This window comes from Streptomyces sp. NBC_01244 (assembly GCF_035987325.1).
Taxonomy (GTDB): Bacteria; Actinomycetota; Actinomycetes; order Streptomycetales; family Streptomycetaceae; genus Streptomyces.
The window spans coordinates 5,757,434-5,815,104 of the sequence record NZ_CP108488.1 but is presented as its reverse complement, the minus strand read 5'-3'; the positions used below and the strand labels follow the sequence as shown (position 1 = coordinate 5,815,104).

Here is a 57,671-nt window from a genome sequence, read left to right as displayed (position 1 = left end):
GCGCCGGCCGCGCCGTGCCGGACCGCGCCGACCGGCGTGAGCGCGGGCGCGGCACTGGAGGCGTACGGCGCGGCACTGCGCGAGGACCCCTGGCTGGAGTCCTGGCCGGTGGTGCTCGGCCCGGTGGTTCCGATACCGGGAGGACAACAGGGAGGACGGCAGGGACAGCAACAGGGCTCGGCGACATGGCAATTGGCGGACGCGGAGGGGATGTCCGCCCTGCCCGTGCCCCTGACCGGGGCCGGGAGCCGGATCGGGACCGGGATGTGGCAGCTGGCCGCGCTTTCGGGAGGCGGCCCGCTGACGGTGTTCGGCGAATGCGGACACCGCGGATTCACCCCGCTGACGGCCTGGCATCAGGACTCCTCGGAGCCGGTGGTGCTGGGCTGAGCGGGCGCAGGGGGAAAGCGGCGGCGCGGGGGCGCCGACGTATTCGAAACGAGTGAGCCGGGGGGCTTTCGTGGACGACAACCACGCCAGTTGAGGCCGTAGGTACGGCCGTGTGCGCCACAGGGAAACAGACCGAGCTGCTCCGGTCCCGCGGAGGGGGCGGGACCGGAGCACGACCACCCGCACACGGCACGGCACACGAGGGAAAGAGGGAGGGCATCCGGTGAACACGACCACGGACACGCACACGCACACGGGCACGCATACGGACACGCATACGGACAGAGCGACGGACAGAACGACGGACGGGTCGGTGGACACGGCCTACGCGGACGGGAACTGGGACGAGCTGGTGAGCACCGCGCTGCTGGGCACCGAGCGGCGCCGGGGCAGTCCCGAGGCCCTGCTCGGGGCAGCGGCCGTGCAGACGGTACGGCGCCGGGCCGGGCTGAGACCCGCCGAGGCCGGCCCGCGTCCCGAGCCCGCCCCGCGCGACCCGCGTCCGGAGCCTCCGGAGCCGGCCCGGCGGCGGCTCGCGCAGCTGCTGGCGAGCCGGGCCGGTGCGGGCAGCGGCAGCGGGCGGCGGGGGGCCGCCCCGGACCTGACGGAGCTGCTGCCGCAGTGGCTGGCAGCCGCCGGACAGCACGGGTACCGGGCGCCGGCCTCGCTCGTGCCCGCACTGCTGGACGTCGCCCGGGCCCGCAGCGACCTCCGGCCGCAGGCGCTGGCCCTGGCCGGGACGCGCGGGCTGTGGCTGGCCCGGCTCAATCCGGACTGGCGGTTCGCACTGCGCGGGGGCTCCGGGGGCGCCGGCGAACTGCCCGACGTGCGGGACGCGATGGGAGTGGAGCGGCTGTGGCAGGAGGGGCTGTTCGCCGAGCGCGTCGCGCTGCTCGGCCTCGTACGGGCCCACGAGGCGGCCGCCGGGCCGCGGCTGCTGGAGACCACGTGGAGCACCGAACGGGCCGAGGACCGGCTGATGTTCCTCGACTCCTTGCGGGTGGGGCTGTCGGCGGGTGACGAGCCGTTCCTCGAAGCGGCGCTGGGCGACCGCAGCCGCAATGTCCGGGCGACCGCCGCCGAGCTGCTGTCCGCACTGCCGACCTCGGCGCTGGCCGGGCGGATGGCGGTGCGAGCGCTGGCCTGCGTCGGCCCGGAGGGGGTGACGCCGCCGGCCGAGTGCGATGCGGGGATGCTGCGCGACGGCGTGGTCAAGCGGCCGCCGGCCGGGCGCGGGGAGCGGGCCTGGTGGCTGGGGCAGTTGGTGGAGTCCGCGCCGCTGTCGTGCTGGGGGGACCGGTTCGGGGGACTCGGTCCGGCGGAGATCGTGGCGTGGCCGGTGGCCGAGGGCTGGGCGGAGGAACTGCACGCGGCCTGGTGCCGGGCCGCGGTGCGGCAGGGCGACCCCGCGTGGTCGCAGGCATTGCTCGGCTCGGCGTCCGCACCGCCCGCGGCGGGCCCGGCGACGGCGTCGCTGGCGGAGCGGGCGAAGCTCCTGTCGGCCCTCGGGGAGGAGGAACGGGCGGAGTGGGTGGCGGAGTTCATACGGGCGCACGGGCTGTCGGAGGCGTTCCAACTGCTCGGGGTGTGCGTGGTGCCGTGGGCGGGGGCGCTGGGGCGGGCGGTGATCGAGGCGCTGGACTCCGCGCGGGAGTCGGGCGGCTACCCGTGGAGCTTCAGCGGGGTGATGGGACTGGCGGAGCGGTGCCTTGATCCTGCGGAGGCGGGGCGGCTCGATGCGTTGGCGGCGGAGCCGGTGGAGGAGGGTGGCGCGGCGGCGTACTGGTCGGAAGCCTTCCAGCGCCTGGTCGCCACCCTGCGGCTGCGGGCGGCGCTGCACGCGGAACTAACGCCGCCGAGCTGACCGCCGGCCCCCACCCGAAGTGCCGGGCCCGCCCGGGGCGTGGACCACCGCCGGCGAGGCTGGACGCAGTCGGCGTCAGCCTGCACGTGCAGGCTGACGCCGACCGAAATCAGCCCCTCCGGCGTTTGAGGAGCAGGGGTCCGGGGACTGGTCCCCGGCAGCGGTGCCGCACGGGGTGCGGATCTATGCCGGCTGGCGGACGTGCGCGCGGACCCACTCGACGATGGCCGTGGTCGTCGCGCCCGGCGTGAAGATCTCGGCCACGCCCTTCTCCTTCAGCGGAGCGATGTCCGCTTCCGGGATGATGCCGCCGCCGAACACCTTGATGTCCTCGGCATCGCGCTCCGCGAGGAGTTCCAGCACGCGCGCGAACAGCGTGTTGTGCGCGCCCGACAGGATCGACAGCCCGATCGCGTCGGCGTCCTCCTGGATCGCCGTGTCGACGATCTGTTCGGGGGTTTGGTGGAGGCCGGTGTAGATGACCTCCATGCCCGCGTCCCGCAGGGCCCGCGCGATCACCTTGGCGCCTCGGTCGTGGCCGTCGAGGCCCGGCTTGGCCACCACCACACGGATCGGACCGGTCACACCCATCGCACTGCCTCCCGAGTGAACGAACGTTAAGTACAGCATCGCGCACACCCCCGTTTCGCGGTCAACCACGAGGGGGAAATCACACGTGGGATGGCGTACCACCGCTCCGCGCCGACAGCCGCACGGCACGGGGCGGTCGGACGCCCTGGTCCCGAGAGGCTAGGGGGGGCCGTCCATGGGGCTGACCATGTCCGGGGCCGCGCTGCGGGCGGGCGTACTGGAAGTCATCGTGCTCGGCGGGCACATCCTGCTGTATCCCACCGGGGTACTGCCGGAGCGACCCGCCGCCGCCACCCACGAGCGCCCGCCGGTGCTGCTGCTCCACGGGTTCACCGACAACCGTTCCGTCTTCGTCCTGCTGCGCCGCACCCTCGGGGCCGGCGGCCGGCGGCAGGTGGAGGCGTACAACTACTCCCCCTTCACCCGCGACCTGCGCGTCACCGCCCGGCATCTCGCCCGGCGCGTCGAGGAGCTGTGCGAGCGCACGGGGCAGGACCGGGTGGACCTGGTGGGGCACAGCCTCGGCGGGCTGGTCGGGCGATACTACGTCCAGCGCCTCGGCGGCGACGCGCGCGTCCGCACGCTCGTCACGCTCGGCACCCCGCACTCCGGCACCCGCGTGGCGCCCTTCATGGACGCGCACCCCCTGGTCCGGCAGATGCGCCCGGATTCCGAGGTGCTCACCGAACTGCGCGCGCCCGCGCCCGGCTGCCGGACCCGGTGCGTGGCGTTCTGGAGCGAGTTCGACGAGCTGATGGACCCGACCGAGACGGCCCGTATCGAACACCCGGACCTGCTCGCGGAAAACGTGCAGGTCACCGGCATCGGACACCTCGCCCTGCCCGCACACCCCACCGTCATCGCGGCAGTGCGGCGCTCGCTCGACGGACCCCGGCCGATCGCCCTCCGGCAGCCCGGCGCCGCTTCCGTCGCCTGACCTGCGGCCGCCCCGGTTCGACCTCGGCCGTGGGAGCGAAAACCGACCTCCAGTCGAACACTTTTCGAACTCAAGGCCAAGGGTGTGTCTTCAGCGGACCGAAAGACGGCCGAATGCCCGGTTCCGCCGAGCACAAAAGCCTCCGAAGATTGTCGTTGCGTGTAACCGCCGGGTACAGTCACGCCACTGCTCTCCTCCGAGGACCCCACATTCCTCGGCCACCCAGGCCCCCCGCTGCCGAGGCGAAAGAGAAGTTGGTGAACGACCGCCCCTCGTCGGGCCAGTACCCCGATTTTGGGTATGACGGCCTTTCCACCACCACTTTCGCTGGCGATTCAGCCTATGCGTCCTATGAAACACAGGCCCAGGGCTACAACTACGGCGCCACCTACGGTTCCTACGACACCGGTTCCTACGACACCGGCTCGTACGACACCACGGCTTGGACCGCCCCCCAGAACTCCTACGCGCAGCCGTCCGTCGACGCATACGCCGCCTACGACGGCTACCTCTCGACCGTCCCCACCCAGGGCGGCGTCTCCGTGGACTACCAGTCCACCGCCTTCGGCTACGAGACCTCCGCCGAGCAGACCGGCCACTGGTCGGTCCCGGGCTACGGGACCGAGACCGGTGCCTACGACGCCACCGCCTGGAACACGGCCTCCGAACCGGCCTACGGGTACGGCGCTTACGAGCAGCAGCAACACCAAGTCCCGGCGCAGGAGCAGGCCCACGGCCAGGCCCACGCCCAGGTTCACGAGCAGCAGTACGCCTACGACTACGGGTACGAGGTCTACGCCGCCACCTCGCCCGAGGTCGAGGGCGAGGTCCCGCTCGACGTGACCTACACCGAGACCGCCGTCTTCGAGTTCCTCCCCGCCGATGCCGATGACGCGGACACGGATGCGGGCGCGGACGCGGACATGGACGGGGATGCGGGCACCGAGGTGCACGATCTCCCCACCCAGGCCATGCCCGTCTCCCCGGCCGCGCCCGCCGAGCCGCGCCCCTCGCGCCGCGCCGGTTCCAAGCCCGGCTCGAAGCCCGTCGCCAAGGCGAGTGCCGCCAAGGCCGGCAGCACCAACCGCCGTCGTACTCCCGCCAAGCGTTCCGCGCTGCTGACCGTGGCCGTTCCCTCGGCCTGCGTGATGGGCGTCGCGGGTGTCGCCGCCGCCTCCGTGGGCGGTCTCACCGGTGCGGAGAAGCCGTCCGAGGAGACCACCACCCTGGCCGCCCCCGACCCGGCCTCCATCAAGCCGGTCGCGGCGAACAGCAAGCTCGACACGCAGCTCACCGCCCTCAGCGCCGACGCCGGCGACTTCGCGGACCGCGCGAGCCGCACCCAGGAACGCATCGACCTGCGCCTGCGCCAGGACCAGGAGAAGAAGCAGAAGGCGGAGGAGGCGGCGGCCAGGGAGGCGGCCCGCCCCAAGTTCGCCCTCCCCGTCGCGCGGCACGGCCTCAGCGCCGGCTTCGGCCAGGCGGGCGTCAACTGGATGTCCGTGCACACCGGCATCGACTTCCCGGTGTCCTACGGGTCTTCGGTCATGGCCGCCACCGACGGCACCGTGCGCAGCCAGTGGAACCCCGCCTACGGCAACATGGTGATACTCACCGCGCCCGACGGTACCGAGACCTGGTACTGCCACCTCAGCAGCGCCAAGATCCGCTCCGGCAAGGTCAAGGCCGGCGACGTGATCGCGTACTCCGGCAACTCCGGCAACTCCACCGGCCCGCACCTGCACTTCGAGGTACGGCCGGGCGGCGGCTCCCCGGTGGACCCGCAGTCGTGGCTGCGCGCCCACGGCCTGAACCCGAACTAGCAGAACCGGGCGCGCGGGACGCGGGACACCGGCCGGCTCCGGCCGGCCTCCCCAAGCCCCCGCCCCCGTGCCCCGCAGGGCCGCGGGGCCTCGGGGCCGCCGGTCCGCGTCCCGCCCGTCGGCGCTCTAGAGCTTCTGCACCGGCGCGTACCGCAGCAGGAGCCGCTTCGGCTTCTCGTCCCCGAAGTCGATGGTGGCCTGCGCGTCCGCGCCCGCGCCCCTGACCTCCATGACCGTGCCCAGCCCGAACTGGTCGTGCGTGACCCGGTCCCCGACCACCAGCGCGATGACCGGCTTGTCGGAGGCCCGCCGCGTGGCGAACCCCGACGGGCCCGACTTCGAACGCGACGAGGACAGGAAGGCCTCCGGCGAAGTGCCGAACGAGGCCTTCGACCCGCCCCCGGCCCCACCCGAGCCGGAGGACCCGTACCCCGAGCCCGAGCTCCGCATCGGGCCCGCCGGCTTCTGCGCCGCGCCCGTGCGCTTCCACTGCAGGTACTCGGCCGGGATCTCTTCCAGGAACCGCGACGGCGGGTTGTAGGAGGGCGTGCCCCACGCGCTGCGCATGCTCGAGCGCGTCAGGTACAGCCGCTCGCGCGCCCGCGTGATGCCCACGTAGGCGAGGCGGCGCTCCTCCTCCAGCTCCTTGGTCTGGCCCAGCGCGCGCATGTGCGGGAAGACCCCGTCCTCCATGCCGGTCAGGAAGACCACCGGGAACTCGAGGCCCTTGGCGGTGTGCAGGGTCATCAGGGTGATGACCCCGTTGCCGTCGGTGTCCTCGTCCGGGATCTGGTCGGAGTCGGCGACCAGCGCGACCTGCTCCAGGAACTCGGCGAGCGTGCCGGGGCCCACCGGCGGGGCACCGTTCTCGGCGGCCTCGGCCGCCGCCGCTTCCCTGGCCTGCTCGAATTCGAGTGCCACGGCGGCGAGTTCCTGGAGGTTCTCGATGCGCGTCTCGTCCTGCGGGTCGGTCGAGGCCTGGAGTTCGGCGAGGTAGCCCGTGCGCTCCAGGACCGCTTCCAGGACCACCGCCGGACCGGCGCCCGAGTCCACGATGGTGCGGAGCTCCTCCATCAGCACGTTGAAGCGCTTGACGGCGTTGGTCGAGCGGGCGGCCATGCCGAAGGCCTCGTCGACCCGGCGCAGCGCCTGCGGGAAGGTGATCTTCTCGCGCATCGCGAGCGCGTCGATCATGGCCTCGGCGCGCTCGCCGATACCGCGCTTGGGCACGTTCAGGATCCGCCGGAGCGGGACGTTGTCCTCGGGATTCGACAGGACGCGCAGGTACGCGAGGACGTCGCGGACCTCCTTGCGCTCGTAGAACCGGACGCCGCCGACGACCTTGTAGGGCAGTCCGACGCGGATGAAGATCTCCTCGAACACGCGGGACTGCGCGTTGGTCCGGTAGAAGATCGCGACGTCGCCTGCCTTCGCGTCTCCCGCGTCGGTCAGCCGGTCGATCTCGTCGGCGATGAACTGCGCTTCGTCGTGCTCGGTGTCCGCGACGTAGCCCGTGATGACGGCGCCGCTGCCGGCCTCGGTCCACAGGTTCTTCGCGCGGCGGTTCTCGTTGCGCTCGATGACCGCGTTGGCGGCGGACAGGATCGTCTGGGTGGAGCGGTAGTTCTGCTCGAGCAGGATCGTGGTCGCGTCCGCGTAGTCCTCTTCGAACTGGAGGATGTTGCGGATGGTCGCGCCGCGGAAGGCGTAGATCGACTGGTCGGCGTCACCCACGACGCACAACTCGGCGGGCGGCAGGTCCGGGTAGCCGGTGCCGACCAGCTCGCGCACGAGCGTGTACTGGGCGTGGTTGGTGTCCTGGTACTCGTCGACCAGCACGTGCCGGAAGCGGCGCCGGTAGTGCTCCGCGACCTCCGGGAAGGCCTGGAGCAGGTGGACCGTGGTCATGATGATGTCGTCGAAGTCGAGGGCGTTGGCCTCGCCGAGGCGCCCCTGGTACATCGCGTACGCCTGGGCGAGGGTCTTCTCGAAACCGTCCGCGGCCTGCCCCGCGAAGGCGTCCGCGTCGATGAGCTCGTTCTTCAGGTTCGAGATCTTGGCGCTGAAGGCCTTCGGCGGGAACTTCTTCGGGTCCAGGTCCAGGTCGCGGCAGACGAGCGCCATCAGGCGCTTCGAGTCGGACGCGTCGTAGATCGAGAAGGACGAGGTGAAGCCGAGCCGCTTGGACTCGCGGCGCAGGATGCGCACGCACGCGCTGTGGAAGGTGGAGACCCACATGGCGTTCGCGCGCGGGCCGACGAGGTCCTCGACGCGCTCCTTCATCTCGCCGGCGGCCTTGTTGGTGAAGGTGATCGCCAGGATCTGGCCCGGGTGGACCCCGCGCGCGCCCAGCAGGTGGCCGATGCGGTGCGTCAGCACGCGCGTCTTGCCGGATCCGGCGCCGGCCACGATGAGCAGCGGGGAACCCGCGTGCACCACGGCGGCGCGCTGCTCCGTGTTCAGCCCCTCCAGGAGCGCCGCCGGGTCGATGACGGGCCTGGGGGCGCCGTCCCGGTAGTACGCGTCCCCGTGGATGGGCGCATCGAACCGGCCCCCGAAGAGATCGTCCGCGCCCGTCTCGGGCGCGGCATGGTCTTCGGGCGGCGGGGGGACCTCTTCGGAGGGGGAGAGGTCGGCCAGGAAGCTGTCGTCAAAGAGGCTGCTCATCGCCTTCCGAGTTTAGGGGGCGGGACCGACAGCCGGTCCCGCCCCCGGAAAATCCCGGTCCTCCCACGGAAAATTCGGCGGCATATGCCCTGTGGAAGGGTCCCGCCCCCTTCCGAGGTGCCCTCTCCGGCGCTAGCGTGCTCCGCCAACCGGAAGGAGGTGCCGGCCCGTGTACCCGTACGGATTCCCCTCGTCCCACCCCTCCCCCCACCACCGCAAGCCGCGCACCCGAAGACATCCGAACACCCCCACCGTGGTCGTCACGACCGCGGCCCTGTCCTCCTTGGGCCTGCTCCTCCCCCACCAGGCCGCGGCGGCGCCCGCCCCCCGCCCCTCGGTGGAGGAGGTCCGGACCCGCGTGGACGAGCTGCACCGGCAGGCGGGCACGGCCACCCAGGCCTACGACGCGGCGGCCGGGCGGACCGCGGAGCAGCGGGCCCTGCTGTCGGCGCTCATGGACCAGGTCGCCGGCACCACGCAGAAGCTGAACGAGGCCCGGCGGCTGCTCGGCAGCCACGCCGCCGACCGGTACCGCGGCGCCGGTGGCCTCGGCGGTACCGCGACCCTGCTGCTCAGCGCCGATCCGCAGGCCTTCTTCGCGCAGGCGCACCTGCTGAACCGGCTCGGCGGCCGCGAGGACGCACTGCTCACCCAGTACACCCGGGCCAGGGCGGAGACGGCCGGCAAGCGCCGGGAGGCGGCCGTGGTGGTCGGGGAACTGGAGCAGGCGCAGGAGGAGCTGCGCGGGCGCAAGCAGGAGGTGCAGGCCCGGCTCGCGGAGGCGAACACCCTGCTGGCCCGGCTCACCGCGTCGGAGCGGGCGCGGGCGCTGGCCCCGCGGGCACCGGCCGCCTCGGGGCCGCTGCCCGGGGACGCCGCCGCGTCGGCGTCGGGGGCCAAGGCGGTGGCCTTCGCCCGGGCCCAGCTGGGAAAACCGTACGTCTGGGGCGCGACCGGCCCGCGCTCGTACGACTGCTCCGGCCTGACCCAGGCCGCCTGGCGGGCGGCGGGGATCACGCTGCCGCGCACCACCTGGGACCAGGTGAAGGCGGCTCCGCGGATCGCGACCAAGGATCTGCGCCCGGGGGACCTGGTCTTCTTCTACGCGGACATCAGTCACGTCGGGATCTACATCGGCGGTGGCCGTATGATCCACGCCCCGCGGCCGGGGACGTCCGTCCGCGAGGACTCGGTCTACTACCAGCCGATCTACGGGAGCGTCCGGCCGGGGTGAACTCGGCAGCGCGGACTTTTCCGTTGGCTGCCCCCTCGGCGTGTCCGTCACTCAGCGCCACCGCACGGCGGGACCTCCGGCGCGGCGCTCACCGTCCGTATCAAAGGAGTTGGCGGGGGCCCCGCCAACTCACTCTCTCCGTTGGTCCGTTCGTGCCGTTCGATTCGCAGGTTCCGCCAACCGGACCTAGCGTCTAGCACATCGAGGAGCATTTCCTGCCTTTTGCGGACAAACTGTTCGCGGCTGCGCCTCGGGGACCCGGAGGATTCACCATGCGTTCCATACGTGTCGCGTCCGTAGCCCTGCTGTCCACCGCCGCCTTCGCGCTCGCCGCGCCGATGGCCTCGGCCAATGACGGCGGGACCACGCCCAACGTCACGTCCTTCGGCTTCACCGTCTCCCCCGCCGCCGTCGCCCCGGGCGGCACCGTCACGCTGAACGCCACCGAGTGCCAGGAACCGCTGGTGAAGGTCTCCTCCGGCATCTTCGACGCGGTCGAGCTCAACGAGGGCAAGTCCGCCACCGTCAAGGTGGACGCGGACGCCAAGCCGGGTGCCCAGTACGAGGTCACCTTCGACTGCAAGGGCGAGAAGGGCACGACCACCCTCACGGTCGCGGGCCCCTCGACCGGTACCGGCACCGGCACGACCGCTCCCTCCAAGGGCGTCAAGGCCGGCCTCGGCGGCGGCGCCGGCGGCCTGAACGGCACCGAGATCGCGGCCGGTTCCGCGCTGCTGGCCGGTGCGCTCGGCGGCGGCGTGTTCCTGATGCGCCGCCGGGCGGGCGACCACGCCTGACCACCGACCCCCTGACCGCCGGGCCCGTCCGACCCGCCCCTGGCGACCGGACGGGCCCGGTCCAGTACCGGCCGCCGGATCGCGGCCGCCCGGCCACAGACCCCGGGCAACAGACCCCGGGCCCCGGGCCACGGGCCCCGTCCCTGAAACTCCCCGGCACCACGGAAGGAGCGCGCATCATGCCCCGCCCCCAGGAGCGTACGAAGCCTCGCGGCGGCTGGGGCGTCGTTGCCGTGGTCGCCCTCAGCGGCACGTTTCTCCTCACCAACGGGCTCGACCTGGACGGCGGTCCACCGCAGCCCGCGCAGGCCGCCGTGCTGGTCGGCGACCCTGCCCACGACGAGGCCGCCCGCCGCCTCCCGCCGGCCCCGCGGCCGCTGAAGCCCTCCCCGCCGACCCGGATCCGGATTCCGGCCGTACAGGTCGACGCCCCCGTCAGCCGGGTCGGACTCGATGCCGAGGGCTGGGTGGACGCCCCGCCGCCGGAGGACCGGAACCTGGCCGGCTGGTACGAGGGCTCGCCCGCCCCGGGCGCCCAGGGCACGACGGTGATCGACGGTCACGTGGACAACAAACGGGGACCGGCCGTCTTCTACGCGCTCGGCTCGCTCAAGCAGGGGCAGCACATCGAGGTGGACCGACAGGACGGCCGTACCGCCGTGTTCACCGTGTACGGCATCGAGGTCGTCGGCAAGAACGATTTTCCGGCGGCGCGGGTCTACGGACCCAAGGGCGCTCCGGAGATCCGCGTGATCACCTGCGGCGGCGGCTTCTCGAAGAAGGGGGGCTACGACGGCAACGTGGTCGTCTTCGCCCGCCTGACGGAGATCCGCGGATAGCGGACGGCCATCGACAGACGCCGGACCGGACAGGTCCGGTCGCGTCCCGCCACTTTCGATCATCTCGTCATCCGCCCGTTACCTTCGGGTCTAGCGTCCTCCTCCAAGCACCGATGGAGGAAGGACGTGAGGCCCTCGTGGCCAGTCATCGAAAGCCCAGGCAGCGCCCGCTCACCGGCGGCACGGCACGGAGCTCCGTACGCACCACCGCCGCCACCCTCGCCCTCGCGGGCGCTGCCACCGCCACCGCGTTCGAAGGCACGTCCCACGCCGATCCGCAGCCGACGCCCTCGCAGGTCAAGTCGGAGATGGACCGGCTCTACGAGGAGGCCGAGGCCGCGACGGACCGGTACAACGGGGCGAAGGAGAAGGCCGACGAGGCGCAGCGCGCGCTCGACGGGCTGCGGGACGAGACCGCCCGCAAGACCGACCGGCTCAACACGGCCCGCAGTGCGCTCGGTTCGCTGGCCGCGACGCAGTACCGCAGCGGCACGCTGGGCGCCGCCGTACAGCTGGCGATGTCCGACGATCCGCAGGAGTACCTGGACCGGGCCGCCCTCATCGCCCGCGCCGGGAACCGCAACGCGGCCGATCTCTCGGCCGTGCGGCGGGGGCTCGACGAGGTCGGGAAGCTCAAGGAACAGGCCGACGGGCGCCTGGCCGACCTGCGGGGCCGGCAGCGCGAACTCGCGGGCCACAAGGCCGAGATCGAGGAGAAGCTGACCGCCGCGCAGCGGCTGCTGGCCAAGCTGACGGCCGAGGAGCGCGCGGCCTACGAGGCCCGCTCGGCCGGACCCGCCCCGAGCCGCCCCGCCACCCAGGCTCCGCCGCCCGCCGACAGTTCCCGCGCGGCCCGCGCGGTGGCGTTCGCGTACGGGGCGATCGGCAAGCCGTACGTGTGGGGCGCGACGGGCCCGGGCTCGTACGACTGCTCCGGCCTGACCCAGGCGGCCTGGCGGGCGGCCGGGGTGTCGCTGCCGCGCACCACCTATACGCAGATCAACGCGGGACAGCGGGTCTCCCGCGACCGGCTGGCCCCCGGTGACCTGGTGTTCTTCTACTCCGGCGTCACGCACGTCGGCATGTACGTCGGCAACGGCCAGATGGTCCACGCCCCGCGTCCCGGCTCCACGGTCCGCGTCGCGCCGGTGGACTCGATGCCCTGGGCCGGAGCCTCGCGGCCGGCCTGACCGGGGCCCGGACGACCGGGGCCCAGGCGACCGGGGCTCAGGCGACCGGGGCTCAGATCAGCCGGCGGGCCGTCGCCCAGCGGGTCAGCTCGTGGCGGTTGGAGAGCTGGAGCTTGCGCAGCACGGCCGAGACGTGGGATTCCACGGTCTTGACCGAGATGAACAGCTGCTTGGCGATCTCCTTGTACGCGTACCCGCGCGCGATCAGCCGCAGCACCTCGCGCTCGCGCTGGGTGAGGCGGTCCAGGTCCTCGTCGACGGGCGGGGCGTCCGTCGAGGCGAAGGCGTCGAGCACGAAGCCCGCCAGCCGCGGCGAGAACACCGCGTCCCCGTCCTGGACGCGGAAGACCGAGTCCACCAGGTCGGTGCCGGTGATCGTCTTGGTGACGTAGCCGCGGGCGCCGCCCCGGATGACCCCGATGACGTCCTCGGCGGCGTCCGACACCGACAGGGCCAGGAACCGTACCGGGTCCTCGACGGCGCCCATCAGCGGGGCGCAGCGGCGCAGTACCTCGACGCCGCCGCCACCGGGCAGGTGCACGTCGAGGAGCACCACCTCGGGTCGGGTGGCGGTGATGACGGTGACGGCCTGGTCCACGTCGGCGGCCTCGCCGACGACCTCGACCCCGGTCCGCTCGGTCTCGCCGATCTCGGCCTGTACCCCGGTGCGGAACATCCGGTGGTCGTCGACGAGCACCACCCGGACCCTCCTGGTCACGCCGCCGGTGCTCGCGCTGTCCTCGGTCATGCTGCCTTCGCCGCCCTTTCCATCTCCAGCTCGACTTCCGTGCCGCCGTCGGGCGCGGACCGCAGTCGGGCCGTCCCGCCGTTGCGCTGCATCCGGCCGATGATCGATTCTCGTACGCCCATCCGGTCGTCCGGTACCGCGTCGATGTCGAAGCCGGGGCCGCGGTCCCGTACGGACACGAACACCGTCTGGCCCTCCACCTCTGCGAACACCTGGACGGGGCCGCCGTCGCCACCGTACTTGGCGGCATTGACCATCGCCTCGCGCGCGGCCTGCATCTGTGCGGCCAGCTTCTCGTCGAGGGGGCAGTCGCCGACGACGACCACCTCGATCTGGACCCCGTGGTGGTCCTCCACCTCGGCGGCGGTCTTCTTCACGGCCTCGGCCAGCGTCGTCGGTTCCTCGCCCTCGTCCTTGCCGGTGCCCTCGGGCTTGTACAGCCAGTTGCGCAGCTCCCGCTCCTGGGCGCGGGCGAGGCGGCGCACCTCCCCGACGTCCTCGGCGTTGCGCTGGATCAGGGTGAGGGTGTGCAGCACGGAGTCGTGGACGTGGGCGGCCACCTCGGCGCGCTCCTGGGCGCGGATGCGCATCAGGCGCTCCTCGGAGAGGTCCTGGGTCATCCGGATCAGCCAGGGTCCCGCCAGGAGGGCGACGCCGACGAGGACCGCGAGGGTGGCGGTCAGGACGTTGCCCAGTTGGGCGGCGGAGCCGCGGACCACGATGAAGACGGTCAGGCCCACGCCGACCAGGGCGACGCCCGCGAGTGCGCGGGCGGCCTGCAGCAGCCGGGCGTGCCGGCCGGCCGCTGCGTTCCAGTGGGCGCGGCGGGCGTTGTCGGCCTGGCGCCAGACGAGGACCACGCCGGCTCCGACGAGCAGGGTCGGCCATACGTACCGTCCGGAGCTGCCGCCGACCTGTACCTGGGAGATGAAGATTCCCGCGCCGACGCACAGCGCGATCAGCGCGATGATCTGGCCCCGCTCGGGCTTGCGCAGCCGCCGGGTGCCGTCGGGGAGGGTGTCGAAGTAGGAGCGGTGGCCGCTGCGGCCTCCGACGCCGAGCGGTACGAAGACCCAGAAGGCGGCATAGAGCAGCATGCCGAGGCCGTCGCCCCACATGAACAGGCCGAGGAAGGTGAGCCGGACCCAGATGACGGGCAGGCCCAGGTGCCCGGCGAGGCCGCGCGCGACTCCGCCGAGCATCCGGCCGTCGGCGCTGCGGTAGAGCTTGCGCTGCGGCGTCTCGTCGGAGTCCGGTGCGTACGGCGTGCGTGGGGCGGCTGCTACGGGCATGTCACCGATGGTCACACGCTCGCGGCGGCGGTGGCATCAGGGCAGCCCCCCAGTTCTCTCGGGGGGATATCAGGGTTGCGCCAGGGTAGATCCGGATGCCCGCGGCGGCGGCGGACCGTCACCATGTACGCATGACCGAAGTACACGATTCCCCGCCGCCGGACGCAGGAGCCGGCAGGAGTGCGGCCGGTGCGAGCGCCGGCTCCGCTTCGCCGCTCGCCGAGCGCCCTCCCCTGCGCCGCGGCAAGCGGGACAAGGTGCTCGCGGGCGTGTGCGGCGGGCTGGGCCGGTACTTCGGTCTCGATCCGGTGATCTTCCGGATCGTGCTCGGCGTCCTCGCCGTCACCGGCGGCGTCGGTCTGATCTTCTACGGCTTCGCGTGGCTGCTGCTGCCCCAGGAGGGCGAGGAGGACAGCGAGGCGAAGAAGCTGCTGACCGGCCGGGTCGAGGGCTCGACGCTGGCGGCGGTCTTCGCCGCGCTGGTGGGCTGCGCCCTGTTCCTGTCGATGCTGGACAACGGCGGGCTGGCGGTCTTCTCCGTGCTGGCCGTCCTGGCGCTGGGCGCCGCGGCGTACTGGTCGCTGCGCCGGCGCAGCGGGCCCGGCGGAGCTGTCGAGGACAAGGCCGCCGCGGCGGGCGCGGAGTTCGTGTACCCGGCGGCCACCCGTACCGGGCACCGCACCGCGCACAGTCCGGCGCCGCCGGAGACCCAGGCGCCGCCCGCGCCCGGGGGCCCGTCCTGGTGGCGGGATCCGCTGGTCAAGGACGGCACCACGGGGCCGGTCGGCTCGACGGGGTACCTGTGGGGCCCCGAGGACTCGGTCGGGGCCGTACCCGGCGGCGGTCCGGCGGCGACGGCTCCGCCATCCGCGGAGCGCGTCCCCTGGCAGCCCCGCGGCGGCATCGGCGGCCGGGTGTTCGTACTGGCCGCGCTGGCCGGGAGCATCGCCACCGCCGCGGTCTGGGAGGGCAGCACCCTGAGCCATGCCCTGCAGGTCGGCTTCGCCGCCGCCCTCGCCGTCTTCGGCCTGGGGCTCGCGGTGAGCTCGGTCAAGGGCCGCACGGGCTTCGGCACCATCCTGTTCTCGGTGATCACGGCCGTCCTGCTGGCCGGTTCGGTCGCGCTGCCCAAAGACATCAGGACCGACTGGCGCGTCGTGGACTGGCATCCGACCGCGGTGGCCGAGGTGGCGCCGGTGTACGAGGCGGGAACCGGGCTCGCCACCTTGGACCTCAGCCACGTGGACGTGCCCAAGGGCACCACCGTGCCCGTCAGCGCTTCCATCGACGCGGGCCGGCTGCGGGTGATCCTCCCGAGGGAGGTCACCGCGAAGACGGTGGCGACGGTCAGGCTGGGCGACATCCAGATGCCCGGCGACACCGGCGAGGACGTCCGTATACGCAACCACCCCGAAACCCGGGAGGCGACCCTGCCCCCCGACTCGGGCACCAAGGCCGGCGGCACGATCGAATTGCACCTCAGCGCGGGTGTGGGACAGGTGGAGGTGGCCCGTGCGGCGTCATGAGTTCCAGCCGGGACGGCTGATCGCGGGACTGGTCCTGATGTCGGCCGGGGTGCTCTATCTCCTCGGCGCGGCGGGCGAGGCCGATCCGCCCTGGTTCTTCGTCCTGATGATGACCGCGGGCGGTCTCGCCTTCGCCGCCGTCGCCGGGCTGGTGACCTACGCCGTGCGCCGCGACCGGCGCGACCGGATCAGCGAGTCCAGCGACAGATAGGGCGCCCCGGCGAGGACCAGCGGGGTCCAGGCCAGCAGGTAGATCAGGTCGTTGCCGTAGTAGTACGGGGTCACCGCCCAGGACACGGTGAGCCACAGGCTGAGCGAGATCAGGGCCCCGCCGACGGACGCGATCCGGGTCAGCAGTCCGGCCAGGACCCCCAGGCCGACCAGGAGTTCCCCGATGGCCAGGGCCACGGCGAAGCCGACGGGCGCCTTCAGGGCCAGGTCCACCAGGGCCGGGACCGCCGAGGTGTCGCGCACCCCGTTCATCAGTTCGCCGATGGAGCCGCTGCCGGTGGCCCTGAGGAACGCCGAGTCGGTCAGCTTGTCCAGGCCGGCGTAGACGAAGGTCACGCCGAGGAAGATCCGCAGGGGCAGGAGCGCGTGGCGGGCGGCGAGCTCGCGCAGGCCGCGCAAGCCGCTCGGTCCGGTGGGAGCGTCAGGGGCGCCGGAGGGGACGTCAGTTCGGGTCACGCGCTATGTGTACCCGCTTCACTCCGCCACGTCGATGGTGCACCGGTTTGATTCCACCCCCGCGGCGGTGACGACCTGGATCTCGATACGCCCGGGCTCCACTTCCGCCGGGACCGGCACGGTCAGCACGGCGTCGGACGGGTTGATGAAGCCGCCCGCCACCGGGACCAGCGGTACGTGCACATGGACCGCGCCCACTCGGACCACCAGCCGGGCCAGCATCTCCGGCGTCTGCGCCCCCGGAGGGACGAAGCCCACGCCGCGGATCTCGATGTCGTCCCCGGGGCGGATCGCCGCGTCCAGGTCCCCGGGCTCGCGTCTGCGCACCACCGACAGGACCAGCGGGCGGCTGCCCTCCGCGTACTTCGCCGCCAGGTACACGGCCGCCGACAGCGCCACCAGCAGTGCCAGCGCCCACGGCAGCGCCGGCAGCCGGTCCGGGAACCGGGCCAGCGAGACCGCCGCGAAGCCCAGCACCACGGTGGAGACCAGGACGTACTGGGCGTCCGGGAAGGAGCCCCGGCCCGCGTCGTCCGTCAGCAGGTCCGCCCCGGTCGGCCGGTCCGCCGGCAGCTTCTGCAACCGCTGCCCCATGATCCGTACGGAGACCACCCGGCGCACCAGCACCGCGACCCCCGAGGTCAGCCCGAGCACCGCCAGCAGCGGCAGCGCCCGGTCGAGCGCGAGCCCCTCGTACAGGGCCTGGCGCTCGGGTCCCGGCGAGGAGGCCGCGAGCCGCAGCGCGGGCAGCAGCGTCGCGAAGGCGGTGAGCACCAGCCAGGCGCTCGGTACCGCCTTCGAGGTGGACAGCCGGTTGTCCTCGCCGACCAGCGGGGCCAGCAGACCGCCCCGGAGGGTCTGCGCGCGGGCCGCCACCGTCAGCAGGGCGGCCAGGACCAGCGCGGCCAGCAGCCCGGCGGTGCGCGCCGTGGACCAGCCGGTGCCGAGTGCGGTGCCGACCTGGACCAGGAGCAGCACCCCGGCGGCGATCCACACGGCGAGGACGGCCCGCCGGGAGAACAGGTAGAGCCAGGAGCTGCCCGCCTCCCGGCCCCGGTCGGCGACCGTCCGGGCGGACAGGGTCAGCTCGTCGGAGACCCACTGCCGGGAGGCTCCGAGGGAGTGGGCCACGGCGGCCGGCACTCCCTGCCCCGAGGCGAACTCGTCGCGCTTCTCCAGGAACGCTGCGACCGCGCGGCGGTGCCCCTCTCGTGTGCAGTCCTCGCAGGCGCAGGCCGCGGTATGGGTGCTTCTGGACATCTCTTGGACAGCCACGAACGTGCCGCCTCTCTGAACTCCGGTGCGATGCCAGCGAATTGTGCACCACTGGGGCAGTGTTCCGGATTGCGCACGATGTCAGAGCAGGTGATTAACCGTTCATGATGTTGACGCACCCGCTCCGGCGGCCTCCAGGAGCGGCTGGCAGTTCACCCACGCCGCCAGATCCGACCCGAACCGCTCCCGGGTCGCGAGGGCGCTGTGGTGGCTGATGAGCACCGCTTTCCCGGCCGCCCGCGCGATCAGCTGCACCTGCGCGGCCCGCTCCGCAGCGATGAACCACCAGGCGGCCGCCTCCACCGAGTCGCCGACCGTCAGCACCCCGAGGTTCCGCAGGACCAGCGCCTTGTAGGGACCGAGCGCGCCCGCGATCCGCTCGGCGTCCCCGTAGCCCGCGACCCCACCGCCCAAGGCGCCGCCGCCCAAAAACTCGTCGAGCAGCGCGTGGTCCTCGTAGAAGGCGCAGGCCTCCTGGGTGACGGGGGCGAGCAGTTCGCCGAGCGCGGCGAGTGCCCTGCCGTACGGGGCCTGCGTGCGGACGACGGCCACCACGGCGGGCCGGGCACGGTGGACGGCCGCGTGCACGGCGAAGGCCAACTGGTTGACCCTGCGCTCCCCCTGGCGGACCCGCCCCTCCCCGTCGACCAGCAGCAGGTCGTCGGGGCCGATCGCGCCGAAGGCCCGGCCGAAGGGGTTCACCCAGTAGCAGTCCTCGAACTCCGGGTCCCGGGCGCTGACGTGTCCGCCCACCCCGTCCTCGTACCCGAGCCTCCCCAGCAGCCGCAGCACCCCGGCGAGCCGTTCCTTGCGGTGGGCACGCTCCTCCCCGGCGGTGGCGAACACGGGCGGCATCTCGAAGCCCAGCCGCCCGGTGGGCACGGGTGCGGGTGGGAGTACGCGTGTCCCTGCTGGCTGCTCGGCCATGGCCCCTCCTTCAAGGTCGCGGCGCAAAGTACCGGCGACCGGCCGAAGAGGCCATACACGCGGCGAGGCCGCCGCTCCCTGCGCGGGAGCGGCGGCCTCGTCACCTACAGGGGCGAGTGGGGACCTACTCCCACTCGATGGTGCCCGGGGGCTTGCTCGTGCAGTCCAGGACCACGCGGTTGACGTCCGGCACCTCGTTGGTGATGCGGGTGGAGATCCGCGCGAGCACCTCGTAGGGCATGCGCGTCCAGTCCGCGGTCATCGCGTCCTCGGAGGAGACGGGGCGCAGCACGATCGGGTGGCCGTACGTACGGCCGTCACCCTGGACGCCGACGCTGCGGACATCGGCCAGCAGGACGACCGGGCACTGCCAGATCTCGCGGTCCAGGCCGGCCGCAGTGAGCTCGTGGCGGGCGATGGCGTCGGCCTCGCGGAGCAGGTCCAGACGCTCCTTGGTGACCTCACCGACGATGCGGATGCCCAGGCCGGGGCCGGGGAACGGCTGGCGCTGGACGATCTCGGCGGGCAGGCCGAGCTCCTGGCCGACCATCCGGACCTCGTCCTTGAACAGCTGGCGCAGCGGCTCGACGAGCTCGAACTCGATGTCGTCGGGGAGCCCGCCCACGTTGTGGTGGGACTTGATGTTGGCGGTGCCGGTGCCGCCGCCGGATTCGACGACGTCCGGGTACAGGGTGCCCTGGACCAGGAAGGCCACCGCCGGGCCGTCCTCCTGGAGGATCTCCAGCTGGGCCGCCTCGAAGACGCGGATGAACTCGCGTCCGATGATCTTGCGCTTGGTCTCCGGGTCGGAGACCCCGGCCAGCGCGTTCAGGAAGCGCTCCTGGGCGTCGACGACCTTCAGCTGCACGCCGGTGGCGGCGACGAAGTCCTTCTCGACCTGCTCGGTCTCGCCCTTGCGCATCAGGCCGTGGTCCACGTACACGCAGGTGAGCTGCGAGCCGATGGCCTTCTGCACGAGGGCCGCGGCGACCGCGGAGTCCACGCCGCCGGACAGGCCGCAGATGGCGCGCTTGTCGCCGACCTGCTCGCGGATGAGGGCGACCTGCTCCTCGACGATGTTGCCGGGGGTCCAGGTGGGCTGCAGGCCCGCACCGCGGTAGAGGAAGTGCTCCAGGATCTGCTGGCCGTGCGTGGAGTGCATCACCTCGGGGTGGTACTGCACGCCGTAGAGCTTCTTCTCGTCGTTCTCGAAGGCCGCGACCGGGACGACGTCGGTCGACGCGGTGACGGTGAAGCCCTCGGGAGCGGCGGAGCAGGCGTCGCCGTGGGACATCCACACCGACTGGTTCTCGGGGGTGCCCTCGAAGAGGGTGGATCCGGCCTTGGAGACGGCCAACGGGGTGCGGCCGTACTCGCGCGAGCCGGTGTTGTCGACGGTGCCGCCGAGGGTGACCGCCATGAGCTGGAAGCCGTAGCACATGCCGAAGACGGGGACGCCGGCCTCGAAGATCGCGCCGTCGAGCTGGGGGGCGCCCTCCTCGTACACGGAGGACGGTCCGCCGGACAGGATGATCGCCTTCGGGTTCTTGGCGAGCATCTCGGCCACGGGCATCGTGCTGGCCACGACCTCGGAGTAGACCCGTGCCTCGCGGACGCGGCGTGCGATGAGCTGCGCGTACTGGGCGCCGAAGTCGACGACGAGAACCGTGTCCGGGGCGCTGTCGTGGGGGGCGAAGGTGGCTTCTGGCACGGGGCAGGCCTTCCGGCGGAAGAGGGGGTTGTTTTGTCGATTCTAACGGGGGACGGATACCCCTCTTCGTCTCAGTGTCCGAACCGGCTTGGCACGGAGCGGGACAGAGGGCCATAATCCCTCCATGCGCAAGCAGCTGAGCTTCCTCTTTACCTATGGCACCGGCCGGTCCGGTCGCCATGGGTCATCGTGATGCTCGCTTGAGCCACTGACTTCCCAGAGCGCCCCGGTCCGACAGGACCGGGGCGCTCCGGCGTTCCCGCTCCGGTCGGACCCCACCGACAGGAGACCGACCATGAGCACGACCACTCTCTCGACCACGATCTCGAACCCGATCGCCCCCGAGCAGCTGATCGCCGGCTCCCGCGAGCGGATCGACGCCATCGACGACCGGATCATCGGCCTGATCCAGGAACGGATGGCCGTCTCGACCGTCATCCAGGAGGCCCGGATCGGCTCGGGCGGGCGCCGGGTGCACCTGTCCCGCGAGATGGAGGTCCTGACCCACTGGAGCGACGCCCTCGGCAAGCCCGGCACCACGCTCGCGATGACCCTGCTGGAGCTGTGCCGGGGCCGGGTGTGAGGCACGCGCCGGGTCCCGCGGCCGTCCCGTGACGCCTGTTCGTCACCCGTCCGGACCGTGACCGCCCCCGCGGCCCTTCGTTGATGCGGATGACCGTGCCAGCCAGGTGCGGGACCGCAGCACCACGCGTGGCTCGCTGGAGCGATGAGACGCACCCCCTGCCGGGCGTGCGTCGTGGGACCTCGCTCCTTCATGTGACCGGACGGCAGGGGACAGCAGCCCGGTCACCACACGAGGACGGCCGGCCCGGGGGACGCCCCGGACCGGCCGTTCTTCTCTTTCCCCCGCGGTTTCCCCCGCGGTCCCCCCGCTTGGTTTCCCCCGTTGTTCCCCCGCGCGGTTCCCCCGTTGTCCCCGCGCTGGTTCCCCCGCCTACGCCGTTACGCGCGGCCGGTGGCCCGTCGGCGGAACACCAGGAACACCACGCCACCGGCGGCCACGAGCGCCGCACCGGCCATCAGGATCGGCCCGGCGGTGGCGCCGGTCTCGGCGAGGCCGCCGTTCGGCGTCTTGCCGTTGCCGGTACTGGTGCCCGGGCTCGGAGTGGTGCTCGTACCCGGCGTGGCCGTCGGGCTCGTGGAAGACGTCGGCTTCGGGCCGGGAGTGGTCGGAGCCGGCGTCGGCGTGGGCGTGATCTGCTTGCCGTTGATCACGAAGGCGGCCTTGTCGTTGGCGTGCTTCGGGTCCCAGCCGATCGGCGCGGCACCCTCGGGTGACCAGGTGCCGACCGTGACGGACCCGGTTGCCTCCGCGATGACCTTCTCGATCTTCAGCTCGAACGGGAAGACGAACTTCTCCTTCTCCCCGATGACGTGCGAGGTCGGGCAGAAGTAGCGCGGTGCGCCCAGCTGACCCTCGCGGTAGCCCCCCGAGGCCGTGACGGACCTGCAGGACTTCGGGGCCTTGGTGACCTTCGCGCCCGCCGGGATCACGATGTCCACCATGGCGACCTCCTCGCCCGAGCGGAGGTAGGCGACCCACGCGGGGCCGTCGTTGCGGAAGCCGATGTCGGCCTTGACCGTCTCGCCCGCCTTGCCCTTCACGAAGGTGGGGGCGGCCACCAGGTCGGCGGTGTTCTTCACCGAGAAGCCGAACTCGTGCCGGTTGTTCCACGGGTCCAGGTCCGCCGCGTTCGGAGCGGCCTTGGCCGAGCGCGCCTTGAGGCCCAGCTTCTTGCCCGTGCGGGGCGTGCTGAGCTTCTGCGTGGACTTCGGCTCGGAGCCGGCCGCGTGCACCCCGTAGATCAGCTCGTCGATGAAGGCGTGCGGAGCGGCCTTGAGTGTGAGCGCGCCGGCGATCTCCCAGATCTCGCCCGGCTTGATCTCGTTGTCGAAGGTGCAGACCGTCCTGGCCCAGCCCACGTTCCAGGGCTCGTCGTCGCCGCGGTCCTCGCTGTAGGCGCAGTTGTCGTACTGCTCGACCAGGCCCATGCCGTGCGTGGTGTTCAGTTCCAGCGCCACGCCCTTGACGGACTCGGTGCCCGCGTTGGCGAAGACGACCGGGAGCGGCTGGGACTCGCCCGGAACGAGCTTCGCCTTCAGCTTGGCCTCTTCCAGCACCAGGTCCGGGCCGCCGACCTTGACCCTGGTGGTGGTGGGCTTGAAGGTGGCGCCCTGCACCGCGCCGGTCATCGTCAGGTCGGCGACCGTGCCGGTCTTGCTGCCCTTGACGGCGGTGAGGTCCAGGGCCACGACCTCGCTGGCGTACGTCCGGACCGACCAGTCCGTGCACGTGACCTTCGCCGCCGTGAGGGTGCAGTCGTTGGCCCGCTCCGGGGTGAGCTTCACGTCGGCGACGCCCTTGAGGGGGGTCAGGTCGATCGTGTAGGTGCTCTGCTCGCCGAAGTTCTTGCCGGTCTCGTTCTCGACGACGAAGCCGACCGTGGCCGTCTGCGGCTTCGCGGCGCCCCCGGGATGCGGGTGCAGGCCGATCTCCGCCGGGCTGGTGAGCGTGAACACCGGGTCCGCGGCGTTCGCAGGGGTGGCGGCCAGGCCGACGGCCGCCAGGCCGACGGCCGCCAGGCCGGCTGCCGCCAGCAGGGAGATGTGCTTTCTCATGACGGTCTTGACACGCGAAGGCCCTCCACGGTTGCCCTCTTGGGTGTGTGACGGACGCCACACCTCCGTCGCCGGTTTCCGGTACAACCATCCGGGCCGGGCGGCTGTCTTGCTTGTAGTTCGGCGGGTACCGCGCTCGGAGGGGGAGTGCGGTGCCCGCCGAAGTCGTTCAGCGGCCCATCGGCGCCGGCGGCTACGCGGCGGGGGGCGCCGTGCGCGGCGGCACCTCCGGTACCGCCAGGAACGGCAGGCGGAGCGCCCCGAAGGCCTCCTTCGGTACCGCCGGGCGGACCGGTTCCACGGCGTCCAGGCGGGCGTAGGACGCCCCCTGCTCCGGGCGCGGGTCGCGCTCGCCGTTGTTCGGCCAGTAGGACATCGCCCGTTCCGCTTGCGCGGTGATCGTCAGCGACGGGTTGACCCCGAGGTTCGCGGAGACCGCCGAGCCGTCCACCACCGAGATGCCCGGGTGCCCGTAGAGCCGGTGGTAGGGGTCGACCACGCCCTCCTCGGGCGAGGCGCCGATCGGGCAGCCGCCGAGGAAGTGCGCCGTCAGCGGGGTGCCCATCAGCTCGCCGACGTTGCTGCCGGGGAATCCGTTGATCTCCTCGGCCAGCAGCGTCGCCGCCCGCGTGGCCTCGGCGATCTGTACGGGGTTGGGCGCTCCGTGGCCCTGGCGGGCGGTGAGCAGCCCTTTCCCGATGCCGCCGGGCTTGCGGTAGGTGGTCAGGGAGTTGTCGAGCGACTGCATGACCAGGCCGATGATGGTCCGCTCCGACCAGCGCCGGTTGGACAGCGAGCGCAGCAACTGCACGGGGTGCCGGGCGGTGCGTCCGAACCAGGCGCGGACCCGGTGGGTGGAGTACGGCACCTGGAGGATGGTCATGAACCCCATCGCGTTGGATCCCTTGCCGTAGCGCACCGGCTCGATGTGCGTGTCCGCGTTGGGGTGCACCGAGGAGGTGATGGCCACGCCCCGCGTGAAGTCGGCCCGCTGGTCCTTGCCGTGCCGCCGGCGGTAGCGGCGGTCATCGGTCTGAGCCCCTACGAGGCCTTCGGAGTTGGTCCGGGTCAGATCGCCGAGGCGGTCCGAGAGGCGGGGCAGCTCGCCGAGGTCCTTCATCGTGTGCAGGAGGGTCTGGGTGCCGTACGTGCCCGCCGCGACGACCACGTAGCGGGCGCGCAGCACCTTGGGCTCGGCGCGGCGGCGGCCCTCGGTGGGGACGGTGCGGACGCGGTAGCCGCCGTCGGGGTGCTCGGAGAGCGCGGTGACCGTGGTCATGGGGTGGATGACGGCGCCGGCCCGCTCGGCGAGGTGCAGGTAGTTCTCGTTGAGGGTGTTCTTGGCGCCGTGCCGGCAGCCGGTCATGCACTCGCCGCACTCGGTGCAGGCCTTGCGGGCGGGGCCGGCGCCGCCGAAGTACGGGTCGGCGACCTCGTCGCCGGGGCGGACCCTGCCCTGGCCCTCGGCATCATCGCCGTCCCCGAAGAAGACGCCGACCGGGGCCATGTGGAAGGAGTCGGCCACGCCCATCTTGGCGGCGGCCGCCTTGAGGTGGACGTCGGAGGGGGTCGTCGTCGGGTTGAGCCGGACCCCCAGCATCCGCTTGGCCTGGTCGTAGTAGGGGGCGAGCTCGTCCTGCCAGTCCGTGATGGACGCCCACTGCCGGTCCTCGAAGAAGGCGGTGGGGGGCACGTAGAGGGTGTTGGCGTAGTTGAGGGAGCCGCCGCCGACCCCGGCGCCCGCGAGGACCATCACGTTGCCGAGGAGGTGGATGCGCTGGATCCCGTACAGGCCGAGGGCCGGGGCCCACAGGTAGTTGCGCAGGTCCCAGCTGTTCTTCGGCAGGCTCTCGCGGGTGAAGCGGCGTCCCGCCTCCAGGACGCCGACCCGGTACCCCTTCTCGGTGAGCCGCAGCGCCGAGACCGACCCTCCGAAACCCGATCCGATGACGATGACGTCGTAGTCGTAGGCATGGTCGTACGACACTGCGGTGCCTCCCCTGCAGAACGGACTGGCGGAACGGGCCGGCGGAGCGGAACGGACTAGCGGAGCCGGAAGGCCTTCATGATCTTGAGGCTGCGCGTCATGAACTCCGCGTACTTCTCGTCGTCCATCCCGAACGACGGCCCCATCGGCACCAGCCGCTGGTGGGCGACGGTCTGGGCCTCGGTGTACTTGAGGATGCCCTCGGAGCCGTGGCGGCGGCCGAGGCCGGATTCCTTCATGCCGCCCATCGGCGCCTGGGCGCTGCCGTAGGCCGGGGCGTACCCCTCGTTGATGTTGACGGTGCCGGTGCGCAGGCGGGCCGAGACGGCGTGGCCGCGGCGCGCGTCCTTCGTCCACACGCTGGAGTTCAGGCCGTAGGAGGTGCCGTTGGCCTCTTCGATGACCGCGTCCTCGTCGGTGAAGCGGTAGATGGAGACGACCGGGCCGAAGGTCTCCTCCCCGCACACCGCCATCGCGGTCTCGACGCCGTCCAGGATGGTCGGCTCGTAGAAGAGCGGGCCGATGTCGGGGCGGGCGACGCCGCCGGTGACGAGGGTGGCGCCCTTGGCGACGGCGTCGTCCACGTGGCGCTGCACGGCCGCCAGCTGGCGTTCGCCGGCCAGGGAGCCCATGTCCGCGCCGTAGGCGAGGGAGGAACCGAGGCGCATGGCCTTCGTACGGGCGGCGAACCGGGCGACGAACTCGTCGGCGATCGAAGCGTGGACGTACAGCCGCTCGATGGAGATGCAGAGCTGGCCCGCGGAGGAGAAGCAGGCGCGGACGGCGCCGGCGGCGGCCTTCTCCACGTCTGCGTCGCGCAGGACGAGCATGGCGTTCTTGCCGCCGAGTTCGAGGGAGACCCCGACCAGGCGGGCGGCCGCGCCCTGGGCCACCTCGCGGCCGGTACGCGTGGAACCGGTGAACGAAACGTAGTCGGCGTGCCGGACCACCTCGGGACCGACGACCGGGCCCTCGCCGAGGACGATCTGGAACACCTCGGCCGGCAGGCCCGCCTCGATCATCAGGTCGCGGGCCCACAGGGCGGTGAGCGCGGTCTCGGTGTCGGGCTTCATCACGACGGCGTTGCCCGCGACGAAGGCGGGCAGGGCGTCGCCGACGGAGAGCTCGAGGGGGTAGTTCCAGGGGGCGATCTGGCCGATGACCCCGCGCGGCTGGCGCAGCTCGGTGACCTTGGTGAGGGTGGGCATGGCGCCCGTGTGGCCCTTGGGACGCAGGTACGAGGGCGCCTTGCGGCCGTAGTGCCGGGCGGCGATCGAGACGGCCTGCACCTCCTCGTGGGCGTGCAGGCGGGCCTTGCCGGTCTCCAGCTGGATCAGGTCGAGCACCTCGGCCTGGCGTGCCAGCACCAGGTCGTGGAAGCGCAGCAGTACGGCGGCCCGGGCGCGGACGGGCACGGCGGCCCAGGCGGGCTGGGCGGCGCGGGCCGCGGCGAAGGCCTCCGCCACGTCCTCGGGGGTGGCTTCGGGGAGCTCCGCCAGCCGGTCCCCGGTGAAGGGGCTGTGGTTGGCGGTGCGGCCGGAGCCGGCCACCCCGCGGGTCAGCCGGGCGACCAGTTCGGGGGTCACCACGTCGGCGGCGCTCCGGGCGCCGGCCGGGGCGGGGGCGACCGGATTGGTGGGCTGCGGGGCGCTGCGGAGGGGGGCCGGGGCCTGCGTGTCCGTCATGGCCGTGAGCGTATTGCGCCCGGGGGTGCTTTGGGTACCCGCCGGTAACCGGATTTTGCCATTTCCGCCAGTGATCGCTGGCAGGATGGCGGAATCCGGGCCCGGCGGCAGCCGCCGGGGCCCGGTCTCAGCGGGCCGGGGCCGGCTGCCAGCCGCTGAGCACGACGTCGAACTGTGACCTGGTCGTGTCCCAGTCCGCGACCGGACCCGACATGTACACCGCGTACTCGGTGCCGTCCGGCGTGTAGTACATCTGCTCGATGGCCTTCCGCGGCCCGGTGAAGGCCCCGGTCCTCTCCGTCCAGGCGAACTCCCACAGGGCGGCCTTGACCTGCCCCCGGAAGGTGTTCGGGTGCAGGGTCTGGCGCACGTAGTCGGAGCGCTTCGCGACCTGCTTCTCCAGGTCCAGCAGGTGTGCGTACGGGTCCTTGAACAGCGGCTTGCGGTCCATCGCGATCCGGATGAAGTGCTTGCCGCCGTCCCCGGTGTAGTCGATCTGCGACCCGTCCTCCCGGCGCTTCCAGCCGTCCGGGACGAAGAGGGCGAAGCCCTCCTTGTCGACCACCTTCGACCAGCCCGCCGGCGGAACCTCTTCCGCCTGCCCCTTGCCGCCCCCGGCACCGGAGGAGGCACCGGGGGACTCCTTCGCACCGGCCGTCCGGCCCGGGATCCCGCCGTCCGTGTCCGAGTCGCTGGTGTACTTCAGGATCCCGAACACCCCGCCGCCGCCGAGCAGCGCCGCCACCACGGCGATGACCGCCGCGCGCCCGATCCAACCGGGGGCTCCGGCGTCACGGCGACCCGGCCCGCCTGATCCGCCCGGTCCGGGGTGTCCGCCCTGCCCGCCCGGCCCGGATTCCGACCGGGCGGCGAATGCCGGAGCCGGACCCTGACCCGGCCCCTGGCCCGGCACCGGCTCCGGCGCCCGGCCCTGATTCTGGTCCTGGTTCGCGCCCGGCTCCCCGTTCCCGGGCAGTGTGGCCGTGTCCGCCGGCTCGTTCCGGGCGGCGCCCAGCTCATCGGAGCCCATCGCGCGCGTGGGTACGTACGCCTGCGCCGACTTCGGCTCGCGGCCCTCCATCGCCTGCAGCAGCATCTGCTCGGCCTCGTCGGCCGAGGGCCGCTGCGCCGGATCCTTGCGCAGCAGCGCCGTGATGACCGGGGCCAGCGCGCCCGCGTGGGTCGGGGCGGGCGGCTCCTCGTTCACCACGGCCTGGAGGCTGGAGATGGGCGAGGTGCGGCGGAACGGCGAGCGGGCCTCGACGGCCGTGTACAGCGTCGCGCCGAGCGACCACAGGTCGGAGGCCGGATCGGGGGACCCGCCGGTGACCCGTTCGGGGGCCAGGTAGTCGATGGAGCCGACGAGTTCGCCGGTGCGCGTGATGGAGGAGTCGCCCTCGATCGCGGCGATGCCGAAGTCGGCGAGCATCACCCGCCCGTCCTTGGCGAGCATCACGTTGCCCGGTTTGACGTCCCGGTGCAGTACGCCGACCGCGTGCGCGGCGCGCAGCGCGCCGAGCACGTGCAGCCCGATCCGGGCCGCCTCGCGGGGTTCGATCCGGCCGGCCGTCTTCGCCGCGTCCGCGAGGGAGGGGCCGTCGATGTACTCCATGACGATCCAGGGCCGGTCGTCGTGTTCCAGTACGTCGTGCACGGTGACGACCGCCGGATGCTGGATCCGGGCCGCGGCCCGGGCCTCCTTCTGCGTCCGGGCGTGCAGGACGTCCCGGTCCGCCTGGGCGACGTACAGCCCGGCCGTCAGTTCCTTGACGGCGACCGTCCTGTGCAGCAGCTCGTCGTGGGCGCGCCACACCTTGCCCATGCCGCCCCTGCCGATGGGCTCCACGAGCCGGTACCGGCCTGCGAGCACCGCACCCGCACCTGTCTGCTGTTCCACGAATCCCCGCCGCCGCTCTGTGCACTTCCGGTCAGACTACGGAGATCACGGGCGGCGGCGGAACCACTCGGAGGCGGTTGGGCCGCACTGTGACGCAATCGCCGTACTGATACCTCGTCAGCCGCCGCTCTTGTAGCTGGCCGTCGCCTGCTCGAAGGTCTCGGTGACCTTGCCCTCCTGGTCCTGCGGGCCCGTGACCATGACGACGTGGTAGGAACCTCCGAGCGCGACGACGAAATTGCGGGCCACGACGGACCGGCCGTTGCCGTCGATCCAGGTGTACCGGCCGGTCACGCGGAGCTGGTTGCCGACCTTGGTGGACTTGATGTCGCTGACGCTGGACCAGGTGGAGGAGCGGTACGGGGCCAGTTCGGGCTCCTTGTCCTTCTGGTAGGTGGCCGGGTCGGGGTTGCCCTGGACCTTGTCCCGGCCGGGGACGACGGTCAGCACGAAGTCCCCCTCCGTGTAGCGGACCTGACCGGACTCGTTCATTCCGCGGCGCTCCCAGCCGTTCGGGACGTTGATCGAGAAGTGCTCGGCGTCCTGCTGGACGGTGTACCCGGGCGGAGCGGGGGCGTTGGTCTGCGGGGCGGGCCTGGACTCGGGCGGGTTCGCGGAAGGGCTCGGAGCCCGGCCGGACCCGCTCGCCTTCGGGCTCGGGCTCTGGCCGGGGCCGCGGCCCGGGCTCTGCGACGGGGTCGCGGCGGGCGGCCTCATTCCGGCGGCCTTCTGCCCGCCGCCCTGCGGATCGGCGGCTCCGGGCATGAAGAACAGGGCGTAGGCCACCGCTCCCGAGAGCAGGACGAGGATCCCGAGTAACAGGGAACGCCCCAGCGAACGCGACGTGCGGGGGTGTTCGGCGCTGCGGTGCCGGCCGTGCAGGTCGGCTCGCCGCCGTACGACGGGCAGCCTGGCCGGGTCCTCCACCACCGGCGGCAGCATGGCGAAGCCGCCCTCGGGTTCCGGGGCGGACCGCACGAGGGAGCGCAGCCAGCCGCGGAGCTCCTCGAAGTCGGGCCGCTCGGTCGGGTCCTGGCGCAGCAAGGACTCCACGATGGGGCGCAGCGGGCCGCACTCCTCGGCGAAGGCGGGGGGCTCGGCGCAGACCATCTCCACGAGCTCGGCGACGCTGTCCTCGGGGTACGGGGCATGGCCCTGTACGGCCCGGTACAGCAGCGCGCCGAGCCCCCACAGGTCGGTGGCCGGCCCGACCGGCGCGGCCAGCTGCCACGGCCCGTGCACGGCCTGCGCCTGCTCGGGAGCCCACCGCTCGGTAACGGCCCCGACCACGGCCATCCGCGTCTGCCGGGCCCGCTCGGCATCGAGCCCGCTCCGCGGCCCGCTCCCCCACCCGGCGGCGCCCTGCGGGTCGCCGTGGCCGGGGCCCGCCGGATCCGGGCGGTCCGGCCCGAGCCGGGGCTGCCCTAGGTACCCGGCGCCGTCCCGCGGGACCGGCCGGTCGAAGCCCGCCTGGTCCGGGTGGCCCGGTCCCGGAGAAGGCTGCCCGTGGCCGGGGTCGTACCCCGGCCCGGGGGCCGCCCGGTGCTCCGCGCCGTCCTGGGGCTGCGCCCGGCCGCCCGGCGCCGTCGGCTGCCCGGGGGCCCGGCCGTCGCCCGGGGCGTCCGCCTGCTGGTAGCCCTGGGGAAGGGCGAGTTGCGCCGGCAGCGCGGCTCGGGCCGGGGGTTCCGCTCGGGCCGGCGGTTCCGCTTCGGCCGGAGGCAGGGCCTGGCGGCGCGGGGTGGCTCCGTGCCAGGTCGCACCGCTGTCCGGGCCGCCGTACGGGTACGAGTACCCCTGCGGCACCTTCGACCCCTCCGGCCTCGGCTCCGCCTCCTGCTCCGGCGCGGGCTCCGCGCCGGCCTTGCGCTGCTCGGCGATCCGCGCGGCGGCCTGGGCCCCGGCCCGGTACGCGGCGATGGCCCCGGCCCGCGCGGCGGCCTTCAGATCGGGCCGGTCCCCGGGGTTGCCGGAGGTCCCGGGAGTGCCGGGAGTGTCGGAAGCGCCGGGAGTTCCCGGAGTGCCGGAGGTGCTGGGAGGGCCGGGGGGCCCGGAAGTACCGGGGGCTGCGGACGTGCCTGCGGTACCGGTCGTGCCCGGGCTTATGTGGTCCCGGTAGCGCGGCCCGGTGTCGTACCCCGGAGCCACGAGCGGCGCGTACTCCGCCGCGTTCCCAGCCCCCTGGACGGCCGCACCCGGACCGTGCACGCCATTGCGTCCGGAAGGCTCCGCGGGCCCGCTCCCGTAGGAGTCGTCGTACCGCTCGCCGAGCTGCTCCCAGCCCGGCTGCCCGCCCCGCTGCCCGCCGACCGACCCCGCACCGGCCTCGGGTCCCTGTCCGTACCCGGCGTCCACCCCCGGCCCGGCCAAGGCGGCGTGGCCGTACCCGCCTGCGTACCCGTCCCGCGGGGGGACCGGGTCGTATCCGCACAGGGCGTCCTCCGCGGCCCCCGCCGCGAGCCCCGTCAGGACGACTCGCCCGTCTTCGCAGATCAGCACCGTCCGCATGGTGATGTTCCGGTGTGTCCACCCGTGCCCGTGCAGCACCCGCAGTGCGGTCAGCACGTCCGCCGCCACCTCCGCGGCCCGGTACGGGCTCAGCGGCTCGTCGGCGATCAGCGCCGCCAGCGGTCTGGCCGGGACGAGTTCGCTCACTATCCACAGCGAACCGCCCTCCGCGAACACGTCGAAGACCTGGTCCAGCCGCGGATGGTCCGGCACGGAAGCCGCCGCCTGCGCCGCCTCGATCGCCCTGCGCACGGCGGGCAGTTCACCCTGCGGTACGCGCCGGCCCCCCGCGGCGGGGGGACCGCCCCGCGTGCCGTCCAGCAGCTCCGCGTCGACGACCTCCGGCAACGGCACCTGCCGTACGAGGACTTCCTGGCCACTGCGCGTGTCGAAGGCCCGGGTCTCGATCAGTTCGTAAGCGTCCGACGGCGGCAGCGGCAGACGGTAGCGCTCGGCCAGGATCCGGCCCGCGTAGTCCTCCACATCGCCTCCCCCGAGAGCTGCGGGCCCGTCCCCCAGGCCCCGCTGACACGATACGACGCCCGGGGCGCCCGCGTCCCGGCCCTGGCGAGGCTGACCCGAGCCCGATCGGGGCGGGTATCAGCCGCGTGGCTGGAAGGTGTCGAACGCCGTGGTGCGCAGCTGCGTGCACTCCGCCGCGGCCCACTGGTCCGCGACGCAGGTGATCATGATGGCGTAGCCGTGCTTCGAGTCGATCCGGAACCCGCGGTCGAGCACCCGTACCCGCGCACCCTTCTGGTCCCGCTCGAACTCCCAGTCCGCGACGGTCGGGTACCCGCGGTAGTCGACCGCTTCGAGGCGTACCAGGTTGTAGTTGCTGCTGCTGCTCGCCACGCCCGGGGCCAGCGCCAGCCAGGCGGCGCGGGCATCGTCCTTCGGCGAGCTGTTGAAGTCGATCTGGATGCGCGGGAAACCACCGTCGCGGCTGTAGATGACGCCGTCGTTGTCCCCTATCACGCCGGTCTGCTTGAAGCCCTCGGGCATGACCATCGCGAAATGGAACCCGGGGTCGTCGACCTGGACGTACCCGGGCGGGATCCCGGGCAGGGCTCCCCCGGGCGTGGCGCCCTGGCCCTGGCCGGGATTGGTGCCGGAGCCCTGCGACGTGCCCGGGCCCGGCGAGGCGGCCCCTCCGCCGGACGACTCTCCGGACTTCGGCGAGGGAGTGGGCGAGGGAGTGGGCGAGGGTGAGGTCGAAGGCGGGGGCGAGGAGCCGGCGGCGGGGCTCGAAGCGGCTGCGGAACTGCCGCCCTTGCCGTCCTTCAGCGAACCGTCCTTCTCGTCGTCACCGCTGATGGCGTACGCGATGACCGAGCCGATGACGGCGAGCGCCACGACCACGCCGGCTATCGCGAGCGCGATGGTGCGGCGCGGCACGACGTCGGTGAGCGGGGCCGCGACGGGCGACGGGCGCGGCGACGGGGACTCCGCGGCGGTCGCGGTCACGGCCGTGGCGGCGGCCGAGGCCGCGGCACTGGCGGCCGCCGCCTTGCGGGCCGACTTCAACGCCGCGCGGGCACGCTCGCGCTGCTCGCGCTCACGGCGCTCGCGTTCCTTCTTCTCCGCCTTCTCGGCGGCCTTGGCCGCCTTGTCGGCAGCCGCCTTCTCGGCGGCGTCGCGGGCCTCGGCGAGCGATATCTGCCGGGTCTCCTCGACCTCCGGGGCGAGTACGGGGGCCGGCGGCTCGGGTGCTTCGATCACGGCGGTGAGCAGCGCCCGCGCGCGGTCGTCGTCGAGCCGGTGGGCGGGGTCCTTGACGAGGAGGCCGTAGATGACCTCGGTCAGCGGGCCGGCGTTCTTGGGCGGTTCGACGGGCTCGGTCATCACGGCGGTGAGCGTCGCGAGCGCCGACCCCTTGTCGTACGGGGGAACCCCCTCGACGGCGGCGTACAGCAGGCCGCCGAGTGACCACATGTCCGCCGGCGGGCCGGGGCGCTGGCCGCGGGCCCGCTCGGGCGAGATGTACGAGGGCGCGCCGACGAGCATGCCGGTGGAGGTGACGGAGGGGTCGCCCTCGACCTGGGCGATGCCGAAGTCGGTGAGGATCACGCGGCCGTTGCCGTGGTCGGCGAGGAGCACGTTGGAGGGCTTCACGTCCCGGTGCAAGATGCCCTGGCGGTGGGCGGCACGGAGCACGTCGAGCACGGCGAGGCCGACTTCCGCGGCGCGGCGGGGGGTCAGCGGGCCGCTCTCGCGGATGAACTCCGCGAGCGAGGGGCCCTCGATGAGCTCCATGACGATCCACGGCCGGCCGTCCTCGTCGACGACGTCGTAGACGGTCACCGCGCCGCCGCTGCGGATCCGGGCGATGGCTTTCGCCTCGCGGAGGGTGCGGGTGATGAGGCGGCGCTTCTCGTCCTCGTCGACGCCGCTGCCGAAGCGGAGTTCCTTGACGGCGACGGTCCGGCCGAGGGTCTCGTCCCGGGCGCGCCAGACGGTGCCCATGCCGCCCTTGCCGAGGACGTCACTGAGCCGGTACCGGCCCGCGAGCAGCCGGCCCTCGTCCTGAGCGCCCTGTCCCGCCTTGGCCGCGGCGGCCTTGACGGCGGCGGCCACCTCGTCGGCCTTGCTCACCGCGACGGGCTTCGCGCCCTCGCCCGCACCGTCCGCCTTCACGACGGCGGCCTTCCGCAACTCCGCCTTCGCACCGACGGGCTTCGCGTCCTCCGGCTCGCCCTTCACCCGGGCAGCCTTCGCCACACCCTCGGACCCGGCGCCCACACCCGCAGGCTTCGCATCCTCCGGCTCGGCCTTCACCCGGGCAGCCTTCGCCACACCCTCGGACCCGGCGCCCACACCCGCGGGCTTCGCATCCTCCGGCTCGGCCCCACCGGCAGCCTTCGCCGCAGCCGGCTTCCGCGGCTCCGGCTCCGCCGCGGAAGCCGCGGGCTTCGCGTCCTCGGGACCGGTCACCCCCGCAGCGGGCTTCGCGGACTCCGCGGCCCCGCCCGCACCGGCTTCGGCACCGGCGGGGTCGGCGGCCGACCCGTCACCGGCCTTCGCAGCGCCCGCCGCGGCACGCTTCGCGGCTCCCGCCGCGGGCGGCTCGGCGGGAGACTTCGGGTCCGTCGGGGGTGTCGCCGGAGGCACCGGCGATCCCGTCCCGACAGACGGCTCCGGCGACTCGGTGTGCTCCGGCTTCGACATGCGTCCCCTCTGCGTTCGTGCCGCCTGCTCCGGTTGCCCTGGCAGCGGCCGGGGTGCCCGGTAACCCGCCCCGGCAGAACCCTCATTGTCCCTTACTCCGCAACGGACGGGAGCCCCGGGTCCACGGTTCCGCCCGCGAAGTGACGGAGTTACAACGGGACGATGTCCGGCGCCCCCAGCCTCGCCGCGTCCGCCGTCTGATCGTCCGGCTGGCGCTGCGATTCCCGTTCCGCCTGCACCCTCTTCTCGTAGTGCTCCACTTCCTTCTCGATCTGCTGCTCGTCCCATCCCAGGACCGGAGCCATCAACTCCGCGCACTCGCGCGCCGATCGCGTCCCCCGGTCGAAGGTCTCGATCGAGATCCGCGTCCGCCTCGTCAGCACGTCGTCCAGGTGCCGCGCCCCCTCGTGCGAGGCCGCGTAGACCACCTCGGCCCGGAGGTAGTCGTCGGCCCCCGTCAGCGGCTCCCCGAGGGAGGGGTCTTCCGCGATCAGTGCCAGCAGCTCCTCCGTCAGCGAGCCGAACCGGTTCAAGAGGTGCTCCACCCGCACCACATGGAGCCCCGTCCGCGCGGCGATCCGCGCCCGGCCGTTCCACAGGGCCCGGTACCCCTCGGCACCGACCAGCGGCACGTCCTCCGTCACGCACGGCGCGACCCGCTGGTCCAGCCCGTGCACCGCCTCGTCCACCGCGTCCTTGGCCATCACCCGGTACGTCGTGTACTTGCCGCCGGCGACCACCACGAGCCCCGGTACGGGGTGCGCCACCGTGTGCTCGCGCGAGAGCTTGCTCGTCGCGTCCGACTCCCCGGCCAGCAGCGGCCGCAGGCCGGCGTAGACCCCCTGGACGTCGTCCCGGGTGAGCGGGACGGCCAGCACCGAGTTCACGTGCTCCAGCAGGTAGTCGATGTCCGCGCTCGACGCCGCCGGGTGCGCCTTGTCCAGGTCCCAGTCGGTGTCCGTGGTGCCCACGATCCAGTGGCGGCCCCACGGGATGACGAAGAGCACCGACTTCTCGGTCCGCAGGATCAGCCCGGTCGAGGAGTGGATCCGGTCCTTGGGGACGACGAGGTGGATGCCCTTCGAAGCCCGCACGTGGAACTGCCCGCGCTCCCCGATCAGCGCCTGGGTGTCGTCCGTCCACACCCCCGTGGCGTTCACGATCTGCTTCGCCCGGATCTCGTACTCCCCGCCGCCCTCCACGTCCTGCACCCGCGCGCCGACCACCCGCTCGCCCTCCCTCAGGAAGCCGACGACCCTCGCCCGGTTGGCGCACTGCGCCCCGTACGCCGCGGCCGTCCGGACCAGGGTCGCCACGTAGCGCGCGTCGTCCATTTGGGCGTCGTAGTACTGCAGGGCGCCCACCAGTGCGTCCTTGCGCAGCGCCGGCGCGATCCGCAGGGCGCGCTTGCGCGAGAGGTGCCGGTGCGTCGGCAGCCCTCGCCCGTGGCCGCTGGAGAGCGACATGGCGTCGTACAGCGCGACGCCCGACCCGGCATAGAACCGCTCCCACCCCTTGTGCTGCAGCGGGTAGAGGAAGGGCACCGGCTTCACCAGGTGCGGTGCGAGCCGCCCCAGCAGCAGGCCGCGCTCCTTGAGCGCCTCCCGCACGAGGGCGAAGTCGAGCATCTCCAGGTATCTGAGCCCGCCGTGGATGAGCTTGCTGGAACGGCTGGAGGTGCCCGAAGCCCAGTCCCGCGCCTCCACCAGTCCGGTGGCGAGACCCCTGGTCACGGCATCGAGGGCGGTACCGGCGCCCACCACACCGGCCCCGACCACCAACACGTCCAGCTCCCGCTCGGCCATCCCGGCGAGCGCCTCGGCCCGCTGCACGGGCCCCAGCGAGGCCCGCCCACCGCTCCCCCCCATCCCCATCCCCGTCCCCGCACCTGCCGCTGCGCCCGTCCCTGCCCCTGTCCCAGTCCTCACGGCTGCCTGCCTCCCGTTGACGCGGGTCGCCCCGTCCGCCCTATGCGGCCATCCCACCGGTTGTGGGTGATCCCGCTCACATCGCCCGTTCATGATTCTCACCGGCCGCACCCACATCAGCCACCGCCTGTGGATAACACGGAGGCGGCCAAGACCCCTGAATACGACATATCTGTCATATATACGCCTAGTCTGACATTGCGCCAGCTTTCCTCCTCCACAGGACTTGCGCGCTCCGCCCCCTCATGCATGTCAGGGAAGGGAAGGGACGGCACCCCCATGCCCGCAGATCTCGCCGTCATCGGACTCGGCCATCTCGGCCTCCCGCTCGCCCAGGCAGCCGTGGCCGCCGGGATCGAGACGGTCGGCTACGACAGCGGTCCGGCGACGGACTCCACCCTCACCGCCGCCGAGATCCGCCGCATGTCGGCGGCCGGCTTCCGGGTCACCACCAACCCCGCCGAGCTCGGCCGGGTCCGCACCGCCGTCATCTGCGCCCCTACCCAGCTCGGCGCGGATCGTGCGCTCGACCTGTCCGCGGTCGGCGAGGCGGGCCGCACGCTCGCCGCCCGGCTGCGCCCGCACACCACCGTCATCCTCGAATCGGCGGCCCACCCCGGCGTCACCGAGGACTACCTGCGCCCGATCCTCGAATCGGGCTCCCGCCTGCGCGCCGGCCGGGACTTCCACCTGGCCTACTCCCCCAGCCGCCTCGACCCCGGCAACCGCACGCACGGCATCTCCAACACCCCCAGGGTCATCGGCGGCCTCACCCCCGCCTGCACCGAGTCCGCACACGCCTTCTACGCCCGGCTCACCGACAAGGTGGTCCGCGCCCGCGGCCTGCGCGAGGCCGAAACGGTCCAGCTCCTCGAAACGAACTACCGGCACGTCAACATCGCCCTCATGAACGAGATGGCCGTGCTCTGCCACGACCTGGGCGTGGACCTGTGGGACGTCATCCGCTGCGCCGAGACCAAGCCGTACGGGTTCCAGGCCTTCCGCCCCGGCCCCGGAGTCGGCGGCCACGGCGTCCCCCTCGACCCCAACTACCTCCCCCACACCACCCGCACCCCGGGCCACCCGCTGCGCATGGTCGGCCTGGCGCAGGAGATCAACGACCGGATGCCGCAGTACGTCATCCAGCGCAGCGCGACCCTGCTCAACGAGCACGGCAAGTCCGCGCGCGGCGCCCGCGTCCTCCTCCTGGGCGTCACCTACAAGCCCGACCTCGCCGACCAGGAGGGCTCCCCGGCGCGCGAGATCGCCAGCCGCCTCCTCGACCTCGGTGCGCTGATCAGCTACCACGACCCGTACATCGCCGGATGGCGCGTCAGGGACCAGCCCGTCCCCCGCGCCGAATCGTTGTACGAGGCCGCCGCCAACGCCGATCTGACGATCCTGCTCCAGCACCACCGCACCTACGACCTGCAAGGCCTGGCGGTGAAGGCCCAGTTGCTCCTGGACACCCGAGGCGCCAGCCCGGCGGGCGCCGCACACCGCCTCTAGGGCGTGCCCCGCGCGCACGGTTCCGCCACCCGAAACCCCTCCACGGATGTCGCAGGCTGCTGCTAGCCTGCGGCGACTTATCTCGCACATACACCCCCACGTCAGTCGTGCGGGCCCGTGTGCCCACGAATCCCTGGGGGGGATTTCTCCATGAGCCAGCAGTTCCCGTCGCCCGCGTCCGACTCCACCACTCCGGCGACGCCCGCGACGCACGCGACGCACGCACCCGACGCCGCCGCCCCGGCCGGCTACCCGGGCCCGTCCGGCGCCGACTTCCTCCGGGCCCAGGCCCCGGCCCCGGCGCGCCCCGCCAACGTGGGCCTCGGGATCGCCGCGGCCGTGGGTGCCGCCCTGGTCACCGGTGCCGTCTACGGCACGATCATCGGCATGACCGAGTACCAGATCGGCTTCGCGGCCGTCGCCGTCGGCGCAGCGGTCGGCTTCGCCGCCGGCAAGCTCGGCGGGGCCAACCCCCTCCTGCCGGTGCTCAGCGCCCTGCTCTCGCTGGCCGCCGTGTTCGGGGGCCAGATCCTCGGCATCGCCATGATCGGTGCGGACGAGCTCGGCGTGAGCACCCTCGACGTGCTCGACCTCGGCACCTCCCTGCTCGTCGACGCCTGGAAGGAGACGTCCGGCCCGATGACGTACCTCTTCCTCGCCCTCGGCGGCTACACCGCCTTCCAGTCGGCCCGCAAGGCCGCCTGACTCCTCGGTTCCACACGGCCCGGCCCCGGACTCCGCACAGGACTCCGGGGCCGTCCCCGTTCCCGGCCCCCGCGGATTCGCGGCTTCGCCGCTCCGAGCAGGCATCCCCATGATCACGCGCCACCCGGAAACCTGTCTTCCGCACGACCCCCGGCCCTATGATCCGCGCGTGTCCCCGAACCTCCCGAACACCCCGAACCGCCCGAACACCTCGCGCCCCCCACACCCCACGCGCTTCGAACCCTCCGCCCGGTTCACCGTCCTGCTGTGGGTGCTCGGCGTCCCCGGGATGCTCGCCCTCGCGTGGGTGGTCCTGGCCGGCACGTTCATGGGCGACCGGCACGGCCAGCTCGCCCGGGACGACGCGTACTCCCTGGTGCCCTGGCTGCTCCTCGCGGCGGCTTTCCTCGTCCCGTGGTCCATCTGCGTGAACCGCCGGACCAAGGGCAAGAGCTGACCGGACCCCGGCCGCGCACCCCCGGCACGCCCGAGGCCCGGCTCCCCACAGGGGAAGCCGGGCCTCAGGCGGTACGGGACGGGCGTCAGCGGCTGTGCTGCGAGTCCGCGATCGTGACCTCGACCCGCTGGAACTCCTTGAGCTCGCTGTAGCCGGTGGTGGCCATCGAGCGGCGCAGCGCGCCGAAGATGTTCATCGAGCCGTCCGGTGAGTGCGACGGGCCGGTGAGGATCTCCTCGGTGGTGCCGACCGTGCCGAGGTCGACCTTCTTGCCGCGCGGCACGTCCTCGTGGACGGCCTCCATGCCCCAGTGGTTGCCCTTGCCGGGCGCGTCGGTGGCACGGGCCAGCGGGGAGCCCATCATCACGGCGTCGGCGCCGCAGGCGACGGCCTTCGGGATGTCGCCGGACCAGCCCACGCCGCCGTCGGCGATGACGTGCACGTAGCGGCCGCCGGACTCGTCCATGTAGTCGCGGCGGGCCGCGGCCACGTCGGCGACGGCGGTGGCCATCGGGACCTGGATGCCCAGCACGTTGCGCGTGGTGTGCGCGGCGCCGCCGCCGAAGCCGACCAGGACACCGGCCGCGCCGGTGCGCATCAGGTGCAGGGCCGCGGTGTAGGTGGCGCAGCCGCCCACGATGACCGGGACGTCGAGCTCGTAGATGAACTGCTTGAGGTTCAGCGGCTCGGCGGCGCCGGAGACGTGCTCCGCCGACACGGTGGTGCCGCGGATCACGAAGATGTCCACGCCCGCGTCGACGACGGCCTTGGAGAACTCGGCCGTGCGCTGCGGGGAGAGCGCGGCGGCGGTGACGACACCGGAGTCGCGCACCTCCTTGATCCGCTGACGGATCAGGTCCGCCTGGATGGGGGCGGAGTAGATCTCCTGGAGACGGCGGGTGGCGGACTCCTCGTCCAGCTCCGCGATCTCGTCCAGCAGCGGCTGCGGGTCCTCGTACCGGGTCCACAGACCTTCGAGGTTCAGCACGCCGAGGCCGCCGAGCTCGCCGATGCGGATGGCGGTCTGCGGGGAGACGACCGAGTCCATGGGAGCGGCCAGGAACGGGAGCTCGAAGCGGTAGGCGTCGATCTGCCAGGCGATCGAGACCTCCTTCGGGTCCCGGGTCCGGCGGCTGGGGACGATGGCGATGTCATCGAACGCGTACGCCCGGCGGCCGCGCTTGCCGCGCCCGATCTCGATCTCAGTCACGTGTGGTGGCCTTTCCTCTGGGTCTGCCCGTCCAGTATCCCCGAACCCCGGCGCGCCGCGTTCCGGTGACCGCTGTACGGACGCACCCGCCGGGCACGCCGGAGGGGCGGACCCGTGCGGGCCCGCCCCTCCTGAGCTGCTGGTATCAGCCCTTGCGGCTGTAGTTCGGCGCCTCGACCGTCATCTGGATGTCGTGCGGGTGGCTCTCCTTGAGCCCCGCCGAGGTGATCCGGACGAACCGGCCGCGGTCCTGGAGCTCCGGCACCGTGCGTCCGCCGACGTAGAACATCGACTGGCGCAGGCCGCCGACGAGCTGGTGCACGACCGCGGAGAGCGGGCCGCGGTACGGGACCTGGCCCTCGATGCCCTCGGGGATGAGCTTGTCGTCGCCGCCCACGCCCTCCTGGAAGTAGCGGTCCTTGGAGAAGGACTTGCGGTCGCCGCGGGACTGCATCGCGCCGAGCGAGCCCATGCCGCGGTACGACTTGAACTGCTTGCCGTTGATGAACAGCAGCTCGCCCGGGGACTCCTCGCAGCCCGCGAGCAGCGAGCCGAGCATCACCGTGTCGGCGCCGGCGACGAGCGCCTTCGCGATGTCGCCGGAGTACTGCAGGCCACCGTCGCCGATGACCGGCACGCCGGCCGCCTTGGCGGCGAGCGCGGCCTCGTAGATCGCGGTGACCTGCGGAACGCCGATGCCGGCGACGACGCGGGTGGTGCAGATGGAGCCGGGACCGACGCCGACCTTGATGCCGTCACAGCCGGCGTCGATGAGGGCCTGGGCACCGTCGCGGGTGGCGATGTTGCCGCCGATGACGTCGACCGTCGAGTTCGACTTGATCTTGGAGACCATGTCGCCGACGAGGCGGGAGTGGCCGTGGGCGGTGTCGACGACGATGAAGTCGGCGCCCGCCTCGATCAGGGCCTGGGCCCGCTCGTACGCGTCGCCCGCGACGCCGACGGCCGCGCCGACGAGCAGTCGGCCGTCCTTGTCCTTGGCGGCGTTCGGGTACTTCTCGGCCTTGACGAAGTCCTTGACCGTGATGAGGCCCTTGAGGAGGCCGGCCTCGTCGACGAGCGGCAGCTTCTCGATCTTGTGGCGGCGCAGCAGCTCCATGGCGTCCACGCCGGAGATGCCCACCTTGCCCGTGACCAGCGGCATCGGGGTCATGACCTCGCGCACCTGGCGGCTGCGGTCCGACTCGAAGGCCATGTCGCGGTTGGTGACGATGCCGAGCAGCTTGCCCGCCGGGTCGGTGACCGGGACGCCGGAGATCCGGAACTTGGCGCAGAGCTCGTCGGCCTCGCGCAGGGTCGCGTCGGGGTGCACCGTGATCGGGTCGGTGACCATGCCGGACTCGGAGCGCTTGACCAGGTCGACCTGGTTGGCCTGGTCGGCGATGGAGAGGTTGCGGTGCAGGACGCCGACGCCGCCCTGGCGGGCCATCGCGATGGCCATCCGGGCCTCGGTGACCTTGTCCATGGCGGCGGAGAGCAGCGGGACGTTCACACGGACGTTGCGGGAGATGAGCGAGGACGTGTCGATGGCGTCCGGGGACATGTCCGAGGACCCGGGAAGCAGCAGCACATCGTCATAAGTGAGGCCGAGCGTGGCGAATTTGTCGGGCACTCCGTCGGCGTTCACAGTCATGACACCTTCCAAGATGGTCTTGCTCAGCGCGGATGTCCATGCTAACGGGATCCCGACGCGTCTCATTCCACGACCAAGATCAAGGGCAAGGTTCGTAGGTTCCTACGGGAAAAACCCCGTACGGCCTACTGCTCTGCGAGCGCACGGAGCCGGCTCAGCGCCCGGTGCTGGGCGACGCGCACCGCCCCGGGGGACATCCCGAGCATCTGCCCGGTCTCTTCGGCGGTCAGCCCGACGGCCACGCGCAGGACCAGGAGCTCGCGCTGGTTCTCCGGCAGATTGGCGAGCAGCTTCTTGGCCCAGGCGGCGTCACTGCTCAGCAGCGCGCGCTCCTCCGGACCCAGGGAGTCGTCGGGCCGTTCCGGCATCTCGTCGGAGGGCACGGCCGTACTGCCCGGATGGCGCATGGCGGCCCGCTGGAGATCGGCGACCTTGTGCGCGGCGATGGCGAAGACGAAGGCTTCGAAGGGGCGCCCGGTGTCGCGGTAGCGCGGCAGCGCCATCAGCACGGCGACGCAGACCTCCTGCGCGAGGTCCTCCACGAAGTGACGAGCGTCACCCGGAAGTCGCGACAGGCGGGAGCGGCAGTAGCGGATGGCGAGGGGGTGCACGAAGGCGAGCAGATCGTGGGTGGCCTGCTCGTCGCCTTCCACCGCACGGCGTACGAGCGCGCTGACGGTACTGTCGCCGCTGTTTCGGGAGGCGCCGCTGCCGCCTGTGGTCGCGGGTGACCCCGGGGCCTCGTCGTCGCGCATCAATCCATGGTGCCTTGGCGCCGGAGTATTCGCGGCACCGCGGCCCGTGTTGTGCGTCGAAGCGTTATGCGTCGACGGGTTGTGCGGGGTGGGTGCACCGGAACTCATGCTCTGGCCCCTCCCCTCCCGCTCGGCCGAATCGTCCCCGCGGCGACATCTCCAGGATGCGCCACACCCTCAAGCATGCGGCATCGCGCCCGAAGCGACACGTCCCCCGGATTGTGCACCGTCAATCCCCGGTACGCACCAGGGTGCGGCGGATCCGACGGCGGGAGATTCCGGTGGGCGGTCGGGACCGGGAGATCCGGGGAGCCGGGCGGGCCGGCCCGCCCGCGGCACCGCCGGCCGGTGAGGGCCGGCGGTCGCGCGGTCAGCGGACCAGGCCCCAGCGGAACCCGAGCGCCACGGCGTGCGCCCGGTCGGACGCGCCGAGCTTCTTGAACAGCCGGCGGGCGTGCGTCTTGACCGTGTCCTCGGAGAGGAAGAGCTCGCGCCCGATCTCCGCATTGGACCGGCCGTGGCTCATGCCCTCCAACACCTGGATCTCGCGCGCGGTGAGCGTGGGCGCGGCGCCCATCTCGGCCGAGCGGAGCCGGCGCGGGGCCAGCCTCCAGGTCGGGTCGGCGAGGGCCTGGGTGACCGTGGCCCGCAGTTCGGCGCGCGAGGCGTCCTTGTGCAGATAGCCCCGGGCGCCGGCGGCGACCGCGAGGGCCACGCCGTCCAGGTCTTCGGCGACCGTCAGCATGATGATGCGGGCGCCGGGGTCGGCCGAGAGCAGCCGGCGAACCGTCTCCACACCGCCGAGCCCGGGCATCCGTACATCCATCAGAATCAGGTCGGAACGGTCGGCACCCCAGCGGCGGAGGACTTCCTCGCCGTTGGCAGCCGTCGTCACACGCTCGACGCCGGGCACGGTGGCAACCGCGCGACGGAGCGCCTCTCGGGCAAGCGGGGAGTCGTCGCAGACGAGGACGGATGTCATGACCGCCCTCCGCAGCTGCTGATGCGCGTCACCTTGAGCCTCCAGGCTGGTACGTATCGTCACCTGTGCGGTCGATGCCCCCGGACACCTGTCCGAGAACTTCTTGGTTCAACCGCCTTCGCACTCTCAACGATGGTCACTCGAAAGAGTTACGGGTCGGACGGACACCTTCGGCACTCTACGTGAGGAAGCGAACACAAGGCAGGCGCCACTCGCCGCGTGTCCTCCAGATGACGGTATGCCCTATTTGGCGGCTTTCCTTCCGTTTGGCACATGTCTGAGGCTAGATTCCCAATGAGTCATATTTACATCTACTACGACAGTAGGTGTGGAGACATGGACCGTATCCGCCTCAGTACCGGCACCAAGAGGACTACCAATGGCAGATTTCTCCCGCCTCCCCGGACCGAACGCCGATCTCTGGGACTGGCAGCTGCTGGCTGCCTGCCGCGGGGTCGACAGCTCCCTCTTCTTCCACCCGGAAGGCGAGCGGGGCGCGGCCAGGAGCGCGCGCGAGACCTCGGCTAAAGAGGTCTGCATGCGCTGCCCGGTGCGTTCTGAATGCGCCGCACACGCACTCGCCGTCCGCGAGCCCTACGGGGTGTGGGGCGGCCTCACCGAGGACGAACGCGAAGAACTGATGGGCCGCGCACGCCATCGCCTGATCCCGGCGACGAGCGCGATCGGACCGAGCACGCCGATCGCTCCGCACTGAGCGGGCTTCACACGAAACGACCGAAGGAACGTTTCCTCGACTCGTCGACAGACACAGCACCGACAGGCACGGCACCGGCACACACGGCACCGGCACGCGCCGGCGTGCCACGTACCGGACCGGGTCCGCCACCCGACCGGCCGTACCGCCGTACGGTCCTTCACGTGGCGGCCCCGTCCGGCGCTGCCGGTCCGGCGCCACTGACCCGGCGCCACTGACCCGGCGCCACTGATCCGGCGCCGATGGGCCGGGTGGCCGGACCGTCAGCGCCGGACCGCCGGCGCAGGACGTCAGCGCCGGGCGGCCCGCTCCAGCTGGGCCAGGGTCGCGGCCACCGCCGGGACCCTGGCCAGGTCGGGCAGGGTCAGCGCGACGACCTCCCGCTCGACGGCCGGTTCCACGACGAGGGTGCTCACGCCCTTGGCCCGTACGGACTCCACCGCGAGCTCGGGCAGCACCGCGACCCCGAGCCCGGCCCCGACCAGGCCGACCACGGCCGGGTAGTCGTCGGTGGCGAAGTCGATGCGCGGGGTGAAGCCGACGGCTTCGCACACCTCCACCAGATGGCGGCGGCAGCGCGGACAGCCCGCGATCCAGGGCTCGTCGGCCAGCTGCGCCATGCCCACCCGCTCCGCCCCCGCCAGCCGGTGCCCCTCGGGCACCAGCCCGACGAGCCGGTCGGTCAGCAGCGGCCGGACCACGAGGTCCTCCCACTCCGTCGCCGATCCGGAGGCGCCGCCGTAGCGGAAGGCCAGTGCGAGATCGCAGTCGCCCTCGCGCAGCATCTCCACCGAGCGCGGCGGCTCCGCCTCGACCAGCGAGATCCGGGTCCCCGGATGCTCGGCGCGCATCGCCGCGAGCGCGGTCGGCACCAGCGTGGAACTGCCGCTGGGGAAGGAGACCAGGCGGACCCGGCCGGCGCGCAGCCCGGCGATGGCCGCGACCTCCTCCTCGGCGGCCGTCAGCCCGGCGAGGATCCCGGCGGCATGCCGGACCAGCGCCTCACCGGCCTGGGTGAGGCGCATTTCGCGCCCGGTGCGGATCAGCAGCGGGGTGCCGGCGGACTGCTCCAGCGCCTTCATCTGCTGGGAGACGGCCGGCTGGGTGCAGCCGAGCTCGCGGGCGGCGGCGGAGAAGGACCCGGTTCCGGCGACAGCGCGCAGAACTCGGAGATGGCGTGCCTCGATCACCCTTCGAGCATAAGGGGTGCTTTGATGTCGGCGCGAATAATCCCGGGCTGCCTTTGAGGTGATTCGGCTAGCGTGGGGCCATGCATCTGATCTCCGTGAACCTCGGCCGCGCGACGGCCGTCGACTACACCGACGCCCCGGACGGGCTGACCGGTCACGGCAAGATTCCGGCGCCGGGACCCGTACGGGTCTTCGCGCCGGGACCCAAGGGTGTCGGCGCGAGCGGCGTGGAGGGGGACGACGTCTGCCATCTGCGCCATCACGGCGGTGACCACCAGGCCGTGTACGCGTACGCCCGCGAGGACCTGGAGTGGTGGGAGGGCGAGCTCGGCCGCGAACTGCCCGGCGGGATCTTCGGCGAGAACTTCACCACCTCCGGTCTCGACGTGAACGGCGCGCTGCTCGGCGAGCGGTGGCGGGTCGGCCCCGATCTGCTCCTCGAGGTGGCCTCGGCCCGTATCCCGTGCCGGACCTTCCAGGGGATGCTCGGCGAGAAGGCCTGGGTCAAGCGGTTCACGCAGGAAGCCCGGCCGGGCGCCTACCTGCGGGTCCTTCGGGAGGGCTCGGTCTCCCCCGGCGACACCATCGAGGTCGTGCACCGCCCGGACCACGAGGTGACGGTGGAGTTCTGGTTCCGCGCCTTCACCACCGAGCGGGATCTGCTGCCGCGCACGCTGGCGGCGGGCGACGCACTGGAGCCGGAGGCTCGGGACAAGGCGCTGGCCCACGTGGAGAAGTACGGGAAGCGGGGCGACTAGGTTGCGCCTATGACGACTGCGTTGATTACGGGATCCACGGCGGGCATCGGCGCCGCCTTCGCCCGGCGGCTCGCCGCCCAGGGGCACAACCTGGTCCTGGTGGCCCGGGACACGAAGCGGCTCGGCGAGCAGGCCACCGAGCTGCACGACCGGCACGGGATCGAGGCGGAGGTGCTGGCCGCCGACCTCTCCACCGAGGAGGGCATCACGGCGGTCGAGGAGCGCCTCGCCGACCGCAAGCACCCCGTGGACCTGTTGGTGAACAACGCGGGCTTCGGCAACAAGGGCCGCTACCTCGAGGTCTCCATGGCCGACGAGCTGACCATGCTGAAGGTCCACATCGAGGCCGTGCTGCGGCTGACCTCGGCGGCCGTGGAGCCGATGCGCTCGCGCGGGCGCGGCGGCGTGATCAACGTGGCCTCGGTGGCCGCCTTCCTGCCGCGCGGCACGTACGGGGCGAGCAAGGCCTGGGTCGTGCAGTTCACCCAGGGTGCGGCCAAGGACCTGACCGGCTCGGGCGTACGGCTGATGGCGCTGTGCCCGGGCTTCGTCCGGACCGAGTTCCACGAGCGGGCCGGCATGGGCACGGACAACATCCCCGGCTGGATGTGGCTCGACGCCGACAAGCTGGTGGCGGCGGCCCTGGCCGATCTGGCGCGGGGCAAGACGGTGTCGATCCCGGACCCGCGGTACAAGGCACTGATGAGCGTGGTGAAGCTGACCCCGCGGGGACTGCTGGGCGGGGTGTCCTCGCGGACGGGGCGCAAGTACGGGCCCCAATAACCGGGCGGGCAACCGGGCCCGTGATGACCTGTGGGTAAACGCGGCATATGGGTGAAATCTCCCTAGACTGGATGTGTCCCATCCAGCGCGGGAGGCGACGCGATGACATTCGTACAAGTGATCGACTACGAGACCAAGCGCTTCGACGAGATGAACAGTCTCATCGACCGCTATGCCGAGCAGACCGCCGGAAAGCGCACGGTCACCCACACCCTCATCGGCAGGGACCGCGACTCCAAGACCCACTACGTGGACCTCGTCGAATTCCCCTCGTACGAAGAGGCCATGAGGAACTCCCAGCTCCCGGAAACCGACCGGATGTTCCAGGAGATGGTGGCCCTCTGCGACGGCATGCCGAAGTTCATGAACCTCGACGTGGTCCGTGACGAGTACCTCAACAAGCTCGTCGTGAACCGCTTCCTCGAGGAGGTCGTGGGCAAGGGCAACTTCGACGCCGTCCAAGAGTGCATCGCGGCCGACTACGTCACCCACGACATCATGGAGAGCGCCGGCCAGGGCAACGGCCGCGAAGGCATCCGCAAGACCGTCGGCATGTGGCGGGGCGCCTTCGACATGACCTTCGACATGACGCGCCAGATCGCCGAAGGCGACTGCGTCACCACCCTGTGGGACTGGAAGGGCACCCACAAGGGCGAGTTCATGGGGGTCTCGCCGACCGGCAAGGAATTCACCATGTCGGGCTGTACGACCTGCCGGATCGAGAACGGCCGGATCGCCGAGGACTGGTGGTACTACGACGCCCCGGGCCTGATGCGCCAGATGGGCATGATGCCCGGATAGCTCTTCGCGCCGGGTCTGCGGCACACGGAAAAGCCCCGGTCACCACCGCTTGGCAGCGGTGACCGGGGCTTTCCGTGCTTACTCGCCGTGCTTACTCGCCGTGCTTACCGACGAGGTCAGTGGCTGTGGCCGTGGCCACCGTGGCCGTGACCGGCGTCGCCCTCGTCGTCGGCCGGCTTCTCGACGACCAGGGTCTCGGTCGTGAGCAGCAGCGACGCGATGGAAGCGGCGTTCTCCAGCGCGGAGCGGGTGACCTTGACCGGGTCGATGACGCCGGCCTTGACCAGGTCGCCGTACTCGCCGGTGGCGGCGTTGAAGCCCTGGCCCTTCTCGAGCTCGGCGACCTTCGCGGTGATGACGTAGCCCTCGAGGCCGGCGTTCTCCGCGATCCAGCGCAGCGGCTCGACGGCGGCGCGGCGCACGACCGCGACACCGGTGGCCTCGTCGCCCGACAGGCCCAGGTTGCCTTCCAGCACCTTCACGGCGTGGACGAGAGCGGAGCCACCGCCGGAGACGATGCCCTCCTCGACCGCGGCGCGGGTCGCCGAGATGGCGTCCTCGAGACGGTGCTTCTTCTCCTTGAGCTCCACCTCGGTGGCGGCGCCGACCTTGATGACGCAGACGCCGCCGGCGAGCTTCGCCAGGCGCTCCTGCAGCTTCTCGCGGTCCCAGTCCGAGTCGGTGGACTCGATCTCGGCCTTGATCTGGTTGACGCGGCCGAGGACCTCGTCGGAAGAGCCGCCACCGTCGACGATGGTGGTGCTGTCCTTGGAGATCGTGACGCGGCGGGCGGAGCCCAGTACGTCCAGACCGGCCTGGTCGAGCTTGAGGCCGACCTCTTCGGCGATGACGGTGGCACCGGTGAGGGTGGCCATGTCCTGGAGCATCGCCTTGCGGCGGTCACCGAAGCCGGGCGCCTTGACGGCGACGGCGTTGAAGGTGCCACGGATCTTGTTGACGACGAGGGTGGAGAGCGCCTCGCCCTCGACGTCCTCGGCGATGATCAGGAGCGGCTTGGAGGCGCCGGCCTGGATGACCTTCTCGAGCAGCGGCAGGAGGTCCTGGATGGAGGAGATCTTGCCCTGGTTGATCAGGATGTACGGGTCATCGAGGATGGCCTCCATACGCTCCTGGTCGGAGACCATGTACGGGGACAGGTAGCCCTTGTCGAAGGCCATGCCCTCGGTGAACTCGAGCTCCAGGCCGAAGGCGTTGGACTCCTCGACGGTGATGACACCGTCCTTGCCGACCTTGTCCATCGCCTCGGCGATGAGGTCACCGACCTGCTGGTCCTGCGCGGAGAGCGCGGCCACGGCGGCGATGTCGGACTTGTCCTCGATCGGGCGGGCGGTCGCGAGGAGCTCCTCGGACACGGCCTTGACCGCGGCGTCGATGCCCTTCTTCAGGGCGGCCGGGGAAGCACCCGCGGCCACGTTGCGCAGACCCTCGCGGACCAGCGCCTGCGCCAGGACGGTGGCGGTGGTGGTGCCGTCACCCGCGACGTCGTTGGTCTTGGTCGCGACCTCCTTGACGAGCTGCGCGCCAAGGTTCTCGTACGGGTCGTCGAGCTCGACCTCACGGGCGATGGTGACGCCGTCGTTCGTGATGGTCGGAGCGCCGAACTTCTTGTCGATGACGACGTTGCGGCCCTTGGGGCCGATCGTCACCTTGACGGTGTCGGCGAGCTTGTTGACGCCACGCTCAAGGGCGCGACGGGCGTCCTCGTCAAACTTGAGAATCTTCGGCATGGGAGCGGTTCAGCCCTCTCGTTGCTATCCCCGGCCGCTCACCGCGACCGCCTGTCTAGAACGAACTACGCCCCTCGCCGCCCGGCATCAGCAGGGGTGACCAGGGGCGTAGCTCAAAGCAAAACTGGAGAAGTGATTACTTCTCGACGATCGCGAGCACGTCGCGGGCCGAGAGGACGAGGTACTCCTCGCCGTTGTACTTCACTTCGGTGCCGCCGTACTTGGAGTACAGGACGACGTCGCCGACGGTGACGTCCAGCGGGAGACGCTGGCCGTCCTCGAAGCGACCCGGACCCACGGCGAGGACGACGCCCTCCTGGGGCTTCTCCTTCGCGGTGTCCGGGATGACCAGGCCAGAGGCCGTGGTCTGCTCGGCGTCGAGCGGCTGGACCACAATGCGGTCCTCGAGCGGCTTGATGGCAACCTTGGAGCTGGTGGTCGTCACGATCTGACCTTCCGCTTCGGAGATCCGGGGTTAATTGTCTGAGGTGGCGACCAGGTCGATCCGTCGTCGCGGGTGCCGGATCCGCCTGTCGCCGTGTTGGCACTCACCAGGGGCGAGTGCCAGACGCGAGACTATTCCGGGGATTAGCACTCGGTCAAGCGGAGTGCCAATACGCGCCGCTGGTTTCGCAGCCTTGGCCGCCTGTGCGGGGCCGTTTCCCGGCTTCTCGGGGCACCCCCGAGCCCCCGAATCCCGCGGCGCCGTTGCCGGGGACCAGTCCCCGGCCCCCTGCGCCTCAAACGCCGGCGGGGCTGGATTTTCGCCGCCACGTGCAGGTGGATCCGACTCCGCCAGGGTGTGCTCTTGCAGCCGTCCGGCGTTTGAGGACCGGGGTCTGGGGCGGAGCCCCAGCGCGGGTCCGGGCAGCGCCCGGGGAACGGTGGAAGGGCGGGTAGGGGACCTTGCCCCGCGGGGCCCGGCCACCCGCACCCGCCCACCGGGCCCGAGCCGGGACGTCGGTGGCGGCAGCCCCGCCCGGCCACCGCCGGACGGAGTCCGGCGCAGCGGGGCGAAGCCCGGGAGGCCCGCCAGGGCCGAGCGCCGCGAGCTCCGCGCCAAAAAGGTGTGGTGCCCGGTATGTGAGGCTTGGGGCATGCGGATCCTGGTCGTCGAAGACGAAGTCAGCCTCGCCGATTCACTGCGGCGCGGCCTCTCCGCCGACGGCCACTGGGTGGATCTCGCCCACGACGGCCACCACGGGCTGGACCTGGCCCTCACCGGAGGCCCGTACGACGTGGTCCTCCTCGACCTGATGCTCCCCGGCCTCTCGGGGTACGAGATATGCACCCGGATGCGTTCGCACGCAGTCGCCACCCCCGTGCTGATGCTGACCGCCAAGGACGGCGAGTACGACGAGGCCGAGGGTCTGGACTCGGGCGCGGACGACTACCTGACGAAGCCGTTCTCCTTCGTCGTCCTCGCCGCCCGCCTCCGCGCCCTCACCCGCCGCGCCGCCGCCGCGGGCGACGCCGCGCGGACCGGCGTCCTGCAGGCCGGCGACCTCGTCCTCGATCCCCGCGGCCGCCGCTGCCGCCGCGGCACGCGCGAGATCGAGCTGACCGCACGCGAGCTCGGCGTCCTGGGCTGCCTGATGGAGCAGCCCGGCCGGGCCGTCGCCAAGCAGGACATCCTCGACGAGGTCTGGGACACCCCGCACGGCATCGACCCGAACATCGTCGAGGTCTACGTCTCCTCGCTCCGCCGGAAGATCGACGCCCCCTTCGGCCGCCGCTCGATCCTCACGGTGCACGGCACCGGCTACCGGATGGCCCCCGACGGTGGCTGAACCCCGGCCACCGCACCGGCCCCGGCCCCGCCGCCTCGGCAGCCTCCGTGCCCGCGCCGCCGCGGCCGCCGCCCTCGCGATGGCCGCCGTCCTGGCCGCCGGCGGGCTGTGGCTCTACACCCTGCTGCGCGCCAACTTCATCGAGAACGCCACCGGCCGCACCGAGCTCGCCGCGCGCAAGGTGGCCGGCCAGTACGACACCGGGAGCCTTCCGGCCCGCGGCCGGCTGCCCGCGCCCGAGGGCGGGGTCGACCTGGTCCTCGTACGGAACGCGGCCGGTGCGGTCGTGGCCACCAGCGGGGACCTGAAGGACACCCCGGAGCTCACGGAGCTGAGCCCCGCGCCCGGCCGGGACGTGCGGTCGGCCGTCCTGCCGCCCGCGCGCCCCGGCGCACAGCGGCGCGTGGTGGTCGCCGTGGACGCGCCCGGCCCGCCGGGGGCGCACGACCCGCACACCGTCTACGCCGCGACCGTGCTCGGCGACGTGGACGACGCCAACCGGGCCGTCGCGCTCGGCCTGCTGGCCGGCGCGCCCCCGCTGATCGTCTTCTCGGCGGCCCTGGCCTGGTGGGTGACGGGCCACGCGCTGCGCCCGGTCACCGCGATCCGCACCGGGCTGGCCGCGGTCACCGGAAGCGAGCTGGACCGGCGGGTCCCGGACCCGGGCGGCGCCGACGAGATCGCGCAGCTGGCCCGGACGGTCAACGACACGCTCGACCGGCTGGAGCGCAGCGACGCGCGGCAGCGGCAGTTCACCGCCGACGCCTCGCACGAGCTGCGCAACCCCCTCGCGGCCGTCCGGGCCCGGCTGGAGGTGGCGTTGCGGGACCCCGACCGGGAGTCGGTGGCGGCCGCGCTGGCCGATACCGAGCGGCTGCAGGCGATCGCGGCCGATCTGCTCCTGCTGGCCCGCCTCGACGGCGGGCCCGCGCCGCGCACCGAGCCGGTGGACCTCGCGCTGCTGGCCGCCGAGGACGCGGCGCGGCGCCCCGGGCCCCGGGTTCCGCTACGGCTGGACGCGGGGGCTCCCGTACCGGCCGCCGGGGATCCGGCGCGGCTGGAGCGGGCGCTGGCCAACCTGGTGGACAACGCCCTGCGGTACGCCCGTACCGGGGTCGTGGTCCGGGCCGCGGCCGAGGACGGCTGGGCGCTGCTGGAGGTCACGGACGACGGGCCGGGCATCCCGGAGGCGGACCGGGACCGGGTCTTCGAGCGGTTCGTACGCCTGGACGCGGACCGGGGCCGGGCCGGCGGGGGCACCGGCCTGGGGCTGGCCATCGCCCGGGAGATCGCCCGGGCGCACGGCGGTGAGGTCCGCGCGCTCCCGGCGCCCGCCGGAGGCGCCCGGCTGGTGCTGCGCGTGCCCGCGCCGGCCGCGTCCGGCTCCGCCAGCACCCGCCCCTGAAGGCGCCTTCAGGACCCTCAGGGTTCCTTCAGCACCGGTACCCCAGCATCGACAGGCATGAGCGCCCACCGCAGGAAGCCCCGTGAACCGAAGCCCCCGGTGCCCGCGTCCCGCAGCCGCCGGCTCACCCGCAGCCGCCGGCTCACCCGTGGCCGCCGGCTCACCCGCACCCTGCTGGCGTCCGGCTGCGCCCTGGTGGTGCTCGCGGGGGCGACCGCCTGGTACCTGTACGACGACCTCGCCTCCAGCATCGGCAGCTCCAAGGCCCTGGAGGGCGCCGAGAAGTCCAAGTACGGCGATGCGAACATCCTGCTGATGGGCCTGGACAGCCGCCGGGACCAGAACGGCGAGGACCTCCCCCCGGCGGTCCTGGACAAGCTGCACGCGGGTGCGAGCTCCGACGTCGGCGGCTACAACACCAACACCCTGATCCTGTTGCACGTCCCCGGCGACGGCAGCAGGGCCAAGGCCTTCTCGGTGCCGCGCGACGACTTCGTCGAGCTGCGCGGCGTGCCCGGTTTCACCGGCAAGGCCAAGATCAAGGAGGCTTACGGGCGGGCGAAGGCCAAGGTGGAGGAGCAGCTCGCGGCCAAGGGGGTCAAGGACCCTCGGCAGCTGGAGCGCGAGGGGCGCGAGGCGGGCCGCAAGGCGGAGCTGGAGACGGTGCGCACCTTCCTGGGCGTGCCGATCGACCACTTCGCCGAGCTGAACCTGGCCGGCTTCTACCACCTCGCGGACGCGCTGGGCGGCGTACCGGTGTGTCTGAACAAGCCGGTGAAGGACCGGTACTCGGGAGCCGACTTCCCGGCCGGGCGGCAGACGCTCGACGGGCAGCAGTCGCTGGCCTTCGTACGGCAGCGGCACGGTCTGACCATGGGCGACCTGGACCGGACGAAGCGGCAGCAGGCGTTCCTGGCGGGGGCCACCCACCAGCTGAACCAGGCCGGGACCTTCACCGATCCGGTGAAGCTGATCAAGCTGATCGACGCGGCGAAGCAGGACGTCGTCACCGATCAGGGGTGGGACCTGCTGTCGTTCGCGAAGCAGGCGAAGAACCTGTCCGGAGGCAACGTGGAGTTTGTGACCCTTCCCATCGAGCGCTTCGGGAGGAACCACGACGCCGAGATAAACGTCGTAGATGATATGAAGATAAAGCGGTTCATAGCCGAGCGGATCGGGCCCGGGGCCACTGCGAGCCCGAGCGCGCCTGGCGCCGCCCCCTCCTCACCGGGCACACCGCCCGCGCCGCAGGGCTCCGCCGCAGGCTCCCCCCGGAGCTCCGCGCCGGCCCCCGCGCCCGCACCGTCCCGGAGCGGCGGCGCGGCCGCCGCCATCGACGGCGGCGGCGTCCCGTGCGTGGACTGAAACCCCTGACCACGGCGGGCGCGCGCCGCCGCACGGAAGCACTGCTGCTCGTCCTCGTCCTCGCCGTGACCATTTCCGGCCACATCAGCGCCGGCCTCGCGATGAACGACGAGCTGCCGTCCGGTCTCACCGGCTTCGTGGTCAGCATGACGCTGCTCGCACTGGTGGGTCACCTGGCCGTGCGCCGGTTCGCGGCGTACGCGGATCCGCTGGTCTTCCCACTGGCCCTGCTGCTGACCGGGCTGGGGCTGGTGCTGCTGCACCGCCTCGACCAGGGGTACCTCGACCGGTACAACTCCCCGGCGGTGGCGCCCGGCCAGCTGATGTGGACGGTGATCGGCGTCGCGGCCTGCATCGCGGTGCTGGGGCTGCTGCGCGACCACCGGCTGCTGCAGCGGTTCATCTACATCACGATGGTCATCGCGCTGGTGGCGCTGATCGCGCCCGCCTTCTTCGGCGCGGACACCTACGGGGCGAAGCGCTGGATCATCATCGGCGGGCTCTCGCTCCAGCCCGGCGAGTTCGTGAAGATCATGATCGCGGTCTTCTTCGCGGGCTACCTGGTGATCCACCGGGACGCGCTGGCCCTGTCGGGCCGCAAGTTCCTGGGCATGCGGCTGCCGCCGATGCGCCAGCTCGGCCCCCTCATCACGGTGTGGATCATCTCGCTGATGGTGCTGGTCTTCGAGCGCGACCTCGGCACCTCTCTGATCTTCTTCGGCGTGTTCGTGGTCATGCTCTACGTGGCCACGGAACGCACCGGCTGGATCGTCGTCGGCCTGGTCCTCGCCTCGGCGGGCGCCTTCGTGGTGGGCATGACGGAACCACACGTCAAGGCCCGCGTGGCCGCCTGGCTGAACCCGCTGTCGTACTACTGGAAGGACCGGCCGCCGGGCGTCATCTCGGACCAGTCGGCGCAGGCGCTGTTCAGCTTCGGCACGGGCGGCATCTCCGGCACGGGCCTCGGCATGGGCCATCCCGAACTGATCAAGTTCGCGGGCCGCAGCGACTTCATCCTGACGACGGTGGGCGAGGAGCTCGGCCTGGCCGGGGTCATGGCCGTCCTGATCCTCTACGCGCTCCTCGTGCAGCGCGGGCTGCGGATGGCGCTGGGCGCCCGCGACCCCTTCGGCAAGCTGCTGGCGGTGGGCCTCTCGTCGGCCCTCGCGCTCCAGGTCTTCGTGGTGGCGGGCGGCGTCACGGGGCTGATCCCGCTGACGGGCAAGGCGCTGCCCTTCCTGGCCGCGGGCGGCTCGTCCCTCCTGGCCAACTGGATCATGATCGCCCTGTTGCTGCGCATCTCCGACAGCACCGAAAGACAACGCGAGGCGGACGCCCGGGGCCCGGCGGAAACGACGATCACTCCGCAGGTCACCGGGCCCGAACCCCATCCGGCCCCGTCCTACCGGTAGTCCTATAGGTAGTCCTCCAGGCGGCCGATCCGGTAGCCCTGCTCCTGTATCCGCCGGAGCATCCGGGTCGTCATCTCGGTCTCCGTGGTGCCCTTCAGCTCGGAGGGGCCGCGGAAGTGGGCCAGGATGATGTCACCCGGTTTGAGGGCGGAGCCCTCGGCGTACTGGAAGTTGTTGATCTGCATCGACACGCGCCACAGGAGGAGCCGGGATATCCCGCACTCGTGCGCGGCCCTGAGGGTGTCGTCGTTGTGATTGCCGTACGGCGGGCGGAAGAGCGCCGGCCGCTTGCCGAAGCGCGTCTCCAGGCGGTCCTGCTGCCCGCATATCTCCTTCTTCTGTGCCTCGAAGGACAGGGTCCGGAGATTCGGGTGCGTCAGGGTGTGGTTGTTTATCGTGCTGCCGGAGCCGTTGTCGCGGAGCTTTTCGAAGTGGCCGTAGTCCGACGAGGCGATGTTGTCCGTCAGGAACATGCTGATCGGCAGTTTCAGATCGGCGGCCATCGTGAGGAACTCGGGGTTCTTCTCGGCGCCGTCGTCGAACGTCAGGAAGACGACCTTGTCGTCCGCCGGGACGGGTATTCGGTCGATGACCTGGACCCGCCCCGCCTTGGCCGGCGCGATCCGGGGTTTGACGGCCGGCTTGGGCGCGTACTGGAGGGGGCCGCTGAGGCCCCACTTCTTGTACGCCTCGTCCGCCGCGGCCACCGGTCCCCGGCCCGCGGCGGAGGGGGAGGCCGCCCCCGAGGGCGACGGAGTCGCTCTGGCCTCCGTGGTCTTGCGCCCCAGTCGTTCGATGGGGTCCACGCTGTCCCCGCACCCCGTCAGGGACAGCGCGAGCGCGCCGGCCGTCAGCGTTCCGGCTACGAACCGGCGCGCGTACTTCACAAGTAATCCTCCAGGCGGGCCACGGCGTAACCCTTGTCCGTGACGGTCTTCATGACGTGACGGATCATGTCAGTCATGCTGCCCTTCCAGTCTTCCTTGCCCCGGAAGTGCGTGAGGATGATGTCCCCGGGGTGCAGGTCCTTGTCCCACTCCCGCCAGTCCATCCGGTTGGGGAAGGCCTCCTCGTTCCACAGCGGAACGGCCTTGATCCCGCAGGACTTGGCCGCGCGCAGCGTGTCCTCGTTGTAGTTCCCGTACGGCGGCCGGAAGAGCGTCGGCCGCTTGCCGAACGTCTTCTCGATCGTGTCCTGCTGTCCGCAGATCTCCTGGCGCTGCTTCTCGTAGGAGAGTGCGGGCATGTAGCGGTGGTTGAGCGTGTGGTTGTTCAGCGTGACGCCCGCCGCCTGCATCTCCTTGAAGTACGGGTAGTTGTCCCGGACCAGGTAGTCGCTCAGGAAGGCGGTGTACGGGAGCTTCAGTTCCTGCATCATCTTCAGGAACTCGGGGTCCTTCTCGGCCCCGTCGTCGATCGTCAGGAAGACGACCTTCTCCTCCGTGGGGACCGTGGTGAAGACCGGGGGCAGCTCGTCCTGGCCCTCGACCTCGAAGCCGTCGCGGGTGCTGATCTCCGGCTTCTCCTTGGGCGCCTGCGGAGCGACGAGCGGCGGCTTGGCCAGCCCCCACTTCTTCGCGGCCACGACCCTCACCTGCTGAAGGGCCTTCAGCTTCTCGGCGTAGGTGCCGAGCGCTCCGGCCGCTCCGGCCTGCTCGCCGGCGGCGCCCGCGGCGGCCTTCGCCTTGGCGGCCTTGTCCGGCGTATCGGACCCGCCGGCTCCGCAGCCCGTGCCGAGTGCGGCGACGAGCAGTGCGGCCATCGCGGCCGTACCCAACCGGCCGCGCGCGACTGCCGCGATCCGGTGACCGTGTTGCGTCTTATCTTCCGTTTGTCGGACTAGCTGCATAGTTGGGCATCTTTACACCAGCCACGCACGCACCCCGGCCGACACCGCGAGGCGGATCCGACCTTCCTCCGAGTGGCCCACCGTGGCCGACAATGGACCCGTGACCCCCGAAGACTTCGCCGCGCTCCTCGCCCCCGAGGGCCACGCCCTCCTCGACTCGCTCCGGGACTACGACCCCGCCCGGGAGCTCGCCGTCGCCACCCGGCTGCGCCGCGAACACCCCGCCGCCCTGGTCTCCGCCGCCCTCGGACAGGCCCGGCTGCGGCAGCGCGCGGTGG

47 protein-coding genes (2 of these 47 running past the window's edge) are annotated in these 57,671 nt (G+C 72.2%); 23 read left to right on the top strand and 24 right to left on the bottom strand.

Annotated elements, in window-relative coordinates; all coding sequences use genetic code 11:
* Both OG247_RS26365 and OG247_RS26360 read left to right on the top strand, forming a co-directional pair.
* On the top strand, positions 1-390 hold the final stretch of the coding sequence (locus OG247_RS26365; RefSeq protein WP_327254546.1) for an SWIM zinc finger family protein. It extends 1,023 nt beyond the left edge of the window; the window shows 390 of its 1,413 coding nt (coding positions 1,024-1,413); the start codon falls outside the window, past its left edge; it ends in the stop codon at positions 388-390.
* Positions 391-613: 223 nt separating this feature from the next.
* On the top strand, positions 614-2,254 hold the full coding sequence (locus OG247_RS26360; RefSeq protein WP_442813407.1) for a DUF5691 domain-containing protein: 1,641 nt from the start codon (positions 614-616) through the stop codon (positions 2,252-2,254).
* 183 nt (positions 2,255-2,437) lie between these two features.
* Here OG247_RS26360 and OG247_RS26355 read toward each other — a convergent pair whose 3' ends face one another.
* A complete protein-coding gene (locus OG247_RS26355) occupies positions 2,438-2,845 on the bottom strand; it encodes a cobalamin B12-binding domain-containing protein (protein ID WP_327254545.1) in 408 nt (135 codons plus the stop codon).
* A 175-nt stretch (positions 2,846-3,020) separates the two neighbouring features.
* On the opposite strand from OG247_RS26355, the gene OG247_RS26350 reads away from it, so the two are divergent.
* Both OG247_RS26350 and OG247_RS26345 read left to right on the top strand, forming a co-directional pair.
* A complete protein-coding gene (locus OG247_RS26350; protein ID WP_327254544.1) occupies positions 3,021-3,782 on the top strand; it encodes an esterase/lipase family protein in 762 nt (253 codons plus the stop codon).
* A 113-nt stretch (positions 3,783-3,895) separates the two neighbouring features.
* A complete protein-coding gene (locus OG247_RS26345; RefSeq protein WP_327254543.1) occupies positions 3,896-5,605 on the top strand; it encodes a M23 family metallopeptidase in 1,710 nt (569 codons plus the stop codon).
* 126 nt (positions 5,606-5,731) lie between these two features.
* Here OG247_RS26345 and pcrA read toward each other — a convergent pair whose 3' ends face one another.
* Positions 5,732-8,272: a DNA helicase PcrA gene (gene pcrA / locus OG247_RS26340; RefSeq protein WP_327254542.1), complete on the bottom strand. Its 2,541-nt coding sequence runs from the start codon at positions 8,270-8,272 to the stop codon at positions 5,732-5,734.
* A 169-nt stretch (positions 8,273-8,441) separates the two neighbouring features.
* Here pcrA and OG247_RS26335 point away from each other — a divergent pair, with 169 nt between their 5' ends.
* The 4 genes from OG247_RS26335 (at position 8,442) to OG247_RS26320 (ending at position 12,332) form a co-directional block, all read left to right on the top strand.
* Positions 8,442-9,506, top strand: coding sequence for a C40 family peptidase (locus tag OG247_RS26335; RefSeq protein ID WP_327254541.1), 1,065 nt, complete (start codon positions 8,442-8,444; stop codon positions 9,504-9,506).
* 272 nt (positions 9,507-9,778) lie between these two features.
* Positions 9,779-10,303: a hypothetical protein gene (locus tag OG247_RS26330; RefSeq protein WP_327254540.1), complete on the top strand. Its 525-nt coding sequence runs from the start codon at positions 9,779-9,781 to the stop codon at positions 10,301-10,303.
* A gap of 179 nt (positions 10,304-10,482) precedes the next feature.
* Positions 10,483-11,142, top strand: coding sequence for a class F sortase (locus tag OG247_RS26325; RefSeq protein ID WP_327254539.1), 660 nt, complete (start codon positions 10,483-10,485; stop codon positions 11,140-11,142).
* A gap of 137 nt (positions 11,143-11,279) precedes the next feature.
* The gene (locus OG247_RS26320; protein WP_327254538.1) at positions 11,280-12,332 is read left to right on the top strand and encodes a C40 family peptidase; all 1,053 of its coding nucleotides are present in this window, start codon (positions 11,280-11,282) and stop codon (positions 12,330-12,332) included.
* 52 nt (positions 12,333-12,384) lie between these two features.
* On the opposite strand, the gene OG247_RS26315 is transcribed toward OG247_RS26320, so the two are convergent.
* Both OG247_RS26315 and OG247_RS26310 read right to left on the bottom strand, forming a co-directional pair.
* Positions 12,385-13,080, bottom strand: coding sequence for a LuxR C-terminal-related transcriptional regulator (locus OG247_RS26315; RefSeq protein WP_243333471.1), 696 nt, complete (start codon positions 13,078-13,080; stop codon positions 12,385-12,387).
* The gene (locus OG247_RS26310; protein WP_327254537.1) at positions 13,077-14,372 is read right to left on the bottom strand and encodes a PspC domain-containing protein; all 1,296 of its coding nucleotides are present in this window, start codon (positions 14,370-14,372) and stop codon (positions 13,077-13,079) included. The genes OG247_RS26315 and OG247_RS26310 overlap by 4 nt, the downstream gene beginning before the upstream one ends.
* A 131-nt stretch (positions 14,373-14,503) precedes the next feature.
* Here OG247_RS26310 and OG247_RS26305 point away from each other — a divergent pair, with 131 nt between their 5' ends.
* A complete protein-coding gene (locus tag OG247_RS26305; protein ID WP_327254536.1) occupies positions 14,504-15,898 on the top strand; it encodes a PspC domain-containing protein in 1,395 nt (464 codons plus the stop codon).
* Positions 15,885-16,109 (top strand): hypothetical protein, encoded by a 225-nt coding sequence (locus tag OG247_RS26300; RefSeq protein ID WP_327254535.1) that lies wholly within the window; start codon positions 15,885-15,887, stop codon positions 16,107-16,109. Before OG247_RS26305 ends, OG247_RS26300 begins: the two co-directional genes overlap by 14 nt.
* Here OG247_RS26300 and OG247_RS26295 read toward each other — a convergent pair.
* The 4 genes from OG247_RS26295 to guaA all read right to left on the bottom strand — a co-directional run bounded on the left by OG247_RS26295 (position 16,055) and on the right by guaA (position 20,498).
* Positions 16,055-16,585, bottom strand: coding sequence for a DoxX family protein (locus OG247_RS26295; RefSeq protein ID WP_442813406.1), 531 nt, complete (start codon positions 16,583-16,585; stop codon positions 16,055-16,057). The two genes, OG247_RS26300 and OG247_RS26295, sit on opposite strands and share 55 nt — an antisense overlap.
* 18 nt (positions 16,586-16,603) lie before the next feature.
* Entirely contained in the window at positions 16,604-17,860 is a 1,257-nt protein-coding gene (locus OG247_RS26290) for a hypothetical protein (protein ID WP_327254534.1), read from the bottom strand.
* A gap of 102 nt (positions 17,861-17,962) precedes the next feature.
* The gene (locus OG247_RS26285; RefSeq protein WP_327254533.1) at positions 17,963-18,787 is read right to left on the bottom strand and encodes a class II aldolase/adducin family protein; all 825 of its coding nucleotides are present in this window, start codon (positions 18,785-18,787) and stop codon (positions 17,963-17,965) included.
* A 124-nt stretch (positions 18,788-18,911) separates the two neighbouring features.
* The gene (guaA, locus tag OG247_RS26280; RefSeq protein WP_327254532.1) at positions 18,912-20,498 is read right to left on the bottom strand and encodes a glutamine-hydrolyzing GMP synthase; all 1,587 of its coding nucleotides are present in this window, start codon (positions 20,496-20,498) and stop codon (positions 18,912-18,914) included.
* Positions 20,499-20,793: 295 nt separating this feature from the next.
* On the opposite strand from guaA, the gene OG247_RS26275 reads away from it, so the two are divergent.
* Positions 20,794-21,081: a chorismate mutase gene (locus OG247_RS26275; protein WP_327254531.1), complete on the top strand. Its 288-nt coding sequence runs from the start codon at positions 20,794-20,796 to the stop codon at positions 21,079-21,081.
* 380 nt (positions 21,082-21,461) lie between these two features.
* On the opposite strand, the gene OG247_RS26270 is transcribed toward OG247_RS26275, so the two are convergent.
* From OG247_RS26270 to OG247_RS26240, 7 genes are all read right to left on the bottom strand, one after another.
* Positions 21,462-23,138 (bottom strand): peptidase, encoded by a 1,677-nt coding sequence (locus tag OG247_RS26270; protein ID WP_327254530.1) that lies wholly within the window; start codon positions 23,136-23,138, stop codon positions 21,462-21,464.
* Positions 23,139-23,331: 193 nt separating this feature from the next.
* On the bottom strand, positions 23,332-25,125 hold the full coding sequence (locus tag OG247_RS26265) for a GMC family oxidoreductase (RefSeq protein ID WP_327254529.1): 1,794 nt from the start codon (positions 25,123-25,125) through the stop codon (positions 23,332-23,334).
* Between the two features lie 56 nt (positions 25,126-25,181).
* Positions 25,182-26,810 carry a succinic semialdehyde dehydrogenase gene (locus tag OG247_RS26260; RefSeq protein WP_327254528.1) on the bottom strand — a complete coding sequence of 543 codons (1,629 nt, stop codon included), beginning with the start codon at positions 26,808-26,810 and terminating at the stop codon, positions 25,182-25,184.
* Positions 26,811-26,937: 127 nt separating this feature from the next.
* Positions 26,938-28,707: a serine/threonine-protein kinase gene (locus OG247_RS26255; protein WP_327254527.1), complete on the bottom strand. Its 1,770-nt coding sequence runs from the start codon at positions 28,705-28,707 to the stop codon at positions 26,938-26,940.
* 117 nt (positions 28,708-28,824) lie between these two features.
* Positions 28,825-31,695, bottom strand: a complete 2,871-nt coding sequence (locus OG247_RS26250; RefSeq protein WP_327254526.1) for a serine/threonine protein kinase — start codon at positions 31,693-31,695, stop codon at positions 28,825-28,827.
* Positions 31,696-31,812: 117 nt separating this feature from the next.
* On the bottom strand, positions 31,813-34,380 hold the full coding sequence (locus OG247_RS26245) for a serine/threonine-protein kinase (protein WP_327254525.1): 2,568 nt from the start codon (positions 34,378-34,380) through the stop codon (positions 31,813-31,815).
* A gap of 149 nt (positions 34,381-34,529) precedes the next feature.
* Positions 34,530-36,248, bottom strand: a complete 1,719-nt coding sequence (locus tag OG247_RS26240) for a glycerol-3-phosphate dehydrogenase/oxidase (RefSeq protein ID WP_327254524.1) — start codon at positions 36,246-36,248, stop codon at positions 34,530-34,532.
* A 339-nt stretch (positions 36,249-36,587) separates the two neighbouring features.
* Here OG247_RS26240 and OG247_RS26235 point away from each other — a divergent pair, with 339 nt between their 5' ends.
* From OG247_RS26235 to OG247_RS26225, 3 genes are all read left to right on the top strand, one after another.
* Positions 36,588-37,817, top strand: coding sequence for a nucleotide sugar dehydrogenase (locus tag OG247_RS26235; protein WP_327254523.1), 1,230 nt, complete (start codon positions 36,588-36,590; stop codon positions 37,815-37,817).
* Positions 37,818-37,967: 150 nt separating this feature from the next.
* On the top strand, positions 37,968-38,522 hold the full coding sequence (locus OG247_RS26230; RefSeq protein WP_327254522.1) for a hypothetical protein: 555 nt from the start codon (positions 37,968-37,970) through the stop codon (positions 38,520-38,522).
* Between the two features lie 169 nt (positions 38,523-38,691).
* The gene (locus OG247_RS26225) at positions 38,692-38,979 is read left to right on the top strand and encodes a hypothetical protein (RefSeq protein WP_327254521.1); all 288 of its coding nucleotides are present in this window, start codon (positions 38,692-38,694) and stop codon (positions 38,977-38,979) included.
* 85 nt (positions 38,980-39,064) lie between these two features.
* On the opposite strand, the gene OG247_RS26220 is transcribed toward OG247_RS26225, so the two are convergent.
* The 4 genes from OG247_RS26220 to OG247_RS26205 all read right to left on the bottom strand — a co-directional run bounded on the left by OG247_RS26220 (position 39,065) and on the right by OG247_RS26205 (position 43,577).
* A complete protein-coding gene (locus OG247_RS26220) occupies positions 39,065-40,189 on the bottom strand; it encodes a GuaB3 family IMP dehydrogenase-related protein (protein ID WP_243333436.1) in 1,125 nt (374 codons plus the stop codon).
* A 145-nt stretch (positions 40,190-40,334) separates the two neighbouring features.
* The gene (gene guaB, locus OG247_RS26215; protein ID WP_327254520.1) at positions 40,335-41,840 is read right to left on the bottom strand and encodes an IMP dehydrogenase; all 1,506 of its coding nucleotides are present in this window, start codon (positions 41,838-41,840) and stop codon (positions 40,335-40,337) included.
* A gap of 125 nt (positions 41,841-41,965) precedes the next feature.
* Positions 41,966-42,595: a sigma-70 family RNA polymerase sigma factor gene (locus OG247_RS26210; protein WP_243333434.1), complete on the bottom strand. Its 630-nt coding sequence runs from the start codon at positions 42,593-42,595 to the stop codon at positions 41,966-41,968.
* A gap of 370 nt (positions 42,596-42,965) precedes the next feature.
* Positions 42,966-43,577: a response regulator transcription factor gene (locus OG247_RS26205; protein ID WP_003948568.1), complete on the bottom strand. Its 612-nt coding sequence runs from the start codon at positions 43,575-43,577 to the stop codon at positions 42,966-42,968.
* A 379-nt stretch (positions 43,578-43,956) separates the two neighbouring features.
* Here OG247_RS26205 and OG247_RS26200 point away from each other — a divergent pair, with 379 nt between their 5' ends.
* Entirely contained in the window at positions 43,957-44,292 is a 336-nt protein-coding gene (locus OG247_RS26200) for a WhiB family transcriptional regulator (protein ID WP_266905387.1), read from the top strand.
* A gap of 290 nt (positions 44,293-44,582) precedes the next feature.
* On the opposite strand, the gene OG247_RS26195 is transcribed toward OG247_RS26200, so the two are convergent.
* Positions 44,583-45,482, bottom strand: coding sequence for a LysR family transcriptional regulator (locus tag OG247_RS26195; protein WP_327254519.1), 900 nt, complete (start codon positions 45,480-45,482; stop codon positions 44,583-44,585).
* Positions 45,483-45,562: 80 nt separating this feature from the next.
* Here OG247_RS26195 and OG247_RS26190 point away from each other — a divergent pair, with 80 nt between their 5' ends.
* From OG247_RS26190 to OG247_RS26180, 3 genes are all read left to right on the top strand, one after another.
* Positions 45,563-46,240, top strand: a complete 678-nt coding sequence (locus tag OG247_RS26190; protein WP_327254518.1) for an MOSC domain-containing protein — start codon at positions 45,563-45,565, stop codon at positions 46,238-46,240.
* Positions 46,241-46,249: 9 nt separating this feature from the next.
* Positions 46,250-47,023 carry an SDR family NAD(P)-dependent oxidoreductase gene (locus tag OG247_RS26185; protein ID WP_327254517.1) on the top strand — a complete coding sequence of 258 codons (774 nt, stop codon included), beginning with the start codon at positions 46,250-46,252 and terminating at the stop codon, positions 47,021-47,023.
* Between the two features lie 102 nt (positions 47,024-47,125).
* The gene (locus tag OG247_RS26180) at positions 47,126-47,824 is read left to right on the top strand and encodes an ester cyclase (RefSeq protein WP_327254516.1); all 699 of its coding nucleotides are present in this window, start codon (positions 47,126-47,128) and stop codon (positions 47,822-47,824) included.
* Between the two features lie 116 nt (positions 47,825-47,940).
* On the opposite strand, the gene groL is transcribed toward OG247_RS26180, so the two are convergent.
* Both groL and groES read right to left on the bottom strand, forming a co-directional pair.
* Positions 47,941-49,572 (bottom strand): chaperonin GroEL, encoded by a 1,632-nt coding sequence (groL, locus tag OG247_RS26175; RefSeq protein ID WP_327254515.1) that lies wholly within the window; start codon positions 49,570-49,572, stop codon positions 47,941-47,943.
* Positions 49,573-49,708: 136 nt separating this feature from the next.
* Positions 49,709-50,017 (bottom strand): co-chaperone GroES, encoded by a 309-nt coding sequence (gene groES / locus OG247_RS26170; RefSeq protein WP_008739621.1) that lies wholly within the window; start codon positions 50,015-50,017, stop codon positions 49,709-49,711.
* A 652-nt stretch (positions 50,018-50,669) separates the two neighbouring features.
* Here groES and OG247_RS26165 point away from each other — a divergent pair.
* From OG247_RS26165 to OG247_RS26150, 4 genes are read left to right on the top strand one after another with little or no spacing between them, the layout of a single operon-like run.
* The gene (locus OG247_RS26165; protein ID WP_327254514.1) at positions 50,670-51,362 is read left to right on the top strand and encodes a response regulator transcription factor; all 693 of its coding nucleotides are present in this window, start codon (positions 50,670-50,672) and stop codon (positions 51,360-51,362) included.
* Positions 51,355-52,767 (top strand): sensor histidine kinase, encoded by a 1,413-nt coding sequence (locus OG247_RS26160; protein ID WP_327254513.1) that lies wholly within the window; start codon positions 51,355-51,357, stop codon positions 52,765-52,767. The genes OG247_RS26165 and OG247_RS26160 overlap by 8 nt, the downstream gene beginning before the upstream one ends.
* A 57-nt stretch (positions 52,768-52,824) precedes the next feature.
* The gene (locus tag OG247_RS26155) at positions 52,825-54,132 is read left to right on the top strand and encodes an LCP family protein (RefSeq protein ID WP_327254512.1); all 1,308 of its coding nucleotides are present in this window, start codon (positions 52,825-52,827) and stop codon (positions 54,130-54,132) included.
* Positions 54,120-55,544 (top strand): FtsW/RodA/SpoVE family cell cycle protein, encoded by a 1,425-nt coding sequence (locus OG247_RS26150; protein ID WP_327254511.1) that lies wholly within the window; start codon positions 54,120-54,122, stop codon positions 55,542-55,544. Before OG247_RS26155 ends, OG247_RS26150 begins: the two co-directional genes overlap by 13 nt.
* Before the next feature lie 2 nt (positions 55,545-55,546).
* On the opposite strand, the gene OG247_RS26145 is transcribed toward OG247_RS26150, so the two are convergent.
* The gene (locus OG247_RS26145) at positions 55,547-56,431 is read right to left on the bottom strand and encodes a polysaccharide deacetylase family protein (RefSeq protein ID WP_327254510.1); all 885 of its coding nucleotides are present in this window, start codon (positions 56,429-56,431) and stop codon (positions 55,547-55,549) included.
* Entirely contained in the window at positions 56,428-57,393 is a 966-nt protein-coding gene (locus tag OG247_RS26140; RefSeq protein ID WP_442813404.1) for a polysaccharide deacetylase family protein, read from the bottom strand. Before OG247_RS26140 ends, OG247_RS26145 begins: the two co-directional genes overlap by 4 nt.
* Before the next feature lie 100 nt (positions 57,394-57,493).
* On the opposite strand from OG247_RS26140, the gene OG247_RS26135 reads away from it, so the two are divergent.
* On the top strand, positions 57,494-57,671 hold the 5' portion of the coding sequence (locus OG247_RS26135; protein ID WP_442813403.1) for a class I SAM-dependent methyltransferase. 1,001 nt of this gene lie beyond the right edge of the window; only the first 178 of its 1,179 coding nucleotides appear in the window; it begins with the start codon at positions 57,494-57,496; the stop codon falls past the right edge of the window.

Excerpts from the sequence above, each read along its gene's own strand:
- OG247_RS26355 (WP_327254545.1), bottom strand. The coding sequence starts at position 2,845 with ATGGGTGTGACCGGTCCGATCCGTGTGGTGGTGGCCAAGCCGGGCCTC.
- OG247_RS26350 (WP_327254544.1), top strand. The coding sequence starts at position 3,021 with ATGGGGCTGACCATGTCCGGGGCCGCGCTGCGGGCGGGCGTACTGGAA.
- OG247_RS26345 (WP_327254543.1), top strand. The coding sequence starts at position 3,896 with ATGCCCGGTTCCGCCGAGCACAAAAGCCTCCGAAGATTGTCGTTGCGT.
- pcrA (WP_327254542.1), bottom strand. The coding sequence starts at position 8,272 with ATGAGCAGCCTCTTTGACGACAGCTTCCTGGCCGACCTCTCCCCCTCC.
- OG247_RS26330 (WP_327254540.1), top strand. The coding sequence starts at position 9,779 with ATGCGTTCCATACGTGTCGCGTCCGTAGCCCTGCTGTCCACCGCCGCC.
- OG247_RS26325 (WP_327254539.1), top strand. The coding sequence starts at position 10,483 with ATGCCCCGCCCCCAGGAGCGTACGAAGCCTCGCGGCGGCTGGGGCGTC.
- OG247_RS26315 (WP_243333471.1), bottom strand. The coding sequence starts at position 13,080 with ATGACCGAGGACAGCGCGAGCACCGGCGGCGTGACCAGGAGGGTCCGG.
- OG247_RS26310 (WP_327254537.1), bottom strand. The coding sequence starts at position 14,372 with ATGCCCGTAGCAGCCGCCCCACGCACGCCGTACGCACCGGACTCCGAC.
- OG247_RS26305 (WP_327254536.1), top strand. The coding sequence starts at position 14,504 with ATGACCGAAGTACACGATTCCCCGCCGCCGGACGCAGGAGCCGGCAGG.
- OG247_RS26285 (WP_327254533.1), bottom strand. The coding sequence starts at position 18,787 with ATGGCCGAGCAGCCAGCAGGGACACGCGTACTCCCACCCGCACCCGTG.
- OG247_RS26275 (WP_327254531.1), top strand. The coding sequence starts at position 20,794 with ATGAGCACGACCACTCTCTCGACCACGATCTCGAACCCGATCGCCCCC.
- OG247_RS26270 (WP_327254530.1), bottom strand. The coding sequence starts at position 23,138 with ATGAGAAAGCACATCTCCCTGCTGGCGGCAGCCGGCCTGGCGGCCGTC.
- OG247_RS26260 (WP_327254528.1), bottom strand. The coding sequence starts at position 26,810 with ATGACGGACACGCAGGCCCCGGCCCCCCTCCGCAGCGCCCCGCAGCCC.
- OG247_RS26245 (WP_327254525.1), bottom strand. The coding sequence starts at position 34,380 with ATGTCGAAGCCGGAGCACACCGAGTCGCCGGAGCCGTCTGTCGGGACG.
- OG247_RS26240 (WP_327254524.1), bottom strand. The coding sequence starts at position 36,248 with ATGGGGGGGAGCGGTGGGCGGGCCTCGCTGGGGCCCGTGCAGCGGGCC.
- OG247_RS26235 (WP_327254523.1), top strand. The coding sequence starts at position 36,588 with ATGCCCGCAGATCTCGCCGTCATCGGACTCGGCCATCTCGGCCTCCCG.
- OG247_RS26230 (WP_327254522.1), top strand. The coding sequence starts at position 37,968 with ATGAGCCAGCAGTTCCCGTCGCCCGCGTCCGACTCCACCACTCCGGCG.
- guaB (WP_327254520.1), bottom strand. The coding sequence starts at position 41,840 with ATGACTGTGAACGCCGACGGAGTGCCCGACAAATTCGCCACGCTCGGC.
- OG247_RS26210 (WP_243333434.1), bottom strand. The coding sequence starts at position 42,595 with ATGCGCGACGACGAGGCCCCGGGGTCACCCGCGACCACAGGCGGCAGC.
- OG247_RS26205 (WP_003948568.1), bottom strand. The coding sequence starts at position 43,577 with ATGACATCCGTCCTCGTCTGCGACGACTCCCCGCTTGCCCGAGAGGCG.
- OG247_RS26200 (WP_266905387.1), top strand. The coding sequence starts at position 43,957 with ATGGCAGATTTCTCCCGCCTCCCCGGACCGAACGCCGATCTCTGGGAC.
- OG247_RS26190 (WP_327254518.1), top strand. The coding sequence starts at position 45,563 with ATGCATCTGATCTCCGTGAACCTCGGCCGCGCGACGGCCGTCGACTAC.
- OG247_RS26185 (WP_327254517.1), top strand. The coding sequence starts at position 46,250 with ATGACGACTGCGTTGATTACGGGATCCACGGCGGGCATCGGCGCCGCC.
- OG247_RS26180 (WP_327254516.1), top strand. The coding sequence starts at position 47,126 with ATGACATTCGTACAAGTGATCGACTACGAGACCAAGCGCTTCGACGAG.
- groL (WP_327254515.1), bottom strand. The coding sequence starts at position 49,572 with ATGCCGAAGATTCTCAAGTTTGACGAGGACGCCCGTCGCGCCCTTGAG.
- OG247_RS26165 (WP_327254514.1), top strand. The coding sequence starts at position 50,670 with ATGCGGATCCTGGTCGTCGAAGACGAAGTCAGCCTCGCCGATTCACTG.
- OG247_RS26155 (WP_327254512.1), top strand. The coding sequence starts at position 52,825 with ATGAGCGCCCACCGCAGGAAGCCCCGTGAACCGAAGCCCCCGGTGCCC.
- OG247_RS26140 (WP_442813404.1), bottom strand. The coding sequence starts at position 57,393 with ATGCAGCTAGTCCGACAAACGGAAGATAAGACGCAACACGGTCACCGG.